Genomic DNA, 57,136 nt, shown 5'->3' with positions numbered 1-57,136 from the left:
TACCTTGGTGACCGCGCTATGCCGCTGGCTGGTGCGCCAGGGCGTGGCGGTCGTGCCGTTCAAGCCGCAGAACATGGCCCTCAACAGTGCCGTGACGGCCGAAGGCGGCGAGATCGGTCGCGCCCAGGCGGTGCAGGCCCAGGCGGCGAACCTGGCGCCCCACACCGACATGAACCCGGTGCTGCTCAAGCCCAACAGCGACACCGGCTCCCAGGTCATCATCCATGGGCGCGCGGTGACCAGCATGAACGCGGTGGCCTATCACGACTACAAAGCCATCGCGATGCAGGCAGTACTGGCTTCCCATGCACGGTTGAGCGCAGCCTACCCGGTGGTGATGGTGGAAGGCGCGGGCTCCCCGGCAGAGATCAACCTGCGCGTCAATGACATCGCCAACATGGGCTTTGCCGAGGCGGTGGATTGCCCGGTGCTGCTGATCGCCGACATTAATCGAGGTGGAGTGTTCGCCCACCTGGTCGGCACCCTCGAATTGCTGTCGCCCAGCGAACAGGCCAGGGTCCAGGGTTTTATCATCAACCGTTTCCGCGGCGACATCGCGTTGCTGCAACCAGGGCTGGACTGGCTGGAAGCACGCACCGGCAAACCGGTCGTGGGCGTCTTGCCCTATGTGATGGACCTGCACCTGGAGGCCGAGGACGGCATCGACCAGCGCCAGATCGACAAGGCGGCGCAGGTGCTCAGGGTGGTGGTGCCGGTGCTGCCGCGCATCAGCAACCACACCGATTTCGATCCGTTGCGCCTGCATCCCCAGGTGGATTTGCAGTTTGTCCGCCCAGGCCAGGCGATTCCGCCGGCCGACCTGATCATCCTGCCGGGCTCGAAAAGCGTTCGCAGCGACTTGGCCTACCTGCGCGCCAACGGCTGGGACGCCGCCGTGACACGGCACTTGCGCTATGGCGGGAAGGTGCTGGGGATATGCGGCGGTTTGCAAATGCTCGGCGAGCAGGTCCACGACCCAATGGGCCTGGAAGGGCCTCCCGGTTCCAGTGACGGCCTGGGGTTGCTGGCGTTCAGTACGACCCTGGAAGCAGAGAAACAACTGCGCAATGTGCGCGGGCGCCTGCTGCTGGAGGATGCCGAAGTCAGTGGCTATGAGATCCACGCAGGCGTGACGTCGGGCAGTGCGCTGGAGCGCGCCGCGGTACGTCTGGAGGATGGCCGCTGCGACGGTGCCCAGAGCGCGGACGGACAAATCCTCGGCACCTATCTGCATGGCGTGTTCGAGACGCCCGCCGCCTGCAGTGCCTTGTTGCGTTGGGCCGGTTTGCAGGCGGTACAGGCCGTGGATTACCACGCGTTGCGCGAGCGCGATATCGAGCGATTGGCGGACTTGGTGGAGCATCACCTGGATACCGGGTTACTGCGCCGTTTATGTGGAGTCGCGCCATGCGCCAACTGATTCTCGGCGGTGCGCGCTCCGGTAAAAGCCGCCTGGCTGAAAAACTCGCCAGCGACAGCGGCCTGCCTGTCCTCTATATCGCCACCAGCCAACCCTTGGACGGCGAAATGCACGACCGCGTCGCCCTGCATCGCCAGCGTCGCCCCGACACCTGGGGGCTGATCGAGGAACCACTCGAACTGGCCCGGGTGCTGCGCGACAACGCCGCGCCCGGCCGCTGCCTGCTGGTCGATTGCCTCACGCTCTGGCTGACCAACCTGCTGATGCTCGACAACCCCGAGCGCCTGGTCTTGGAACGCGACCAACTGCTGGACACCCTGGCCTCGCTGCCAGGTGAAATCATTTTTGTCAGCAACGAGACCGGTTTGGGTGTCGTGCCGCTGGGCGAATTGACTCGCCGCTATGTGGATGAAGCCGGTTGGCTGCATCAAGCCTTGGCCGAGCGTTGTCAGCGTGTTGTCCTGACGGTGGCCGGCCTGCCCCTGACGTTGAAAGGTACTGCGTTATGACTGACACCTGGTGGCTTAATCCCTGTAAGGCGATTGACGCTCAAGCATACGAACAAGCACTGGCACGCCAGCAGCAATTGACCAAGCCGGCCGGTTCCCTGGGCCAGCTGGAAGCGCTGGCCGTGCAGTTGGCGGGCCTGCAAGGCCGAGTCAAGCCGTCGGTCGAACACCTGTGGATCGCCATCTTTGCCGGCGACCACGGCGTGGTGGCGGAGGGCGTGTCGGCCTATCCCCAGGCCGTTACCGGCCAGATGCTGCATAACTTTGTCAGCGGCGGCGCGGCGATCAGTGTGTTGGCGCGGCAGCTGGATGCGCAGTTGGAAGTGATCGACCTGGGTACCGTGACGACGTCGCTGGCACTGCCCGGCGTGCGTCACTTGAATATCGGGGCGGGCACCGCCAACTTCGTCAACGCCCCGGCGATGACTGAAGCGCAGGGGCGCCTGGCGCTGCAAGCCGGGCGGGATAGCGTCCAGCGCGCCGTGGAGCACGGCACCCAGCTGTTTATCGGCGGCGAGATGGGCATCGGCAACACCACCGCCGCCAGTGCGTTGGCCTGCGCCTTGCTCGATTGCCCGGTGAGTGACCTGACCGGTCCGGGGACGGGCTTGAATGCCCAAGGCGTGAGCCACAAAGTGGCGATCATCGAGCGCGCCCTGGCCCGGCATGCCGGGCAGCGCGATGATGCATTGCACACCCTGTTCAACCTCGGTGGTTTTGAGATCGCGGCGCTGGTCGGGGCCTACCTGGCGTGTGCCCAGGCCGGCATCGTGGTGCTGGTAGACGGGTTTATCTGCAGCGTCGCCGCGCTGGTCGCCACGCGCATGAACCCGGCCTGCCGCGAGTGGCTGGTGTTTGGCCATCGTGGCGCCGAGCCCGGCCATCGCCATGTGTTGCAACGCCTCGAGGCGCAGCCGTTGTTGGACCTCGGCCTGCGCTTGGGCGAAGGCAGCGGTGCGGCGCTGGCGGTGCCGTTACTGCGCCTGGCCTGTGCGTTGCACGGGCAGATGGCGACATTCGCCGAAGCCGCTGTGGCAGACCGCCCGGCATGACCTTGCACCTGGACCTGCTGCGCCACGGCGAAACCGAATTGGGTGGCGGCCTGCGCGGCAGCCTCGATGATGCGCTCACCGATAAGGGGTGGGCGCAGATGCACGCCGCGGTGCTGGGGCAGGGGCCGTGGGACCGCGTGATCAGTTCGCCGCTGCAACGCTGTGCGCGTTTTGCCCAGCAATTGGGTGCGACGCTTAACCTGCCGGTGAGCCTGGAAAAAGATCTGCAGGAACTGCATTTCGGCGCCTGGGAAGGGCAGAGCGCGGCGGCGCTGATGAAGACCGATGCCGAAGGGCTGGGATTGTTTTGGGCCGACCCTTACCGCTTTACGCCGCCTGATGGCGAGCCCGTCAGTGACTTTTCTGCGCGGGTCCTTGGCGCTATCTCACGCTTGCATCAGGCGTATGCCGGCCAGCGCGTGCTGTTGATCAGTCATGGCGGTGTGATGCGTTTATTGTTGGCGCGCGCGCGTGGCCTGCCACGTGAGCAACTGTTGAACGTCGAGGTCGCGCACGGTGGCCTGTTCAGCCTGCAGGTCGGCGCCGACGGCGCGTTGAAGGAAGGTACCTGAAGATGCTGCCGTTCTGGATCGCCCTGCAGTTCCTCAGCAGCTTGCCGGTTCGCCTGCCGGGTATGCCGCAGCCGCAGGAATTGGGGCGATCGTTGCTGTTTTACCCGGTGGTTGGCTTGTTGTTCGGGTTGCTGCTATGGGCCCTGAATGTGGCATTGGCCGGGGCCCCGTTGTTGCTGCATGCCGCGCTGTTGCTGACCGCCTGGGTGCTGCTCAGTGGTGGTTTGCACTTGGATGGCCTGGCGGACAGCGCGGACGCCTGGCTCGGTGGTTTCGGTGATCGCGAGCGCACGTTGACGATCATGAAGGACCCCCGCAGCGGGCCGATTGCCGTGGTCACGCTGGGCTTGGTGTTGCTGCTTAAATTCGCTGCACTGGTGGCGCTGATCGAGCAGCACAATGGCGCGGCTCTGATCCTGGCACCGCTGATCGGGCGGGCGTCGATGCTGGCGTTGTTCCTGACCACGCGCTATGTGCGCGCCGGTGGCTTGGGCCAGGCGCTGTCGGATCATCTGCCCAGGGTGGTCGGCCAACAGGTGCTGATCCTCAGTGGCCTGGCCTGCATCCTGATCGGCGGCTTCAACGGCGGGATCGCCGTGCTGCTGGCGGCGCTCTGCTTCGTGGGCTTGCGCCACCTGATGGTCAAGCGCCTGGGCGGAACCACCGGCGACACCGCAGGTGCCCTGTTGGAGCTGCTGGAAGTGGTCGTCTTGGTTGGTCTGGCGCTGTAACACTTTCTTGCATTTCGTTAATCGCGGGTATATACACGCTCCATGCTTGCCTCCCAATGTTTATGCACCAATCTGCGACGCGCCGCCCGTGGCGTCAGCAGGCATTACGACGGCGCTCTCGACGGCTTCGGGATCAACGTTGCCCAGTATTCTTTGCTGTGTAACTTGCAGCGCCTGGATCAACCGAGTATTTCCAGCCTGGCCGAAGCCATGGGCCTGGATCGCAGCACGTTGGGGCGTAACCTGCGGGTACTGGAGGGCGAGGGCCTGGTACGGTTGATCGAAGGGGATGACCAGCGCAACCGCCTGGTGTTGTTGACCGAAGCGGGTGAAGCACGATTGGCCGCCGCCTTGCCGGCCTGGGAAGCGGCACAGCAAAAACTGATCGATCAATTGGGCGCGGAAAAACGCGAAACCCTGTTGGCCTTGCTGGATGAGCTCGCCTGAACGCGGGTTTGTTCGACTATAAGCGGGTATATACCCGCGAGCGGAGAATAAGAAATGACCTCGATGTGGCGCACCAGTGGCTGGATTCTTGTGGGGAGTGCGCTGATCCTGGCGTTGTCCTTGGGCGTGCGGCATGGCTTCGGGCTTTTCCTGGCGCCGATGAGCGCCGAATTCGGCTGGGGTCGTGAGACCTTTGCCTTTGCCATCGCCTTGCAGAACCTGATCTGGGGCCTGGCGCAACCCTTTACCGGGGCCCTGGCCGACCGCTTTGGCGCGACCAAGGCTGTGTTCATCGGCGGGGTGCTGTACGCCGCGGGGCTGGTGTTGATGGGCATGTCCGATTCGGCATGGTCGTTGTCGCTGAGTGCTGGGTTATTGATCGGTATTGGTCTATCCGGCACATCATTCTCGGTGATTCTTGGGGTGGTGGGCCGCGCCGTACCGCCGGAGAAACGCAGCATGGCCATGGGCATTGCCAGCGCCGCGGGGTCTTTCGGCCAGTTCGCCATGGTGCCGGGTACCCTGGGCTTGATCAGTTGGCTGGGCTGGTCAGTAGCCTTGCTGGCGTTGGGCTTGATGGTCGCGTTGATCCTGCCGCTGGTGGCCATGCTCAAGGACCGTCCACTGCCGACCCTGGCGGGCCAGCAAACCTTGCGGGAAGCGTTGAAGGAAGCCTGTTCCCATTCCGGATTCTGGCTGCTCGCGTTCGGTTTTTTCGTCTGTGGTTTCCAGGTGGTGTTTATTGGTGTGCATCTGCCGGCGTACCTGGTGGACCAGCACCTGCCCGCCACGGTCGGTACGACGGTACTGGCGTTGATCGGCCTGTTTAATATCTTTGGCACCTACACCGCCGGTTGGCTCGGTGGGCGCATGTCCAAGCCGCGCTTGTTGACGGGGCTGTACCTGTTACGCGCGGTGGTGATCATGCTGTTCCTGTGGGCGCCGGTGACGGAAATCACGGCCTACCTGTTCGGCATGGCCATGGGCTTTTTGTGGCTGTCGACCGTACCGCTGACCAATGGCACGGTGGCGACGTTGTTCGGTGTGCGAAATCTCTCCATGCTCGGCGGGATCGTGTTCCTGTTCCACCAGCTCGGTTCGTTCCTCGGTGGCTGGCTGGGCGGGGTGGTCTATGATCGAACCGGCAACTACGATTTGATCTGGCAGGTGGCGATTCTGTTGAGCCTGCTCGCCGCCGCCCTGAACTGGCCGGTACGCGAGCGGCCGGTGGCGCGCTTGCAGGCGCAGATGGAGGCGGCATGAGTGTAGCGTTACGTGGTCTGATCCTCGTCGCGGGGTTGATCCTGGTGCTGCTGGCCTGGTGGGGCTGGCAGCATGGCGGGCTGGCGTTGATGCAACTGGGTATGGCGATCTGTTAAGTTCGTGGTCTGAATATTTTTAAGGACACACGACATGCAGATGCGTTGGCTCGCTGTACCCGTCCTGATGGCCATTGGCAGTGCCGCCCTGGCCGCCAGTTGTCCGCCGCTGCTGGAAGGCCAGTTGCCCAAGCTGCGCGCCAAGGAATCCATCGACCTGTGCCAGCGCTTTGCCGGCAAGCCCCTGGTGATCGTCAACACCGCCAGCTTCTGCGGGTTCGCCCCGCAGTTCAAAGGCCTCGAAGCGTTGTACCAACGCTACAAGGGCCAAGGGCTGGAAGTGATTGGCGTGCCGTCCGATGACTTCAAGCAGGAAGCCAAGACCGGCGAAGAGACCGCCAAGGTCTGCTACGTGAATTACGGCGTGACCTTCACCATGACCGAGCCGCAGAAGGTCAAGGGGCCGGATGCGGTGCACCTGTTCAAGGTGCTGGCGCAACAGACCAACGCGCCGAAGTGGAATTTCTACAAGTATGTGGTGGATCGCCAGGGCAAGGTGATTGCCAGCTTTTCCAGCCTGACCAAGCCGGACAGTCCGGAGTTGATCAAGGCAGTGGAAGAGGCGCTGGCGTCGAAACCCTGAGCATTGCCCATTAAAAAGCCCCGCCTCCTTTACAGGAGAGCGGGGCTTTTTAATGAGCGTTGGATCAGAACTTGTACGTCACACCCAGGCCGAAACCGTTGGCGCTGTTTTCGTACTTGGCGCTGTAGGAGCCCAGCTGGTTGGATTTATTCACTTTGACCGGCTCTTCCTTGAGGTAGGAGTAAGCCAGGTCAACAGTCATGTTATCCATCACCGCGTAACCCAGGCCAACACTGAAGATAGTCCGGTCGCCGGTTGGGATGCGTGGTGAACGGTCGGTGTTGTTGGTTGGCGATTGGTCGAAGGTCAGGCCGGTACGCAGTACCACCTGCTTGGTGACCTGGTACGAGGTGCCCACGGCGTAGGCCCAGGTGTCGTGCCAGTTCTGCGGTTCAGTGATCGTTCTGACGAGCGTAGGTGCAGCTATGCCACCGCTGGCCGCTGTCACACCTTCGTTGTTGATGGTGATGTCTTTCAAGCGACTCCAACGAGTCCAGGTCGTACCCGCATACAGCTTCCAGGCGTCATTGAGGTCTTGAGTGACCGACAAGTCCCAGGATTCCGGGGTATCCACTTTCAACGACGCATCGTAACGGTTGTTGGCCAGTACGACCGATGGCACTGTGGCAGCCTTGGTGACTTCGGTGTGGCCTTCGAGCTTGTACTTCACTTTCGAGTGATAGGTCAGGCCAACGCGCGTGGTATCAGTGGCTTGCACCAGGATACCGGCGTTAAAGCCCAGGGCGGTATCGTCGCCTTTGACTTTGACTCTGTTGTCGCCCGGGAAGCCCAGGCCGGCCAGGCTTGGCTGCGATTCCAGGGTGCCGTCGATGCGGTTGATGGTCGGACCAAAACCGATGGAAACTTTGTCGTTGAAGGCGTAGCTGACGGTCGGTTGGAAGGTGATAACCGACACTTCGCTCTTGTTGCCAAAGCCACGACCTTGGAAACCGCTTTCGTAGTCGGTCTTCAGCCCGAACGGTGCATACACCCCGAAGCCGATAGCCCATTGATCGTTAAGTTTGTTGGTGTAGAAACCGAATGGCACGGCAGTAAAAGGCACCATGTCGCCTTTGTTGGACCCGCTGGAGCGGCCGCCGGTATTTTTGATATCGGTCGAAGCATCGATCGCTGCAACACCACCGGTAATTTGCTGGCCTTCAAGGCGGGCCATACCGGCAGGGTTACCAAAGACAGTGCTTGCGTTTTCGGCAGAGGAGGAACGTCCTGCGAAACCTGTCCCCATTCCTGCGACGTCTTGTTCGTTAAGGGCAAAGCCACTTGCGAAGACGTGGGAAGAGGCCATGGCAACGGCGAGGCTAAGTGTGGTCTTGAGCATTACTTTTTTCATTATTAGAACTCCGTGGTGATCACCGCTGCGGAAAGTATCAATAAAATTAACATCGCGCTATAGGCTGTAATGCAGGAGATAGAGCCGTTTTGTAGGACAATCCGACCAAAATTCCGGTTTTTTGCCGAATCTTGCAAATTGCCCGGTCAGCAGGCCACGTGATTCATGGGTGAAACACAGGTTTGCCAGGCTTGGGCGAAATCGCGCAGCCTTCCTTGAGGGTGAAATATTTCTTTCCAGATACGTGCCATTCCCAGCACATCGCCGGGCGGTGGTAAGGCTGGGCGATGTTGTTCCACCAGCAGCCAGGCGATGGCGGTGGCGTAACGCAGGTTAACCGTCAATTCCAACTGGGGCGCACTGAGGAACGCATGTTGACTGGCCAGCCCGCGTACGAGGCTGGCGCGTTCGGGGTCCAGCGCCAGGTAGTCGTCCCAGAGCGCGCGGTGGCGGGTTTCGGTGATGCTGTACAGGCCATGGCCGCGTCGATCATGCAGGGCGGAACCCAATTCCGACTGGCTGGCGGCAATCCCCAGCAGGAGGGATTCAGCGCTCGGGTGAGGGTGGCCAAGATAAAATAACGTCGGCCTGATCACATAACGACACAATTCACTGGCGGCGATACCCATACAAGCCTCAATCCGTGAAAGTGGTCGACGATGCCTGGGAAGGGGGGGCTTGGCAGCAGTGAATCGGATCCCAGGCTCGTCGTAAGCGGATCATGCCGCTTGAGTTGAAGTGTAGTGTCATATTCGTGATGTAAAAGACTGTTTTTAAAACATCTTCTCTAATCAGTTATAACGGTTATATCTATTTGAGCTTAATCCGCGAGCGTCGGGTTCGAATTCCGGGCAATAAAAAACCCTGTGTTTTAGACAGGGTTTTTGTATTTCAGCGACTCGGGTCGATCAGGCAACCAGTGCCTGACGGGTACGCTCGATCACGGCCTGCAGCGGCTCTGCGCTGGAGTATTGATCGGGGTACAGGCGTTCGCTGTGACGAGCGATACCGTGTTCGTTGACCAGGGTGAAGCTGAAGCAGCCTTTGCGAGCGGCCATGATCAGGCAGTTCATTGGAGCAAAAGCGTTGGTAAGGGTGCGAATGGCATCCTGAGTATGGATAGTGGACATATTATTGGTGTTCCTACAAATGACACGGTTAAGAACCGTGCAACGTTAAAACGTTCCAGTGACGTTGATCACCATTGATCGAACGAAGAACCCGACTGGAACAAAGCAGCCAGTTTGAAGCGCTAATAAGTTAGGCGCGCTTGGGCTGGCAGGTAGGTACTTAGGAGGGCAGGCAACACAACAGGGGCAAAGGTTCTGGGCCCAGGGTGAAGATCCTGATCAATTTGCAGGCTGGTTCGGTCAGAGTATTGAGTCTTCGCGACACCCTTTGCTTGTTCAAAGGCCGTGTCGTCGCAAGGAATACCTGGAAACCATCGAGGTGGTCGATCCCGTGTTGTACAGGGGAGTTGTTCGACCAGAATTGACTTTCAGCTTGGTACTAACGCCGCGGATAGTAACGGATTGAAACAGGGAAAGGAAGTGTGCTAGCGAAAAAACTTTAATCAGCCGCCCAGCAGCCCGCGATATACCAGCACGGTAACCGCGGCGGCCAGCGAGCATCCCAGACCATAGGTGGCCAGCGTCAGGCGCAGGGACTTGCCGGTTTCCACCACCTTCATCACATCGCGCATATCGTTGATCCGGCCTTCACCCAATTCGATGCACAGACTCACTGCCGTAAACGCCGCCGACAACAGGATCGCGATGGCAAACAGTGCGCCATCCGGGGAGGGCAGCGCTGCGTTGATCCCAAGCGACGTCGCGCAAATGGTCAGTAACAGTAAGGCGAACAACAGAATTCCTTTCATCGGTTCGTACACGGCTGCGCTTTAGGTGTGGGGAGTGTGGCGACCGCGGATGATTTTGAAAAGTCCCTTGGGTTGTCGCAGCGGTAACAGTTCTGGGCGAGATCGAATCAAAAAAACAGGCGATATAACCAATGGATGTGTACTTGTACACATTGGTTGCGTGATGTGTAACCTGGCTGTCAAGTGTCTTGCTGCGCCGCCATTTGCCTGGGATGAAAATTTAAGTCAATGAAAAATATCGCTTTTTTTTATTGGTGAAAAAATCGTCAGTTTGACTGCGGCCCCCGTTCCATGGGCCTTTGCGCGAGTTAAAGATGGGTTGTCCACTGAGTTATCCACAGCTTCTGTGGATTGTCCCGAGCGCTTGCTCTAGCACGGGCGTGCAGAGTTTTTTCAGCTTTACGTGTACGAAAAAAAGAGTAGAGTGGCGCGCCCTCCGGTTTGTCCCACAGTGCTTTATGAAGTTTCGCTCAGTATCACCTTCTGTTACCAGCACGCCCCCGACTGTTACCGCACCCAAGCGTTTTTCCTTGAAGGTCGCCTTGTGGCTGCTCGATAGCCCACGCCTGGGGCACAGCACTAACGTCAAGCATTTTGCCGGACGTCTGCTGAAACAACCTGCGCGAGATGGCGTGGTGGTTGCGCAAAGCCGTCTGGGCCAACTGATGTGTCGCGAATGCGGCAGCGCCCGTGACCGCCGTATCGGCCATGACCTCTTGCGCCTGGCTGCGCGTGCCGGTGACCGCCGCGCCCAACGCGAATTGGGTCAGCTCAAAGACTGAGCTGTCTTCCGGCCCTGCGCTTGGTTAACCTTCCTCTTTTCGGTAATGACAGGAATGGCTATGGCTTTTGACTGGACCAGTATTGCCCTGGGCCTCGCGGGGGCCGCAGTGCCGCTATTGGCCGTGTGCTGGCAGCTCCAGCGGCGGTTGGTCGCGCGCATGGCCGGTTGGGAATTGCTCGAAGAGCGCCTGGCCACCGCGCAACTGGCCCAGGAAGGCCTCGCGGCTCAACTGGATGCCAGCCGCGACGAGATCAGCGACCTGAGCCAAGCCAATGCCGCCAAGCAAGCTGACCTGGCTGCCGTGCGCCGCGAAGTCGAGTTGTTGCAGATCGATCGCGACAACGCCCGTGACGCCGCCCACGCCTGGAACCTCGACCGCAGCGCCAAGGAAACCGAACTGCGCCGTCTCGACGCTTTGTCGGCTGCCCTGCGCGCCGAACTGCGCGAGCAGCAGGACAGCCATCAGCAGCGCCTCGCTGATCTACAGGGTTCGCGAGATGAGCTGCGCGCGCAGTTCGCCGAACTGGCCGGCAAGATCTTCGACGAGCGCGAGCAGCGCTTTGCCGAAACCAGCCAGGAACGTCTGGGCCAGTTGCTCGATCCACTCAAGGAGCGCATCCAGTCCTTCGAAAAACGCGTCGAAGAAAGCTATCAGAACGAGGCCCGCGAACGCTTTTCCCTGGCCAAGGAGCTTGAGCGCCTGCAACAACTGAACCTGCGTCTGTCGGACGAAGCGACAAACCTGACCCGCGCCCTCAAGGGCCAGAAAACCCAGGGTAACTGGGGTGAGCTGATCCTTGAGCGCGTGCTGGAGCATGCCGGCCTGGAGAAGGGCCGCGAGTACCAGACCCAGGTCAGCCTCAAGGGCCCGGACGGCGAGCGCTTCCAGCCGGACGTGCTGATCATGTTGCCCGGCGATAAGCAGGTGGTGGTGGACTCCAAGGTCAGCCTGACGGCCTATCAACAATACGTGGCGGCGGATGACGAGGTGATTGGCCAGGCGGCGTTGAAGCAGCATGTGCTGTCCCTGCGCAATCACGTCAAGGGCTTGGCCGGCAAGGATTACAAACGCCTGGAAGGCTTGCACAGCCTGGATTTCGTCTTGCTGTTCGTGCCGATCGAAGCGGCGTTTTCAGCGGCATTGCAGGCCGAGCCGAACCTGTTCCAGGAGGCATTCGACCGCCATATTGTCATCGTCAGCCCCACCACCTTGCTCGCCACCCTGCGGGTGATCGACAGCCTGTGGAAGCAGGAGCGCCAGAGCCAGAACGCGCGGGAAATCGCCGAGCGTGCCGGCTGGCTTTACGACAAGTTCGTACTGTTCATCCAGGACCTGGACGAAGTAGGGAGTCGGTTGCAGCAGTTGGACAAGGCTTACAGTGCAGCGCGCAATAAGCTGACAGATGGGCGCGGCAATCTGGTCAGTCGCACCGAGCAATTAAGATTGCTCGGTGCCCGCGCCAGCAAAAGCCTGCCGGCGGATTTGCTGGAGCGCGCGATGACCGACTCCGACGGCGTAGCGCACCTTCCCGAATAAACGTCATCCGACAGGGGGGAGGGGGCGTGCTCCGGATTGCATTGGACCAGGCACGGAGGGTGTGACTGAGGCTCCGCTATCGGGAGCAAGCCCCCGCCACATTTTTAAAGCGGCAAATGCCGACTCAGCAACGCCCGCAACGCCGCCGGCTTCACCGGCTTGGCCAAGTAATCCAGCCCCGCTGCATGCACCTCGGCCACCATTTCCGGGCGGCCGTCGGCGCTGATGACCACACCGGGAATCGGTTCCGCCAACTGCGCCCGTAGCCAGCCCATCAGCTCGGTGCCGGTTTCGCCGTGGTCCAGGTGGTAATCCACCAACGCCAGTTGCGGGCGTACGCCCTCGGCCAGGAGCGCCGCGCATTGCGCCTGGTCGGTGGCGGTCCAGACCTCACAGCCCCAGCGGGTCAGCAGGCTGCGCATGCCGATCAGGATGCTTTCTTCGTTATCCACGCACAGCACTTGCGCGCCGCTCAATGGCAGGCCACTTTCCTGCGGCACCTTGACCTGCGGGCTGGTCTGGATGCGCGCCAGTGGCACGCGCACACTGAACACGCTGCCCTTGCCCGGCCATGAGCGCACGCTGAGGCGATGGCCCAGCACGCGGCACAGGCCATCAGCGATCGCTAGGCCCAGGCCCAGGCCTTTTTCCGCGCGGGTCTGGTGGCTGTCCAGGCGCTTGAATTCTTCGAAGATCACCTGCTGTTTATCCAGCGGGATGCCAGGGCCGCGGTCCCAGACTTCCAGGCACAGTTCGCCCTGGCGTCGACGTACGCCCAGCAGCACCGGGCCGTCGGCATAACGGAAGGCATTGGTGAGGAAATTCTGCAGGATCCTGCGCAGCAACTTGATATCACTGTCGACCCGCAAGCGACTGCCGCGCAGGCGGAAGCGCAAGCCTTGTTCCTGCGCCAACGCCTTGAATTCGGCGCCCAGTGTGTCGAACAGCTCGTTGAGCACAAAGGGTTGGCGCTGCGGATTGATCTTGCCGTTTTCCAAGCGCGAAATATCCAACAGGTCGCTGATCAGGTCTTCGGCCGAACGCAGCGAACTGTCCAGGTGCTGCACCAGTTGCCGGGCTTCGTTCGACAGGCCGTCGTTCTGGTGGGAAAGGGCGGCTGAGAACAGGCGCGCGGCATTCAACGGTTGCATCAGGTCATGGCTGACAGCTGCCAGGAAGCGGGTCTTAGACTGGCTGGCGGACTCGGCCGCGCCCTTGGCATCGGTCAGTGCCACATTGAGTTGCGACAGCTCATGGGTGCGCTCGGTGACCCGCCGCTCCAGGCCCTCATTGGCCTCGGTCAATGCCTGCTCGGCTTCGCGGAACGCGGTGATGTCGGTGAAGCTCATGACAAAGCCGCCGCCCGGCATCGGGTTGCCGATCAACTCGATCACTCGCCCATTCGGGAACAGGCGCTCTGAGGTGTGCGCGCGGCCCTGGCGCATCCAGTGCAGGCGGCGGGCCACGTGGACCTCGGCTTCACCTGGCCCGCACAGGCCGCGTTCGGCGTTGTAGCGAATGATGTCGGCAATCGGTCGGCCGACGCTGATCAAGCCTTCGGGGTAGTTGAACAGTTCCAGGTAACGGCGGTTCCAGGCCACCAGCTTGAGTGACTGGTCTACCACGCTGATGCCTTGGGTGATGTTTTCGATCGCGCCTTGCAGCAAGGCCCGGTTGAACTGCAACACCTCGGAGGCTTCGTCGGCGATCCGCACGACGTCTTCCAGCTGCATTTCCCGGCCTTCAATGGCCGCTTTCACCACCGCGCGTGTCGAAGACGCACCGAGTACACCGGCCAACAGACGCTCGGTGTGCGCGATCCAATCGTTGTCGGCATTCTGGTTGGGGTTGAAGCCCTTGCCTTGGCGATAGGCAAAGCGGATAAAACTCTGCTGGGCGCGTTCCTCGCCGACAAAGCGTGCCGCGAGGCTGAGCAGGTCGCTGATCTGTACCGACAGCATCGAGCGGGCGCTAGCGCGCTGGCTGGTTTCCTGGCCGATGAAGCGCCCGGCCTGCCAGTGCTCGGAGACGCGTGTACGCGACAGCATCGAAACCCAGACGAACAAGGTGAAATTACCCGCCAGGGAGAACACGGTGCCCAGGGTCAGCGACGTGACCGAGAAGCCCAGTGGGTGCGAATGCAGCCAGGTCAAGCCAGGGAATAGGCTGAAGGACCAGCCGAGACTTTTCGCTGTAACCGGTAGGACCAAGGTGTAGAACCACAGGAACGTACCGGCCGCCAAGCCGGCAAACACCCCCCGCCGGTTGGCCTGCTTCCAATACAGTGCGCCAAGCATGGCGGGTGCCAGTTGGGTCACGGCGGCGAAGGCGATCTGGCCGATGGTCGCCAGGCTCGCCGTGGAGCCGAGCAGGCGATAGCTGACGTAGGCCAGCAACAGGATGATCACAATGCTGACCCGACGTACCGACAGCATCCAGTGGCGGAACACTTCGAAAGGGCGCTCGGCACTGGAGCGGCGCAATAACCAGGGCAGCAGCATGTCGTTGGAGACCATGGTCGACAACGCGATGCTGGCGACAATCACCATGCCGGTGGCGGCCGATGCACCGCCGATAAAGGCGAGTACGGCAAGGGCCGGATGGGCTTCGGCCAAGGGCAGGCTGATCACATAAGAGTCGGGCAGCACCGAACCGGGCAGGAGCATTTTGCCGCCCAGGGCAATCGGCACGACAAACAGCGCGGCAAGGATCAGGTAGGCGGGGAATACCCATTTGGCCAGGCGTAGATCCTGAGGGTCGATGTTTTCCACCACGGTGACGTGAAACTGCCGCGGCAGGCAGATGATGGCCATCATGGCCACGCCGGTCTGCACCACCATCGAAGGCCAGTTGACGGTTTCTTTCCAGTATTCCTCCAAGCGGGGCGCGAGCATCGCCTGGCTGAACAGGTCGCCGAAACCGTCGTACAGGCCGTAGGTGACAAACGCGCCGACGGCGAGAAACGCGAACAGCTTGACCAACGACTCAAAGGCAATCGCCAGCACCATGCCGCGGTGGTGTTCGGTGGCGTCGAGGTTGCGGGTACCGAATACGATAGTGAACAGCGCGAGCACCAGTGACACGATCAACGCGGTGTCCTGGGCGCGGGTGCCGGTGGTGTCGGCGCCCGAGCCGATCAGCAGGTTCACGCCCAGCACAATGCCTTTGAGCTGCAGAGCGATATAGGGCAGTACGCCCACCAGGCAGATCAGCGCGACCACCACGGCCAGCGATTGGGATTTGCCGTAGCGAGCGGCGATAAAGTCGGCGATGGAGGTGATGTTTTCCTGTTTGCTGATCAGCACCATCTTTTGCAGGACCCACGGTGCAAACACAAGCAATAGCACCGGCCCCAGGTAGATCGGTAAAAATGCCCACAGTTGTTCGGCGGCCTGGCCTACGGCGCCGAAGAACGTCCAACTGGTGCAATACACGGCCAGCGACAGGCTATAGACCCACGCGCGCATACGCGGTGGCAGCGGCGCGTGGCGGCGGTCACCGTAAAAAGCGATGGCAAACATAATGGCCATATAGGCCAGGGCAACGGCGGCGATCAGCCCGCTGGACAGCGTCATGGTAACTCCGGACAGAAGAACACCCAGGCATTCCGGGCCCGGTTGGACAGTCTCGCATGATGCATGGGGTTAGTCAGTGTCGACCAAGGTCGTGTGGGATCTTATGTCGCATGCCCGCTGATATTGACTGCTGGCACGAGACACGCACTTACCTCGGTGGCAGGGTTTTCTGGCGCAGGATGTAGATCGTCACCAGCACGGCGCTGGTCAGCATGAAGCCGCGCGCCCAGGGCAGGGGGACCAGGTAGCAGGAGAAACCGATGCTCAACCACATCAGGCCGATGGCGTAGACCTTGCCCTTGAGCGGGATGCCATTGCCGTCGAGATAGTCGCGAATCCAAGGGCCCAGGCGCGGGTGCTCCACCAGCCAGCGGTAGAAACGCGGGGAGCTGCGTGCGAAGCAGGCGGCGGCCAGCAGGAGAAAGGGCGTGGTCGGCAAGACCGGCAGGAAAATACCGATGACCCCCAGCGCCACGCTCAACCAGCCGATGGCCAGCAGCACGTAGCGCAGGAGCAACGAGCGGTTGCCCATGGGTGTCACGGGCAAACGACTCAGTGGTGGCGTGGCTTGAGGATCGCCGGTTTTTCGTCAGGGGCGTTGCACAGCAGGTACAGGGCGGTGAGCGCTTCCGGAATCTGTACGATCATGTCGTCCATCAGGTTGGGGTCGGCGGCGATGTCGGAGAACTCCGGCTGGTCGTCGAACAGGCCCGAACCGACCATGATGGGCAGCAGCATTTCGCTGACTTCTTCCTCGGCGGTTTCGAACCAGGCGGCTTCACGCAGGAATACGCCTTCCATGAAGCCGATGCACCAGCCGCGCAGGTCGGAGTCGTCCGGCTCTTCGCCCAGGTCGAGGTCACACGGCAGTTCGAACTCTTCATCGGAGGCCAGTTGGCGACCGATGTGGGCCTTCAGGGCCACCAGGGTGGCTTCGATTTCTTCACGCTGGGCGGCGTCGGCGTAGTGCGGCTCTTCGGCGAACAAGGCGTCGATCCACTCACGGTCCGGCACGATGTCGGAGGAGATCGACAAGGCGGTCAGGTAGCCGTGGGCGGCCACATAGTCCAGCGCCTCGTCATGCAGCTCATCGGCGTCGAGGAAGGCTTGCAGGCGGGTTAGTTGCTCAGCGAAGGACATTGAAGGACTACCTTGGGAATAAACGATGCTGAATTCTAGGCTTTCTTGAGCGCCCAGGCCAGCCGCACTGCATATTTGCCAGGTTTTAGAGACGGACGTCTATTCGTCAGTCGCGCCCTTTGCCGGATGACCCTCGGGTATACTGCCGCGTTTTGTGATGCCCCGCAGGCCAGGCACCAGGCCGAGAAAACTTCGTTTACGGATTATTTTCCGTGAAGCCGCGTTTTTTCGGCCAGCCTGTACTGAGGGTTTCGGCACTTTTTTGGAGTTTTACATGCTCGAGCAGGCTCAACGCGTCCTCAAGGACATCTTCGGCTACGACAGTTTTCGTGGCCGCCAGGGTGCGATCATTGAGCGCGTGGCCAGTGGCGGTGATGCCCTGGTCCTGATGCCTACCGGCGGCGGCAAGTCGTTGTGTTTCCAGGTGCCCGCCTTGCTGCGTAACGGCCTGGCCGTGGTGGTGTCGCCGTTGATTGCGTTGATGGACGACCAGGTGGCGACCCTGGAGGAACTCGGTGTGGCGGCCGCGTCATTGAACTCCACCCTCAGCGCCGAACAGCAGCGCGACCTGGCCGCGCGCATCAAGCGCGGCGAAGTGAAAATGCTCTACCTCGCCCCAGAGCGCCTGGTGCAGCCACGCATGCTGGCCTTCCTGCAAAGCCTGGAAATCGCCCTGTTCGCCATCGACGAAGCCCACTGCGTTTCGCAATGGGGGCACGATTTCCGTCGCGAATACCTGCAATTGGGCCAGTTGGCAGAGTTGTTCCCCGACGTCCCGCGCATCGCGCTGACCGCCACCGCCGACAAGCGCACCCGCGAAGAGATTGTCGAGCGCCTGCATTTACAGAATGCCGAGCGCTTCCTGTCGAGCTTCGACCGACCGAATATTTTCTACCGCATCGTGCCCAAGGAGCAGCCACGCAAGCAGTTGCTGGCGTTCCTGTCCGAGCGGCGCAGCGATGCGGGCATTGTCTATTGCCTGTCGCGCAAGAAAGTCGATGAAGTGGCCGCCTTCCTGTGCGAGCAGGGTTACCCGGCGCTGCCGTACCACGCCGGCCTGCCCAATGAAACGCGCTCCGCCCACCAGAAACGCTTCCTCAACGAGGAAGGCCTGATCATGGTGGCAACCATCGCCTTCGGCATGGGGATCGACAAGTCCAACGTGCGCTTCGTGGCGCATATGGACCTGCCCAAGTCCCTCGAGGCTTACTACCAGGAAACTGGGCGTGCCGGCCGTGACGGCCTGCCAGCGGATGCCTGGATGGTCTACGGCCTGCAAGACGTGGTGATGCTCAAGCAGATGCTGCAGAACTCCGAGGGTGACGAACGCCACAAGCGCCTGGAACAGCACAAGCTCGACGCCATGTTGTCGCTGTGCGAAGAGACGCGCTGCCGCCGCCAGACCCTGTTGGCGTACTTCGACGAAGACATGCCCGAGCCGTGCGGTCACTGTGACAATTGCGTCGACGGCGTACAGACCTGGGACGCCACCGAACCGGCACGCCAGGGGTTGTCAGCGATCTACCGTACTGGCCAGCGTTATGGCGTGGGCCATCTGGTGGACGTATTGCTGGGCAAAGACAACGAAAAAGTGCGCAGCTTCGGTCACGAAAAACTCTCGGTCTATGGCGTCGGCAAGGCACGGGCCGAAGGCGAGTGGCGTTCACTGTTCCGACAGATGGTCGCGCGCGGCCTGGTGGATATCGACATCGAGGGCTACGGCGGCCTGCGCCTGAACGACAGTTGCCGGCCGCTGCTCAAGGGCGAAGTGAGCCTGGAACTGCGTCGCGACCTCAAGCCGCAAACCACCGCCAAGAGCAGCACCAGCCAGGCCAGCCAACTGGTGCGTGGCGAAGAACGCGAGCAGTGGGAAGCCTTGCGCACCCTGCGGCGCAAACTGGCACAGGAACACAGCGTGCCGCCTTACGTCATCTTCCCCGACTCGACCCTGTTGGAGATGCTGCGCGAGCAACCCACCACCCTGGCCGAGATGGCCCGGGTCAGCGGCGTGGGTGCGCGCAAGCTGGAGCGTTATGGCCAAGCCTTCCTCGAAGTGCTCGGCGGCCAGGCCGAGGCGCCGAAGGAAGTCGCCGATATTCGCCATGAATTGATCAGCCTGGCACGCGCCGGGATGACCCCGATTCAGATCGCCGGCCAACTGCAATGTTCGGAGAAAAACGTCTACACCCTGTTGGCTGAAGCCATCGGCAAGCAACAGCTGTCCCTGGAGCAGGCCCTTGATTTGCCGGAAGATTTGCTCGGCGAAATCCAAGACGCCTTCCTCGATGGAGAAGGCGAATTGCCAGCTGTTTCGGAGATTGCGCCGCTGTTTACCGGGCGTGTGCCTGAGGGTGTTTTGTACTGTGTTCGGGCGGCATTGCAGTCGGAATTCGAAATTTAGTGTGCCAATTACGACAATGTAACGAATCAGTACATAGCAGACCTTGCCTACTGACATGGCTCATGCTTAGCTGACTAATAATTAGCCATACTTTATTTTCAGTCTAACCCATGAGTTTTTTATGCCGTTAACCGATCAACACCGTTTTGGCATGCAGTTGGCGCAAATGTCCCGAGGTTGGCGCGCCGAGCTGGACCGCCGTCTGGCCGGGCTGGGCTTGTCCCAGGCGCGCTGGCTGGTGCTGTTGCACCTGGCTCGTTTCGAAGAAGCACCGACGCAACGCGAGTTGGCGCAAAGCGTCGGCGTGGAAGGCCCGACCCTGGCACGTTTGCTCGATAGCCTGGAAGGCCAGGGCCTGGTGCAGCGCCAGGCCGTGGTGGAAGACCGCCGTGCCAAGCGTATTCTGCTATGCGATAGCGCCCGCCCCTTGATCGAGCAGATCGAGACCATTGCCACTGCCTTGCGCCATGAACTGTTCGTGGGCGTGGATGAAGAAGATATGCGCGTGTGCATGCGGGTGCATGGGCATATCCTGGCGAATCTGGAAAAGTCCTGACACGGCTGGATCCAGGGCGTGTTGTGGCGAGTGAGTGTGTACCCTCGCCACAACACGCCGGCTCCTGCGGTTGATGCGTCAGAACGTCTGCCCCAGGTTCAAGTAAACCGCCTGCTGACTATCATCATTGAACCCATAGCTGAAGTTCAGTGGCCCCAATGGCGTATCAAACCCGAGGAAAATACTCGCGGCATTGATATAGCCGCTGTCGAATTCATTGTCGTTGTTCCACGCCCGGCCCCGTTCCAGGGAGGCGCCCAGGTACAGCGGGAAATCCAGTGGCAGGTATGAGCGCGGCGTCAGGCGGCGGTAGTACACCGCCCGCATCAAGCTGATGTTCTGCCCCGAAATCGCATCCTGGCGAAAGCCCGACAATTGCCGCGCCCCGCCGAGCAGAAAGCTGGAAATCACCACATCCGAGTTATCCAGGGTCCGCCCGTAGCGCCCGCCCAGCACCAGGGTGTCGGGGCCGTTGCTCATGGCCTTGTCCAGCTTGAATTCCCATTGCCGGTATCGCTGGTCCGAGCCCAGCCCCGGCTCGAATTCCCGGAATGCCAGGCCGATGTCTTCACCGCTGTGCGGGAAGTACACGTTGTCGAGGGAGTCGAAGGAGTACTTCAACTCATAGAAGCCTTCGCTGAAGCTCACGCTCGGCAGGTCTCGGTCGCCGATGCGCACGTCGGCCTTGCCCCAGGCCTCGCCGACACCGAAGCGGATCTCACCGCTGTTGCCGATCTGCCGCCCGACATTCAACCCGAAACCATAGCGTTCCAGGCGGTATTCGGAGATGGGGTCGTTGTCCAGGATCAGCTCGACGTTCTGCGCCTGGGCACTCAGATAGGGGGCGACGAAGTAACGTGAGCCGGTGTCCATCGGCTGGTAGAACTCGCTGTACAGTTCCTGCCGGTCGCCGATCTGCACTCGCGTCAGCCATTCTGCGCCGAGGCGGTTGATGCCGTTCATACGGTAGCTGGCGCCGAGGTTGAAAGCGCTGTCGCCGCGCATGTCGTCCGACAGGTTCAGGCCCAGGCGCAGGTAATCGGTGCCGCTGCGTTTGCCGCGCGCGCTGATCACCAGGGTATTGTCGTGGCCTTTCTTGACCACGCGGTATTGCACCTGCTCGAAGTAGTCCAGGCCGTACAAGGTGCCCATGTCCGTTTGCAGGCGGCCCAGGTTCAGCGGCTCACCCAGGGGTTGGCGGATGTAGTAGCGGATCACGTCATCGCTGACTTTCGAGTCGTTCTCCACCGTGATGGCGGTGATTACCGGCGTGCGTTCGCCCGGAGTGCGCGCAGCGACCAGTTCCGGGTCGATCGGTTCGGCAGGGCGCAGGTGGGCCAGGCGCACGTCGAGGGCGCGGGTGGCGCGGTAGCCGGCGTCGATCATGTCCTTGGCGCGGCCGAAGTCCGTCACGCCGTAGGCGGCCAGTGGTGGTTGGATCAGCACATCCTTGGGGTGCAGGGCCTTGAGTTGTTCTTCGGAGTTACGTCGGGTCATCAGGGTGATGGACTGGTTGAGCACATCCACCACCGTGGCCAGTTGCTTGCGCGAGCGCAGCGGCGTGCCGATGTCGACCACGATGGCGATGTCGACACCCATCTCCCGCGCCACGTCCAGGGGGATGTTGTCGGTCATGCCGCCGTCCACCAGCAGCCGGCCATCCAACTCGACCGGGGCGAATACGGCCGGGATCGACATGCTGGCGCGGATCACCTGGGGCAGGTGGCCCTTGCGGAACACCACTTTTTCGCCAGTGGTGATGTCCGTGGCTACGGCGCGGAACGGGATGGGGAGCTTGTCGAAATTGCGGATGTTACTGGTGTGGGCAAACATGCTTTCCAGCAGCAGCGCCAGGTTCTGCCCCTGGATCACCCCGAGGGGCAGGCCCAGGCTGCCGTCATCGCGGAAACTGAGCTTCTGCTTGACCAGGAAGTCCCGGTCGTCCTGCTTGCGCCGGAACGGCACATCCTCGCGAGGCGGCGCGTCGGAGAGGGCTTGCTGCCAGTCGATGCCCAGTGCCAGTTTTTCCAGTTCGTCGATCTTGTAACCCGACGCATACAGTCCACCGATCACCGCCCCCATGCTGGTACCCGCAATCGCATCGATATGAATCCCCTGTTCCTCCAGGGCCTTGAGCACGCCGATATGGGCCAGGCCGCGCGCGGCGCCACCGGACAGTACCAGGCCGATTTTCGGGCGCGGCGCGTCGGCGGCGTGGGCGAGGAGGGGGAGAAGGCACAGGAACAGGCAGGACAGCAGGCGGCGCATCATGAATCTCGAGGCTGGGCGATAAAGGCCGGTATTATAGCCACTCGACCCTCCGAGCCCGTTACGCCAGGAACCTGTCAAGTTATGTCCGTCAGCAAACCCGAAATCGTCATCACCTACTGCACCCAGTGCCAATGGCTGCTTCGCGCCGCATGGCTGGCCCAGGAGCTGCTGAGCACCTTTGCCGATGACCTGGGCAAAGTGTCGCTGGCGCCCGCCACGGGAGGGGCGTTTCGCATCACCTGCGACGGCGTGCAGATCTGGGAGCGCAAGGCCGATGGCGGCTTCCCGGAGGCCAAGGTACTCAAGCAGCGTGTGCGCGACCAGATCGACCCGCAGCGTGACCTGGGGCACAACGATCGTACGCAGTAAAGGTCACCGTCCTGGCAGGATAGTGACCCACTGCCGCGTGCCTACTTGGCAGCCATCTGGTTCTTGATGAAGCCCACGATCCACGCCAGCACCAGGCCACCGATGCCGCCGCCGACAATATTGCTGCCGACCGCCGCCACATCCAGTGCTTCGCCACCGGAGGTGCCCGTCAGTACGGAGGCCAACTGGCCCAGCATCAGGCCGCCGACCCCGCCAAGAAAGGTATTGAGCCCGGTGCCCAGGCTCTGTTTGGTCATGCCGGCCAGATTACCGCCGACGGCACCGCTGATGATCTGAATCAGCAAGCTGATGAGTGTTTCCATGATGCAGCTCCTGCATAGCGTTAATGGCGTGACCACTCGCTTGCAGCAACTTCAAAGGGCATGGCTGTCGTCGAGGAGTCTTTATCCGTTGAACGACGACAGACTGTTGCGGATGGGCAAAGTATAGATCAGGCCGTCGCTGCCGGCTGTTTGGCCTGGCTGGCACTGCCCATCAGGCCGGAGAGGACGATGGCGACAATGATCAGCGCGCCGCCCAGCAGCATGCGCAAGGTCGGGGTTTCGGCGAACAGCAGCCACGCCACCGTGATGCCATAGACCGGTTCCATGGCGAACACCACCGAGGCGGTGCGCGCCTTGATCACCGCGAGGCTGGCGACAAACAGGCTGTGGGCCAACCCGGTACAGAACACCCCAAGCAGCCCGATCCACAGCCAGTCCATGGCCCGCACATCCGCCAGCCCTGGTGCCGCCACGGGCAACAGGCACACGGCGACCACCACGTTCTGGCACAGCGCCGCCTGTACCGCCGGAATCCGTCCGGAGCTGGCGCGGTTGTTCAGCGACAGCAAGGAAAACAGCAGCCCCGAGACAATCCCCCACAGCAGGCCGCCCGTGGCTTCGCTGGCGAGGTTGAAGTCTGGCGTGACCAGCACCAGGCCGACGGTCACCAGCGCGACCAGCAGCACTTCATTGGCGCGTATCCGCTCGCGGAAGATCAAGCCCTCGAGGATCACAGTGAACGCCGGGAATGCGGTAAACCCCAGGGTTGCCACCGCGACGCCAGCAACCTTGACCGCCATGAAGAACGTCACCCAATGTGCGGCCAGCAACACGCCACTGACCAGCAGCCGGCGCCAGTCGCGCATTTGCAACGTCTTCCAGGGGGCGTTGCTGGCGAAGCGCGCGAAGACCGCCAGGGCCAACACCGCAAACGCGGCGCGGCCGAACACGATGATGGCCGGCGAGGCGGCCGCCAGCTTGCCGAATACGCCGGTGAGGCCAAACATCAGTGCGCCGATATGCAGGGCGCCGAGGGCTGAACGGGGAGTCATTGCGATCCTTGAACCAACGGGGTGACAGGATCGCAGTCTAGAGGGTGGACGGTGTGGGTGTCTGTCGTGCGGCTCGCGATTTTTAGCGCAGGACTCGCGTGTGCACCAAACGCCGCAAGGCGCCGGGGGAGGCGCCGAACTCACGCAACATTGCCGCGGCAAACGCACTCTGCGAGGCATAGCCGACGCGTGCGGCGATCTCGCCGATGGGCAGCGGGGTGTCGCGCAGCAGGCCCAGTGCCCTGTGCAGGCGACGGCTGCGGATATAGTCCATGGGCGTCTGCCCGCACTCGGCCATGAATCGCGCATGCAGGCGCGCCACCGAGAGGTCGGCGATGCGCGCCAGGTCAGCGACCTGCAGGGGATGGGCGGCGTGCCGCTCGATATGGGCATTGAACGCGGCGTAGGGCAGGCGCCGGCCCGGCGTGAGGGGCGCCTGCGGATGATTGAGGCTGGCGAGTAACAACACCGCGCCTTGCTGGGCGATCAGCGGGTCACTCACCGGGCTGTGCGCCAGCCATTGCACCAACTGGTGTTGCCGGGTATCCAGGCTCAGGCGGGCCGGTTGATCGAGCAGGCGGCGGCTGGCATCGGCATGCTCGCCCAACGATTGCAGCACCCAGTGTTCGGTGGGCACGTCGAGCACCAGGCAGCGGCTGCCATCGCGGCTGCCGCAGGCGTGATGCGCAGAGAAGGGCAGCACCATCACACTGCTCTCATGCACCTGGCTGCCACGGCCATCGACTTCCAGGTCCAAATGGCCGGACAGGCCGAACACCAGCTGCGCGTGGTCATGGCTGTGGGCAATGGGCGCTTCGAGGTAGTGGCGGAGCGTGAGGGACGGTTGCATCGCGGTCTCCTGGGCAGCAGGGCGCCAGTCTACAACGCTTCGCCCTCGGTGGGCGCTGTCATCAGACTGACGCACAGCTGTCATGGGCTATTCACCGCCTGGGCGCAAGCTCGCAAAAACAGCGTCGAGGGATGCCCATGACCAGTGCCGAGTTCACCCCGCCCAGCCGTAAGCAGCGCGTGCGTACCCTGTGGATTTCCGATGTGCACCTGGGCACCCGGGATTGCCAGGCCGAACACCTGTCGCAGTTTCTCAAGGGGTACCATGCCGACAAGGTCTACCTGGTCGGCGATATCATCGACGGCTGGAAGCTGCGTGGCGGCATGTATTGGCCCCAGGCCCACACCAACGTGATCCGCCGCTTGCTGACCATGGCCAAGCGCGGCACCGAGGTGATCTACGTCACCGGCAACCACGATGAGTTCCTGCGTCGCTATTCCACGCTGATCCTGGGCAACATCCAACTGGTGGACGAGGCCGTGCATGTCACCGCCGATGGCCGGCACTTGCTGGTGATCCATGGCGACCAGTTCGATGTGATCACCCGCTATCACCGTTGGCTGGCGTTCCTCGGCGACTCGGCCTACGAGTTCACGCTGACGTTGAACCGTTGGCTCAATCATTGGCGCGCGCGGTATGGCTACGGCTACTGGTCGCTGTCAGCGTACCTGAAGCACAAGGTGAAAACCGCCGTGAGCTTTATCAGCGACTTTGAAGAAGCCATCGCCCATGAAGTGACCAAGCGTGAACTGCACGGCGTGGTGTGCGGGCATATCCATCACGCGGAAATTCGCAAGGTGGGTGAGGTCGATTACCTCAACTGCGGGGATTGGGTGGAGTCGTGCACGGCGTTGATCGAACACTGGGATGGGCATATCGAGTTGTATCGGTTGGCCGATGCGCAGGCCAAAGAGGCACAGCTCAAGGCCGAGATGATCACCAACTGAAGGCCAACCACAGTCCAGATGTGGGAGCGAGCTTGCTCGCGAAAAACGTCAACGATAACGCGTGCAGCCTGAATAGGCGCGGTGCTTATGAGTTCTTCGCGAGCAAGCTCGCTCCTACAATTGGTTTTGTGTTTCTTCAGTTGGAGACGTCGGCAATGGCTTCGGCCAGGAGCGTCAGGCGTGTCGCGTCAATACCCGCCACGTTAGCCCGCCCCGAACTGACCATATACACGCTGTGCTTCTCGCGCAGTTGCTTCACCTGCTCGGCACTCAAACCGGTGTAGGAAAACATCCCGCGTTGTGCGCCGATGTGCGCGAACCGCTCCGACAAACCGTGAGGCGCCAACGCCTCCACCAGTCCGCAACGCAACTGCGCGATGCGTGAACGCATGGCTTCGACTTCGCCGCTCCACAGCGTCTTCAGCTCGGCATCGCCGAGGATGGTCGCGACCACCGCCGCCCCATGATCCGGTGGGGTCGACCACAGGTTACGGGCGATGTTCGCTAACTGGCTGCGCACGTCGGTCAGCTTCTCGGCATCCGCCGCACACACAATCAACGCGCCGACACGGTCACTGTACAGGCCGAAGTTCTTCGAACAGGAACTGGTGACCAGCACCTCTGGCAACTCGGTCGCCATTAGCCGTACCGCCCAGGCGTCCTGTTCCAGGCCGTCGCCGAAGCCCTGGTAGGCAAAGTCGATCAACGGCAGCAACCGGCGCTCGCGCACGATCTCCAGCACCTGGCGCCAGTCCGCCTGGGACAGGTCGAAGCCGGTCGGGTTATGGCAGCAGGCGTGCAGCAACACCACATCGCCCTCGGGCACGGTGGACAGGGTGGCGAGCATTGCCGCCACATCCAGCCGGTTGTCCGCCCCCACGTAAGGGTAATGGCTGACCTTGAGCCCGGCCTTGGCGAAGATGGTTTCGTGGATCGGCCAGGTCGGGTTGCTCAGCCATACGCCACGGCCGGGCAGGCTGTGGGCGATAAAGTCGGCGCTCAGGCGCAGGGCGCCGGTGCCGCCTGGGGTCTGGGTGGCGCCGGCACGGCCTTCGCGCAGCAGCGCCGAGTCGGTGCCCAGTACCAGCTCACTGATCAATGTGCCAAAGGCCGCATTGCCGTGGCCGCCGATATAGGTCTTGGTGGTCTGGGTGTCGACCAGGCGCTGTTCCGCGCGTTTCACCGAATGGGGAATCGGCGTCAGGCCCTGGTCGTCCTTGTACACGCCCACGCCGAGGTCGAACTTGTTCGGGTTGGAGTCTTGGGCGTACAGGTCCATCAGCCCGAGAATCGGGTCGCCGGGCACGCGACCAATGGCATCGAAATGCATTACTTGCGGCCCTCGGCGTTCTTGGCCACTTCGTCGGTACGCGCGGCCATGATGAAGTCGTTGCGGTGCAGGCCCTTGATGGAGTGGCTCCACCAGGTCACGGTGACTTTGCCCCATTCGGTGAGCAGGCCTGGGTGATGGCCTTCGGCTTCGGAGATTTCACCCATGGCGTTGGTAAAGGCCAGGGCGAACTTGAAGTTCTTGAACAGGAAGACCTTTTCCAGTTGCATCACGCCATCGCGTACTTCGATATTCCAGTCGGGAATCTGCTTGAGCAGCACCGGCAGTTCTTCATCGCTGACCTGTGGGGCATCGGCGCGGCAGGCTTCGCAGTGGGCTTGGTTCAAGGTAGTCATGGGGGTGTCCTGAATTCGAGTGTCTGGAAACGGTCGTCAGTGGCGTTACCCTAAAGCAACGCGGGGCCAGGGAACAGACTCACCTGGCCGCAAAACCTGAGGTTCACGCTGCTTTGGGTTTTGGCGGAAATTTCGGGGCGTGCAAGCCTAACTGCATACCGCGCTCAACCATGCCCATGATGTCTTCCTGCGCGACTTCGAACAGGCGCTTGAGGTTGGGCAGGACAAAGTACAGCGGTTGCAGGATATCAATACGATACGGCGTGCGCATTGCCTCCAGTGGGTCGAAGGCTTGGTGCTCAGGCTCGGACGACAGGCTGTACACCGTCTCTTTGGGCGACGACAGAATGCCACCACCGTAGATGCGCCGACCTTCAGGGGTATCCACCAGGCCGAACTCGATGGTCATCCAGTAGAGGCGCGCGAGGTACACCCGTTGCTCCTTGGTGGCTGCCAGGCCGAGCTTGCCGTAGGTGTGGGTGAATTCGGCGAACCAGGGGTTGGTCAGCAGCGGGCAGTGACCAAAGATCTCATGGAAAATATCCGGCTCTTGCAGGTAGTCCAGTTCTTCGCGGGTGCGAATAAAGGTCGCCACGGGAAACTGCTTGTTGGCGAGCAATTCGAAAAAGGTCTGGAAGGGGATCAGCGCCGGCACCCGGGCAACTTGCCAGCCCGTGGTGTCGGCCAGCACCTGGTTGATTTCGCTCAACTGTGGAATGCGGTCCAGGGGCAGGCCGAGCTTGTCGATGCCGTCCAGGTATTCCTGGCAGGCGCGACCCTCGATCACTTTCAATTGACGGGTGATCAGAGTGTTCCACACCGCGTGTTCTTCCGGCGGGTAGTGGATAAAACCTTGCGCATCGGGCTCGCGGGCCACGTAGTGCGTCTGCTTCATACGGCTCTCCTGCTAGGCATTCGTTCTTGTTATGTCCTGCGATGACCCTATTGATACCCCGACTGGGGCGCGATTCCACCTGCCGCTCAGGTGTGTTCGTAGGAAAAATTACCGTTTTTCGTAAAGTTTTCGTTACGACCCTGGGTATTCTGGCGTCACCACGCTGTGAAAAGCGCGGCGACTGTCACATAATCTTGACGACTATCTGCGCCCAGCGACAAAAAGACGCAGCGCCTACCGACCTTTCGAGCCTTTCCATGCGTATCAAAGTGCATTGCCAGAACCGCATCGGCATCCTGCGGGACATCCTCAACCTGCTGGTGGAGTACGGCGTCAACGTCGCCAAGGGCGAGGTCGGTGGCGAGCACGGCAATGCCATCTACCTGTACTGCCCGAACCTGGTGAACATGCAGTTCCAGGCATTGCGTCCGCAGTTCGAGGCGATTGCCGGGGTGTTTGGCGTAAAGAGGGTAGGGCTGATGCCCAGCGAGCGCCGGCATATGGAGCTCAATGCGCTGCTTGGTGCCCTGGAGTTTCCGGTGTTGTCCATCGACATGGGCGGCTCCATCGTTGCCGCCAACCGTGCCGCGGCGCAGTTGCTTGGCGTGCGGGTGGACGAGGTGCCGGGGATTCCGCTGTCGCGCTATGCCGAGGATTTCGATTTGCCGGAACTGGTGCGCGCCAGCAAGTCGCGGATCAATGGCCTGCGGGTCAAGGTCAAGGGTGACGTGTTCCTGGCGGATATCGCGCCGCTGCAATCCTCCGAGCACGATGACAGCGAAGCGATGGCGGGCGCCGTGTTGACCCTGCATCGCGCCGATCGCGTCGGTGAGCGCATCTACAACGTGCGCAAGCAAGAGTTGCGTGGCTTCGACAGTATCTTCCAAAGCTCCAAGGTCATGGCTGCCGTGGTCCGCGAAGCGCGGCGCATGGCACCGCTGGATGCGCCGCTATTAATAGAAGGCGAAACCGGCACGGGTAAAGAGTTGCTGGCGCGTGCCTGTCACTTGGCCAGCCCGCGTGGGCAGTCGCCGTTGATGGCGCTCAACTGCGCCGGCCTGCCTGAATCGATGGCCGAGACCGAGCTGTTTGGCTATGGCCCAGGCGCTTTTGAAGGCGCGCGGGCCGAAGGCAAGCTCGGGCTGCTGGAACTGACAGCGGGCGGTACGCTGTTTCTCGATGGTGTCGGGGAAATGAGCGCGCGCTTGCAGGTGAAATTGCTGCGCTTTTTGCAGGACGGCTGCTTTCGGCGTGTCGGCAGCGATGAAGAGGTGTACCTGGATGTGCGGGTGATCTGCGCCACCCAGGTGGATTTGTCCGAGCTGTGCGCCCGTGGTGAATTCCGCCAGGATCTCTACCATCGCCTCAACGTGCTGTCCCTGCATATCCCACCGTTGCGTGAATGCCTTGATGGCCTGGCGCCGTTGGTGGAGCACTTTCTCGACCAGGCCAGCCGCCAGATCGGCTGCCCGCTGCCCAAGCTGGCGCCCGCCGCGATGGAGCGCCTGAGCCACTACCACTGGCCAGGTAACGTGCGGCAGTTGGAAAACGTGTTGTTCCAGGCGGTGTCGTTGTGCGACGGCGGCACGGTCAAGGCCGAGCATATCCGGCTGCCGGACTATGGCGTGCGTCAGCCGCTTGGCGATTTCTCGCTGGAGGGTGGTTTGGAGGCGATCGTCGGACGCTTCGAGAAGGCAGTGCTGGAAAGCCTGTACGCCGAGCACCCTAGCAGTCGACTGCTGGGTAAGCGCTTGGGCGTGTCTCACACCACCATCGCCAATAAATTGCGCGATTACGAAATCCTCAAGGTCGACAAATAACCCGTGTGGGAGGGGGCAACCCCTCCCACATTTAATCCGTGGCGTTGCCGTAAGCGGCATAAGTCCGCCGTTTTTTCGACTCCCACCGGGACGTCATTTATTCACGCCCGCCGCCAAACCCCCGCCCCGCCTGCACTTCTCCCGCTTTTCAAAAGTTGGTTCGCAAATTGCTTAAGCCTCATCAGTACAGCGGTGGGCGGCAAGCGTCCGTCAGAAAGAGGATAGAGCGTGGACAAGTACCTTTATGTGGCAATGACCGGCGCCAGCCAGAATGCTCTGGCGCAGAAGGCCCATGCCAACAATCTGGCGAACATTTCCACCAACGGCTTCCAGCGTGACCTGGAGCAGGCCCGTTCGATGCCGGTGTTCGGTGACAGCTTTCCGGCGCGGGCCTTTGCCATGACCGAGCGGCCAGCCACCGACTTCTCGCCGGGCGCCATGATCGAAACCGGTCGTGACCTGGATGTGGCGGTCAGCGGTGACGGCTGGATGGCGGTGCAAACGCCTGACGGTGGCGAAGCCTACGTGCGCAGCGCCAGCATGAATGTGGATGCGCTGGGCGTGCTGCGGGCCGGCAACGGTATGCCGATCATGGGCAACGGTGGCCCGATTGCCGTGCCGCCCCAGCAGAAAATCGAAGTGGGCGCCGACGGCACCGTCAGCATCCGCGCCATGGGCGAAGGCCCACGGGTGATGGCGGAAGTGGACCGCATCAAGCTGGTCCAGCCGGACCTCAAGAACATGACCAAAGGCCTTGACGGCACCATCCACACCAAGGATGGCCAGCCGGCCCAGGCCGATGCGAGCGTCAAGCTGACCTCGGGCTTCCTGCAAGCGAGCAACGTCAACGCGGTGGAAGAAATGACCGCGGTGCTGGCGCTTTCCAAGCAATTCGAGCTGCACATCAAGATGATGAACAGCGCCAAAGAAGACGACCAGGCCATGACCCGCGTTCTGGCGATGAGCTGATAGCGGCATCACCCACACTAATTTTGCAGCACAGCGCCAACAAACAGGCGCACGAAGGAGAACAGCATGCTTCCGGCTCTATGGGTTGCCAAAACAGGCCTGTCCGCCCAGGACACCAACCTGACCACCATTTCCAACAACCTGGCAAACGTGTCGACCACGGGCTTCAAGCGTGATCGCGCCGAGTTCCAGGACCTGCTCTACCAGATCAAGAAGCAGCCTGGCGCCCAGTCGACCCAGGACAGCGAACTGCCGTCGGGCCTGCAACTGGGTACCGGTGTGCAGATCGTCGGCACCCAAAAGAACTTCAGCGCCGGTAACTTGCAGCAAACCGGCCAGCCGCTGGACATGGCGATCAACGGCAAAGGGTTTTTCCAGATCCTGCAGCCGGACGGCACCACCACCTACACCCGAGACGGCACGTTCCACCTGGACGCCAATGGCCAGGTCGTCACCGCCAACGGTTTTGCCCTGGAACCGGCGATTGTCGTGCCCGCCAACGCCCAAACGTTCACCGTCGGTAACGACGGCACCGTGTCCATTACGGTGGCGGGTAACCCGGCGTCGCAAGTGATCGGCAACCTGCAAACCGCCGACTTTATCAACCCGGCCGGCCTGCAAGCCATTGGTAACAACCTGTTCCTGGAAACCGCCTCCAGCGGCGCGCCGCAAATCGGCACCCCTGGCCTGAACGGTTTCGGCACCACGCTGCAAAGCACCCTGGAAACCTCCAACGTCAGCACGGTTGAAGAGATGGTCAACATGATCACCACTCAGCGCGCCTACGAGATGAACTCCAAGGTGATTTCCACCGCTGACCAGATGCTTTCGTTCGTTACGCAGAATCTGTAATCAAGTCTATGGGGCGCTCCTGAGAGCGCCTGCAACACCGTGAGGTTAGGGTCATGAATCGCTATGTTTCCGTTCTGGCATTGAGTGGGATTGCCGTGCTCGCGGGCTGTGTCGCCCCGACGCCAAAACCCAATGACCCGTACTACGCGCCGGTGTTGCCACGCACGCCGCTGCCGGCTGCGGCCAATAATGGCTCGATCTACCAGGCCGGTTTCGAACAGAACCTGTACAGCGACCGCAAGGCGTTCCGGGTCGGTGACATCATCACCATCACCCTCAACGAGAAGACCACGGCCAGCAAGAATGCCAACTCGCAGGTGGGCAAGACCAGCAAGACCGGCATTGGCCTGACTTCGTTGTTTGGTGCTGTACCGAACACCAATAACCCCCTGGGCAGCGGTGACTTGAGCCTGAGCGCAGGCTACAGCGGTGACCGCGCCACCAACGGCAAGAGTTCGGCGGGGCAGGGCAACAGCCTGACCGGTTCGATCACCGTGACCGTGGCCGATGTATTGCCCAACGGCATCATCGCCGTACGCGGTGAAAAGTGGATGACCCTCAACACCGGCGACGAGCTGGTGCGCATTGCTGGCATGGTTCGCGCCGATGATATTTCCACCGACAACACCGTGCCGTCGACACGGATTGCCGATGCGCGCATTACCTACTCGGGTACGGGTTCGTTTGCTGATGCGAGTCAGCCGGGCTGGTTCGACCGTTTCTTCCTTAGCCCGCTGTTCCCTTTCTAGGTGGCCACTTTGAACGTCAAACAGCTGATGGCAGCGGCACTGTTGTTATGCCTGAGCGCAGTCGCCCAGGCCGAGCGCCTGAAAGACATCGCCAGCATTTCCGGCGTGCGTTCCAACCAGTTGATCGGCTACGGCCTGGTGGTGGGGCTCAATGGTACGGGTGACCAGACCACCCAGACCCCATTCACCCTGCAGACCTTCAACAACATGCTCTCGCAGTTCGGCATCAAGGTGCCGGCGGGGTCGGGCAACGTGCAGTTGAAAAACGTCGCGGCGGTGTCGATCAGCGCCGACTTGCCAGCCTTCTCCAAGCCGGGCCAGGTGGTGGACATCACCGTGTCGTCCATCGGTAACTCGAAAAGCCTGCGGGGCGGCACCTTGCTGATGACCCCCCTCAAGGGTATCGACGGCAACGTCTACGCCATCGCCCAGGGCAACCTGGTGGTTGGCGGTTTCGACGCCGAGGGGCGTGATGGTTCGAAGATTACGGTGAACGTGCCATCGGCCGGTCGCATCCCCGGCGGCGCCACGGTTGAGCGCACCGTGCCCAGTGGTTTCAACCAGGGCAACAGCCTGACCTTGAACCTCAACCGTTCCGACTTCACCACCGCCAAGCGCGTGGTCGACAAGATCAACGACATGCTTGGCCCTGGCGTCGCCCAGGCGATCGATGGTGGTTCGATTCGTGTCACTGCGCCGCTCGATCCGAGCCAGCGCGTCGACTACCTGTCGATCCTGGAAAACCTTGAGGTCGACCCCGGCCAGGCCGTGGCCAAGGTCATCATCAACTCGCGCACCGGTACCATTGTGATCGGCCAGAACGTCAAGGTCTCGCCAGCGGCCGTGACCCACGGCAGCCTGACGGTGACCATCACCGAAGACCCGATCGTCAGCCAGCCTGGGCCGCTGTCCAACGGCCAGACCGCCGTGGTGCCGCGCTCCCGTGTCAACGCTCAGCAAGAAGCCAAGCCGATGTTCAAGTTCGGCCCTGGTACGACCCTGGATGAGATTGTCCGCGCGGTGAACCAGGTGGGCGCAGCGCCCGGCGACTTGATGGCGATCCTCGAAGCTTTGAAACAGGCCGGCGCCTTGCAAGCCGACCTGATCGTGATCTGAGGCCATGGCCATGGATATGCGCAAAAGCGGGCTGACCAGCACGGCGGACTCGGGCTCTTACTCCGACCTGAACCGGCTTAACCAGCTCAAGGTCGGTGCTGACAAGAACAGCGAAGGCAACATGCGCAAGGTGGCGCAGGAGTTCGAGTCGTTGTTCTTGAGCGAGATGCTCAAGTCCATGCGCTCGGCCACCGAGGCCCTGGGCAAGGACAACCCGCTGAACACTCCGGCGGCCAAGCAATACCAGGAGATGTACGACCAGCAGTTGGCGGTCTCCATGTCCCGCGAAGGTGGCGGTATCGGCCTGGCCGACGTGCTGATGCGCCAGATGCAGAAGAACAAACCGGTGGACGCCCAGGCGGCCACCTTGCAGGGGCCGGCGGCGGCAGACGCGGCGAAGAAGGTCGATGTGCCGACGGAAATCGCCGCTGGCACCAAGGCCGATGGCCCGCTGGGTCGCTCCAATGGCCAGCGCCCGCTGTGGGCGTACCGCGTGGCGGTGCCCGAGGGCGCCAGCGCCCACGCCAACGATATGGCGCTGATGAACCAGCGTCGTATTGCCCTGCCAAGCAAGCTGACCGACCGCTTGCTCGCTGGCATTGTGCCGACCGCGCCGGTCGCGATCGATGCTAAAAACGCACCGCTGCGTAACAGTGCCGCCGACGACAGCGTGGTCAACAGCACTGCGCGCACGTTTGCCGTACCGAGCGGACGCATGCAGGTCTACGGTCGCGCCGTGGCCCAGCCACCGTTGGCGCCGGCGAAGAAAGCCTTCAGTTCCCAGGATGAATTCGTCGCCACCATGTTGCCGATGGCCAAGGCTGCGGCGGCGCGTATCGGCGTCGATCCAAAGTACTTGGTGGCCCAGGCCGCCCTGGAAACCGGCTGGGGCAAATCGGTGATGCGCGCCGAGGACGGCAGCAGCAGCCACAACCTGTTCGGCATCAAGGCCGGCAAGAGTTGGCAGGGCGGCCAGGCCCGCGCGATCACCAGCGAGTTTCGTGATGGGGCGATGGTCAAGGAGACGGCGCAGTTCCGTTCCTACGACTCCTACCAGGACAGCTTCCATGACCTCGTGACGTTGCTGCAAAGCAATGATCGCTATAAAGAAGTTGTGAAATCGGCCGATAACCCCGAACAGTTTGTACGCGAGTTGCAAAAAGCCGGATACGCAACCGACCCGGCCTATGCCAGCAAGATTTCGCAGATCGCCAAAACGATGGACAGTTACCAGAATTACGCTGCCGCGGGCGCGACCACTCATTTATAAGGTCTGAACCACCATGAGTTTGCTCAATATCGGGATGTCGGGGCTTAACGCCGCTCAAGGATCGTTGTCGGTCTTGAGTAACAACATCGCCAACGCCAACACCTCGGGCTATTCGCGTCAGCAGACCACCCAGAACGCGAACGCGTCGAACCCCTACGGCGGCGTATACATCGGTAGCGGCACCACCCTGGCCGATGTGCGCCGGGTATATAACGAATTCCTGGACGCGGCTTACCAGAACAGCACGGCACTCAATAACGATGCCAAGGCCTATTCGAGCCAGGCGAGCGCCATCGACAAGACCTTGTCGGACAAGACTACCGGCATGTCCTCGGTACTGGGGGCGTTCTTCTCCGCCGTGCAGACCGCCGCTTCCAACCCCAGCGACGTTTCTGCCCGACAAGTGCTGTTGACCAGCGCCCAGACCCTGAGCAACCGTTTCAACGCGATCTCCGGCCAGCTCAACCAGCAGAAAGAATCGATCAACGGCCAGTTGGGCACCATGAGCGATCAGGTCAACCAATTGACCTCGTCGATCGCCTCGCTCAACAAGCAGATCACCCAGGCCCAAGGCTCAACCACCACGGCGCCGGCCAACCTGCTGGATGCGCGTAACGAAGCGGTACGTTCGCTCAATGAGTTGGTGGGGGTCACCGCCAGCGAAAAGAACGGGATATTCAGCGTCAGTACCGGCACCGGCCAGTCCCTGGTGTTGGGCGACCAGTCCAGCACCATTTCGGCAGTGCCGAGCCAAAACGACCCGAGCCAGTACACCATCCAGCTCAATGCGGGTGGCGGAACCTCGATCGACCTGGGCAATGTGCTCAGTGGCGGTAGCATCGGTGGCCTGTTGCGTTATCGCAGTGACGCCTTGATGCCGGCCATCAATGATTTGGGGCGTATCGCCATCGCCACCGCCGATACCGTCAACAGCCAGCTCGGCCAAGGCCTGGATTTGAACGGCGACTTCGGCGTGTCCCTGTTCAAGGACGTCAACAGCGCTGTCGCCATCTCGCAGCGCAGCCAAGGCGCGGCGGGCAACAGCGCCGGTTCCGGTAACCTGAATGTCAGCATCAGCGACACCAGCAAGCTGTCGACCTACGACTATAAAGTCACCTTCAGCAGTGGCAATAACTACACGGTGACGCGTTCCGACGGCAAGGCCATGGGCGCGTTTGACACCACCACCACGCCGCCGCCGGTGATTGATGGTTTTACCCTGGCCCTGGACGGCAAAGGCCCAGTGGCCGCGGGTGACACTTTCAAGGTCAGCCCGACCGCCAACGGTGCCACCGGTATCGGTACCCAACTGACCGACGCCAATAAAATCGCATTCGCCGGGCCTTTGCTGGGCGAGGGCAGCAAGACCAACCAGGGCACTGGCACCTTTACCCCGCCGAGCCTGACGGTGCCGATCGACATCGATGGCGGCGCGGCGACCGCTCAGCTGCGTACCGGGATTGAACACTCGATGCCGGTCAAGATGGTATTCGGCAAGCCGGCCACCGACGGCACTCAGCCGTACACGCTCAACGATGCCCAGGGTAACCCGATTGGTACCGGCACCATCGTTCCAGGCCAAGGCAACAAGATTACGGTCGCCGTACCGATGCGCGATGCCAGCGGGACCTTGCTCACCCCGGCACAGAGCTTCAGTTTCGATACTACGGTCGGCGGCTCGCCTGCCGACGGTGACAGCACCTCGTTCTCGTTCAACGCCGCGGGCCGCTCGGATAACCGCAATGCCCTGGCATTGCTGGACCTGCAAACCAAGGCCTCGGTCGGCCTGGCCGATGGCAGTGGCGGTGGTGTGAGCCTGGTGACGGCCAACAGCCGCCTGGTCTCGACCGTGGGTGCCAAGGCCGCTTCGGCCATTACCGACACCACGGCAACCGGCGCATTGCTCAAGGCCAACCAGGACGCGCGCAACTCGGTGTCCCAGGTCAACCTGGATGAGGAAGCGGGCGACATGATCAAGTTCCAGCAGTACTACACGGCGTCGTCGCAGATCATCAAGGCTGCGCAAGAAACCTTCAGTACATTGATCAATAGTCTTTAAGGGAGTCTGGGACGATGCGTATTTCTACTGCTCAATATTTCGAAACCAGTTCCGCCAAGTATTCGGACAACTATTCCAGCGTGGTGAAGGCTCAAGACCAGGCCAGTTCCGGTGTGCGTGTGCAAACCGCCGGGGATGATCCGGTCGCCGCCGCGCGCTTGCTGTTGCTGCAACAGCAGAAAGACATGCTGGGCCAGTTCAACGGCAATATCACCAGCCTGAAAAACTCCCTGACCAACGAAGAAAGCGTGCTCGGCGCGATCAACGATGCCTTGCAGCGCGCCACTCAGTTGGCCCTGCGTGCCGGTGGTTCGTTGAGCGACGCCGACCGTCGCTCGGTTGCCAGTGAAGTGGGGGCGATCGAGGATCAGGTCCTGGGCTTGCTCAACAGCAAGGACTCTTCCGGCAACTACCTGTTTTCCGGTTCCAAGACCCAGACCCCGCCCTACAGCCGTAACAATGATGGCACCTACAGCTATCAGGGCGACGAAACGCCGCTGAGCCTGCAAGTGTCGAATACGTTGACGGTCAACGCTGGCGATACCGGCAAGACGGTTCTGGAGGGCGCTGCCAACTCCAGTCGCACCCAGGCCACGTGGCTTGCACCTGTGCCCCAGACGGTGCCGCCGACGGTCAATGACAACAAGGTTGCGCTGTCGGCCGGGCTGGTGACGTCGAGCTCCGACTACGCCAGTAAGTTCGCCGACGGCGAGCCGTACAAGCTGACCTTTACCAGCAGTACTCAATACAAGGTGTCCGATAAGAACGGCACTGACGTGACTTCGGAGATTGCCGGCAACGGTACCTTCGACGCCACCAAGGAAGGCAGCACCAGCGTGGCGCTGCGTGGGGTGAAGTTCGACATCACCATGAACCTCGGCGACGTTGCTCCGGGCGCCAACTCCGATGCGCTGGTCAAGGATCGTTCGTTCAGCCTGGAAGCCAAGCCGGATACCTTCAGTATCTCGCGCACGCCGAGCAACGCGTCCACGGCACAATTGAACAATGCCACCGTGTCCAGCCAGGCGGGCTATGCCAGCACGTTCCCGACCAACAGCGGGGCGCTGATCAAGTTCACCAGCGCCACCGCCTATGAGATGTATACCCAGCCCTACACCGCCAATAGCAGGCCCATTGCCACCGGTGATACCGGCGGCGGGACAACCTTGACCGCGGCCGGGGTGACCTTTGACATCAGCGGCGGGACGCCGCAAGCGGGCGATCAGTTTTCCGTGGGGGCCAATACCCAGAAAACCCAGAATGCGCTGGACACCCTTGGCCAATTGCGCAAGGCGCTGGAGCTGCCCGCCGACGGCAATCCGGCGGCGACCGTCAAGCTCAAGGACGTGTTGGATGCTTCCATCGCCAACCTGGCCAATTCAATGTCGCAGATCACCAACGTGCGGGGTTCCATCGGTGCGCGGGGCAACGCCCTGGACATCCAGTCTGACGAAAACACCAGTATCGGCCTGGCCAACACCAGCACCATGAGTGACCTGGCCAACATCGATATGGGCGAGGCGGCGATCAATCTGACGCTGCAGCAAACCATGTTGCAGGCCTCGCAATTGGCGTTCGTCAAAATCTCCCAGTTGAGCCTGTTCAACAAGATGTAAGCGGCGTCTAGCCAAGCGGCCCGCTCTGGAAACAGGGCGGGCCGTTTTCGTTTCTGGGGTTTAATTGTTTGAAGGTTTTGCACAAAGCACACACAATTGAGTGACCTGTGAGTCATAAAGCGCATCTTCACTGTATCGTGTGAAAAGGATAAGTCGTCACAGGGTCCTTGCGGGGCGGCTTTCAGCGAGATTTTTATGGGGTTATCCCCTTTATTGTCCAGCACTCCAGGCGTCGTCCGAGGGGTGTTCTCCAGCTATTTAGTATTGGGAAGCCACAATGATTGGCATAAAAAGCATCGCCAGTTACGTGCCGGCAGACGGGATCGATAACTACGCCCAGGGTGCCAAATTCGCCAAGGATGAAGAGTTCATCATTGGCAAGATCGGGTCGGCGTTTCTGCCGCGCAAGGAAGCTGCGCAGGAAACCTCCGACCTGTGTGTCGAGGCGGTCAACGCTTTGTTTGCCAACAACCCGGATTTGAAGCGCGAGTCCATCGACGCACTGATCGTCGTCACCCAGAACGGCGACGAAGAGGGTTTGCCCCACACCGCCGCCATCGTCCAGGACAAGCTGGGCCTGCCGACCCACGTGGCGGCCTTCGATATTTCCCTGGGCTGCTCGGGCTACGTCTACGGTATCTACGCAATGAAAGGCTTCATGGAAGCCACCGGCCTGAAAAACGGCCTGCTGGTCACGGCCGATCCGTACTCCAAGATTGTCGACCCGGAAGATCGCAACACCACCATGCTGTTCGGCGATGCCGCCACTGCCACGTGGATGGGCGAAGACGCGTCGTGGTTGCTGGGCAAGGCGAAGTTCGGCACCGACGGTTCCGGCGCGCCGCACCTGAAGGTCAGTGATGGCGTGTTCTTCATGAACGGCCGCCAGGTGTTCAACTTCGCATTGCTCAAGGTGCCGGCACACCTGCATGAGCTGCTCGATGAGTCGCAGCTCAAGGCCGACGACATCGATGCGTTCTGCATTCACCAGGGCAGTGCGGCGATTGTCGATGCCGTGGCGCGGCGTTTCGAGGATGCCCCGGTGGACAAGTTCATCAAGGATATGGTCGAGACCGGTAACACCGTGTCGTCGAGTATTCCATTGCTGCTGGAGAAGCACGTGATGGACGCTACCTGGAAGCGCGTGGCCATCAGCGGTTTTGGCGTGGGCCTGTCGTGGGGCTCGGCGATTCTGCATCGTCCGTGACGCGTCGGTAGACTGAGTTCGCCGCAAAAGCAAACGCCGATGATCGAAAGATCATCGGCGTTTTTTATTTGGCGCCAAAAAAACCAGAAAATCCGGTGGGAAAAGTCAGCCTAAAGCCTTGAATTACAAGGGATGGCACGAGGCCAGTAAAAAAAATAAAAAAAAGGCTCAAGCAACCGCCTACCACGACGATAACTATTACGTAGGTTCTCAGGCCACACCCGGCGGTTGCCAGGGCCGGAAGCCGCAGTATCCATCCAACGAGGATTTCGTCATGGCTTTAACAGTAAACACCAACATTGCTTCGATCACTACCCAGGGCAACCTGAACAAAGCTGGCGGCGCCCTGGCCACTTCCATGCAGCGCCTGTCTTCCGGCCTGCGTATCAACAGCGCTAAAGACGACGCTGCCGGCTTGGGTATTGCTACTCGCATGACTAGCCAAATCAATGGCCTGGGTCAAGCAGTGAAGAACGCTAACGATGGTATCTCCATCGCGCAAACCGCTGAAGGCGCAATGCAGGCTTCGACCGACATTCTGCAAAAAATGCGTACCCTGGCTCTGTCTTCGGCTACTGGCTCCCTGAGCACCGACGACCGTAAGTCGAACAACGACGAATACCAGGCTCTGACTTCGGAACTGACCCGTATCTCGCAAACCACTACTTTCGGTGGCCAGAAACTGCTGGACGGCTCTTACGGTACCAAAGCTATCCAGGTTGGCGCCAACGCTAACGAAACCATCAACGTAAGCCTGGACAACGTTGCTGCCAACAACATCGGTTCGCAGCAGATCAACAGCCTGGGCATCACCCCTGGTGCTGGTGTTGCTGGTGGCGCAATCGCTGTGACTGGTAACGGTCAGACTACCAACGTAACCGTAGCTGCCGCTGCTTCCGCTAAAACCATCGCTGCCCAACTGAATGGCGCCGTCGGTGGCCTGAGCGCTACTGCCAGCACTGAAGCTCAGTTCGTTGTCGGCGCGGGTGCTGCTGCTGCTCCGGCTTCGTTCACCATGACCGTTGGCGGCCAAGCCACCACGTTCATCGGCGTAACCGATACCGGCAGCTTGGCTGAGCAACTGAAGTCCAACTCCGCCAAACTGGGTATCAGCGTTAACTACGATGAATCCAAAGGCACTCTGTCGGTTAAATCCGACACCGGTGAAAACCTGGCCTTCAGCGCTTCGACCGCTGCCGGTACCATCACTGTTGCGACCAAAGACGGTTCCGGTGCCTACGGTACTGCCACTGCCCTGGCTGACGGCATCATCGCTACCGGTGCTGTGAACATGAACTCCTCCAAGGGTTACTCCCTGGAAGGTGCTGGTGTGACCGGTCTCTTCGGCGCCGCTACTTCGGCTGCTTCGGCCAAGGTTACGGTTTCGCAGACTGACGTGACTGACGCCACCAAGGCCCAGAACGCAGTGTCCGTAATCGACCAGGCTATCGCTACCATCTCCAGCTCCCGTTCGGGCCTGGGTGCGGTTCAGAACCGTCTGACCAGCACTGTGGATAACCTGACCAACATTCAGAAAAACACCACGTCTGCCCGTAGTACTGTTCAGGACGTCGACTTCGCTTCCGAAGCCGCTGAACTGACCAAGCAGCAAACCCTGCAGTCGGCTTCCACCGCGATCCTGTCGCAGGCTAACCAACTGCCATCCGCTGTACTGAAGCTGCTTCAGTAATTACAGCGCTGGGTAAATGACGGGAGGGCGCGTTTACGTGCCCTTTCGTCTTTTCCAATCAGAGGAGATTGGGCATGGACATGAATGTAAAACTGAACTTGTCTTATCCGCTACAGGCCCCTCAAGGCACTGTGGCACCTGTGGTTGCTGACAAAGATAAGACTAAGGTTGAGCCGGCCGCGCCAGCCACCGGTAAGTCCCAAAAGGACGATCTGGAAAAAGCGGTCACCGATATTAAAGAATTCGTACAAGCGGCCCAGCGCAATCTGGATTTTTCCATTGACGCTTCCACCCATAGGGTTGTGGTCAAGGTCATCGCCACCGACACCGGTGAAGTGATCCGCCAGATTCCCTCGGAAACGGCCTTGAAGCTGGCACAAAGCCTGTCCAGCGCCAGTCATGTGTTGTTTGACGACAAGGCTTGAGCTGGCATGAAACTTGTTGCTGTTACGGCTTGAAGTGTTGTTCGTCAAGATAACGGCAGCCACCGTAAAGGAGAAAGATGATGGCGGGTACAACGATTACTGGCGTGGGGTCGGGTTTCGACACTCAGGCGATTGTGAAGTCCCTGGTAGATGCCGAGCGAGCGCCGAAACAGGCACAGATCAACACCCAATCGCAAAAGGCAACTACCCAGCTGTCGTCGATCGGCAAGATCCAGGCTGCCCTGGACGCCTTCCGTGGTGCGCTGACCAGCATGGGCACCGACAACAGCTTCAGCGGCTTGACCGGTACCTCTTCGGACGAAAAGGTCGCCACCATGACGGCCAACCAAGGTGCGGCGAACGGCAGCTTCTCGCTGATCGTCAACCAGCTGGCCATGCCTTCGAAGCTATCGACCAAAACGTTTGCCGGTGGCCAGTCGACAGTCGTCAACGCCGGCACCACGGCGACAACGCTGACAATCACGCAGTCGGGCAAGAACTTTGATTTGAGTGTGCCGGCAGGCGCGACACTGCAACAGGTGCGTGATTCGATCAACTCCACGTTCGGCACCGCCGGCCTGAGTGCCAACATCCTCACCGACTCCACCGGTTCACGTCTTATCCTGACCTCCACCAATAGCGGGGTCGGTTCGGACCTGACGATGTCGGGCAACTCTGGGATTGATACTGGCTACACGGTAGTCAGCGCGCCTCAGAACGCCAAGTACACCATCGATGGTATTGCGGCGGAGTCCAAGTCCAACAGCATCACGGATGCGGTGAGTGGGGTAAGCATCAAGTTGCTGTCGCTGTCGCCTACGGTCACGGCCAACGATCCGAATACAACCAACCCGCTTCGTACCGCCATGACCATCTCGGTCACTACCAGCGCCACCGCGCTGAAGTCCGGGGTCAAGGGCTTTGTCGACAGCTATAACGCCCTGCTCAAGGCCATGAACGCCGAGACCAAGGTCACCAAGGACGCCGCGGGTAACTCCATCGCCGCGACCCTGACCGGCGACTCGACCATGCGCACCTTGCAGTCGGCGATCCGCAACGAGTTCAACGCGCTTTCGGGGAACGGCACCTTGAAGTCCCTGGCGCAGTTCGGTGTCACAACCGATCAGGATACCGGCGCGCTGAGCATCGATAGCAAGCAGTGGGATAAGGCGGTGCTGACCAATGCCGCTGACATCAACAGTATCTTCAGCGGCAAGACTGGCTTGCTGGCGCGCCTGACGGCCGCTACCGACGCGTATGCCAAGCCGAGCACCGGGATTCTGGCCACGCGTACCACCTCGTTGGCCGACAGCCTGAAAGACCTGACCAAGCAGCAGACCGATCTGGATGACCGTCTCACCACCATGCAGGACGCCTTGACCCGCAAGTACACCGCCATGGATACGCTGGTAGCGCAGTTGCGTCAGCAGAGCACCAGTATTCTCGGTACGCTCAATGCAATCAGTGGCTCAAAAAGCAGCAGCAGTTGATTGACTGCGCCTGAAAAAGCCCGGGTCCGTTGACCTGGGCTTTGTTCTTTGTAGAGCCGCCGGGTTAAAGTTTTTTGCGACCCGGTCGACATAATGGTTACTGCAATCCTTCCAGCTGTTGCCTGTCACGAGGTAGAAAATGAATCCCATGAGAGCCCTTCGCCAATACCAGAAGGTCAATTCCCATGCCCAGATCTCCGAAGCCAGCCCGCATCGCCTGGTGCAGATGCTGATGGAAGGCGGCCTGGACCGCATGGCGCAAGCCAAGGGGGCGCTGGCGCGTGGCGATATCGCTCAGAAGGGCCTGATGCTGGGTAAGGCCACCGACATCCTGATCGGCCTGCGTGATGGCCTGGATGCGGAAAAAAGCGACAACAAGGAATACGTCCAGCAACTGGAAGGTCTGTATGTGTACATGACCAACCGCTTGATGCAGGCCAACCTGCACAACGATGCCGAGATGATCGACGAAGTCGCTCGTCTGCTGATTACCGTAAAAGAAGGCTGGGATGCCATTGCCGCACCGCAGGGTGCCGCACAATAAGGCCATCGGCCTTGAGGAACTCGTCATGAGCCAAGCACTGCAACGCATTGATGAAACCCGCGACGCCTTGATCGACGCGCTGGCCGAACGTAACTGGGACGCCATCGGCGAACTGGATATGGGCTGTCGCAGTGTGATCGAGGAGGTGCTGAGCGAAGCGCCGGTGGACGAGGATGCGTTGCGAGAGAAACTGGAGAGCCTGCTCGCGGTTTATCAGCAGTTGCTAGAAGTGACGACCGGCGAACGCCAGGCGATTTTCGAAGAGATGTCGCAGATCAACCAAGCGAAAAAGGCGTCAAAGGTTTACCATCTGTTCGGTTGAACGGGCGCAGTTAATCCGAACGGCGCGTCATATATTTGACTGTGCCAGCATTTTTGACTTAACTAGTGCTGTTTTCAGATTTCAGACGTCTAGTAAGTAAGAAGTCTTACAAGCGTCTAGATTGCCCTCACTCTGGGGCAGAGCGTTTTACTAGGGAAGTTGCTATTGCATGTGGCGTGAAACCAAAATTCTGCTGATTGATGACGATAGCGTCCGTCGCCGCGACTTGGCGGTGATTTTGAATTTTCTTGGCGAAGAAAATCTGCCCTGCGGTAGCCACGATTGGCAGCAGGTGGTCAGCTCATTGTCATCGAGCCGTGAAGTCATTTGTGTGCTGATCGGGACGGTAAACGCTCCTGGTGCAGTTCTGGGCTTGTTAAAGACACTGTCAACCTGGGATGAGTTCCTTCCGGTGTTGCTAATGGGCGATATTTCTTCTGTCGACCTGCCGGAAGACCAGCGCCGCCGTGTACTTTCCACCCTGGAAATGCCGCCCAGCTATAGCAAATTGCTCGATTCCCTGCACCGCGCCCAGGTCTATCGCGAGATGTACGACCAGGCCCGCGAACGCGGTCGCCACCGTGAGCCCAACCTGTTCCGCAGCCTCGTCGGCACCAGCCGTGCGATCCAGCACGTGCGCCAGATGATGCAGCAAGTGGCCGATACCGACGCCAGCGTGCTGATCCTCGGCGAGTCCGGCACCGGCAAGGAAGTGGTCGCGCGCAACCTGCACTATCACTCCAAGCGCCGCGACGGGCCCTTTGTGCCGGTCAACTGCGGGGCAATTCCTGCAGAGCTGCTCGAAAGCGAACTGTTCGGCCATGAGAAGGGCGCCTTTACCGGAGCCATCACCAGCCGTGCCGGGCGTTTCGAACTGGCCAACGGCGGCACCCTGTTCCTTGACGAAATCGGCGACATGCCACTGCCGATGCAGGTCAAGCTGCTGCGCGTGCTGCAAGAACGCACCTTCGAGCGCGTTGGCAGCAACAAGACCCAGAGCGTGGACGTGCGCATCATCGCGGCCACCCACAAGAACCTCGAAAGCATGATCGAGGTCGGCAGCTTCCGCGAAGACTTGTACTACCGCCTCAACGTCTTCCCGATCGAGATGGCCCCGTTGCGTGAGCGCGTGGAAGACATCCCGTTGCTGATGAACGAGCTGATCTCGCGCATGGAGCACGAAAAGCGCGGCTCGATTCGCTTCAACTCCGCCGCGATCATGTCGCTGTGCCGCCACGGCTGGCCGGGCAACGTCCGCGAACTGGCCAACCTGGTGGAGCGCATGGCGATCATGCACCCCTACGGTGTGATCGGCGTGGTCGAGCTGCCGAAAAAATTCCGTTACGTCGACGATGAAGACGAGCAGTTGGTGGACAGCCTGCGCAGTGACCTGGAAGAACGGGTCGCCATCAACGGGCATACCCCGGACTTCGGTGCTACCGCCATGTTGCCGCCGGAAGGCCTGGACCTGAAGGACTACCTGGGCAACCTGGAACAAGGGTTGATCCAGCAGGCCCTCGACGACGCCAACGGCATCGTCGCCCGTGCCGCCGAGCGCCTGCGCATCCGCCGAACCACCCTGGTGGAGAAGATGCGCAAGTACGGTATGAGTCGTCGAGAAGGTGATGAACAGGCAGATGATTGACGCCTGTTTTTCAAGCCACTGTTTTATAGGTGGTTTTTTTTAGGCACGGGTATTGCTACAGCCCTCGCAACGTTCCGTTTAACTGACGGTCAGCCAAGCGAGAGAGCATGATGCCCCACGCCGCCCAACTAACTTCGGTCCCTGATCTCCAGGGACTTGTCCCGTCTGTAGAGCAACAGAGCCGCCAGGGCCTGGAGCAGGCGTTTTCGCTGTTCAACCAGATGTCCAGCCAACTGACTGATTCCTACAGCCTGCTGGAGGCTCGGGTCTCCGAGCTCAAGGGTGAGCTGGCCGTGGTCAGTGCCCAGCGCATGGAAGAGCTGGCCGAGAAAGAGCGCCTGGCCAACCGTCTGCAAAACCTGCTCGACCTGTTGCCCGGCGGCGTGATCGTCATTGACGACCAGGGTCGCGTGCGCGAAGCCAACCCGGCCGCCTGCGACATGCTCGGCCTGCCGCTGGAGGGCGAGTTGTGGCGTGAAGTGATCACCCGCTGCTTCGCGCCGCGCGAAGACGACGGTCATGAAATCTCCCTCAAGGACGGGCGCCGCCTGTCCATTGCCACCCGCTCCCTGGACGCCGAGCCCGGCCAGCTGGTGCTGCTCAACGACCTGACTGAAACCCGTCACCTGCAAGACCAGTTGGCGCGGCATGAGCGGTTGTCGTCCCTGGGGCGGATGGTCGCTTCTTTGGCGCATCAGATCCGTACGCCGTTGTCGGCCGCATTGATCTACGCCAGCCATTTGACTGATGAGCAATTGCCCGCGGCCACCCAGCAGCGTTTTGCCGGGCGCCTCAAGGAACGCTTGCATGAACTGGAGCATCAGGTGCGCGACATGCTGGTGTTTGCCCGCGGCGAATTGCCGCTGACCGACCGCATCACGCCGTCGGGGTTGATGCAGTCGTTGCAGGCGGCAGCAGCCACCCATATCCAGGAAGCCAATGTGCGCTGGCAGTGCGACAGCCACCTCGGCGAGTTGCTGTGCAATCGCGACACCCTGGTGGGCGCCTTGCTCAACCTGATCGAAAACGCCACCCAGGCCAGCGGCCCCGGCGCACGGCTCAAGGTGCACTTGTATACGCGCGAGCAAACCCTGCGCCTGTGTATCAGCGACAGCGGCAGTGGCATCGAGCCGGCGGTGCTGCGGCGCCTGGGTGAGCCTTTTTTCACCACCAAGACCAACGGCACGGGCCTCGGCCTGACCGTGGTCAAGGCAGTGGCGCGGGCTCATCAGGGAGAATTGCAGCTGCGTTCCCACCTGGGGCGCGGCACCTGTGCATTGATGACCTTGCCGCTGTTCGTCAGCGCGGCAAGCGCGGAGTAAAGAGCAATGGCTATCAAGGTTTTATTGGTGGAAGACGATCGCGCCCTGCGTGAGGCATTGGCTGACACGCTGCTGTTGGCGGGCCATGACTACCGGGCGGTCGGTTCTGCCGAGGACGCCTTGGAGGCCGTCGAGCAGGAGTCCTTCAGCCTGGTGGTCAGCGACGTGAACATGCCTGGCATGGATGGCCACCAGTTGCTCGGCCTGCTGCGTGCGCGTCAGCCGCAGTTGCCGGTGTTGCTGATGACCGCCCATGGCGCGGTGGAGCGGGCGGTGGACGCCATGCGCCAAGGAGCGGCGGACTACCTGGTCAAACCATTCGAACCCAAGGCGCTGATCGAACTGGTCGCCCGGCATGCCCTGGGTGTGATTCCGGCCACCGAGGGCGAAGGTCCGATTGCCTTCGAGCCGGCCAGTGCCCAATTGCTGGAGCTGGCGGCCCGCGTGGCGCGCAGTGACTCCACGGTGTTGATTTCCGGCGAGTCCGGCACCGGCAAGGAGGTACTGGCGCGCTATATCCACCAGCAATCCAGCCGCGCCAAGCAACCGTTTATCGCCATCAACTGCGCCGCGATCCCCGACAACATGCTCGAAGCGACGCTGTTCGGCCATGAAAAAGGCTCGTTCACCGGCGCCATCGCGGCCCAGCCCGGCAAGTTCGAGCAAGCCGACGGCGGCACCCTCCTGCTCGATGAAATTTCCGAAATGCCCCTGGGCCTGCAAGCCAAGTTGCTGCGGGTGTTGCAGGAGCGTGAAGTGGAGCGGGTCGGCGCACGCAAGCCGATCCAGCTGGATATCCGTGTGATCGCCACGACCAACCGCGACCTCGCGGGCGAAGTGGCGGCAGGGCGTTTCCGTGAGGACTTGTTCTATCGGCTTTCGGTGTTCCCCCTGGCCTGGCGCCCGTTGCGCGAACGCCCGGCAGACATCCTCCCGCTGGCCGAGCGGCTGCTGAACAACCACGTCAAAAAAATGAAGCACGCCCAGGCGCGGCTGTCGGCCGATGCCCAGGCCTGCTTGATCAGCTACCCATGGCCCGGCAACGTGCGGGAATTGGACAACGCAATCCAGCGCGCGCTGATTTTGCAGCAGGGCGGCTTGATCCAGCCTCAGGATTTCTGCCTGGCCATGGGCAGTGGCGCCGCGCCGCTGCCGAGCCTGGCGCCCGCTCCGGTCGTCGCCGAAGCCGAGTCTGCCGGTGCCCTGGGTGACGACCTGCGGCGCCGCGAATTCCAGATGATCATTGACACCCTGCGTGCCGAGCGCGGCCGTCGCAAGGAGGCTGCCGAACGCCTGGGCATCAGCCCGCGCACCCTGCGCTACAAGCTGGCGCAGATGCGCGATGCTGGTATGGACGTGGAAGCGTATCTTTTTGCCACCTGATCCGTAACGAGACTGACAAGGTTTGTCGCCTTTTCTTACGAGTTGCTACAGAGCTGGCACCCTTGTTGCTACCTCCCCAGTAATCGCTGCGTAGTGTCAAAAAATTGCGGGTTGTCGGAGAGAAGGTCATGAGCCAGGGTATTGAGTTCAATCGGTTGATGTTGGATATGCGCTCCATGCAAATGGATGCCATGGCTCAGCCGAAATCCGTCGCGCCAGCGCCGGAATTGGGCCAAAGCAGTTTCGCCGATATGCTCGGCAAGGCAATCAATAAAGTCAGCGATACCCAGCAAGCCTCCAACCAGTTGGCCACCGCGTTCGAGATCGGCAAGAGCGGCGTAGACCTCACCGATGTGATGGTCGCCTCGCAAAAGGCCAGCGTTTCGTTCCAGGCGTTGACCCAGGTCCGTAACAAGCTGGTGCAAGCCTATCAAGACATCATGCAGATGCCGGTTTAAGGACGAGATTTAAGTCATGGCAGAAGCAGTCGTGGACAACGTACCCGCCAAGGCAGACGGCAAACCGCCGCTGTTTGGCCTGTCGTTCCTGGAAAACCTCTCCGAAATGACCATGCTGCGTCAGGTGGGCCTGATGGTCGGCCTGGCAGCCAGCGTGGCGATTGGTTTTGCCGTGGTGTTGTGGTCGCAGCAACCTGATTACCGTCCGCTGTATGGCAGCCTGGCCGGCATGGATTCCAAGCAGATCATGGAAACCCTGGCCGCCGCCGACATCGCCTACACCGTCGAGCCCAACTCCGGCGCCTTGCTGGTCAAGTCCGATGACGTGGCCCGTGCGCGCATGAAGCTGGCCGCCGCCGGCGTGACCCCGTCCGACAGCAATATCGGTTTTGAAATCCTCGACAAGGACCAGGGGTTGGGGACCAGCCAGTTCATGGAGGCCACCCGCTACCGTCGTGGCCTGGAAGGCGAGCTGGCGCGTACCATCTCCAGCCTGAATAACGTCAAGGGTGCCCGCGTGCACCTGGCGATCCCGAAGAGCTCGGTGTTCGTGCGTGACGAACGCAAGCCCAGTGCCTCGGTGTTGGTCGAGCTGTTCTCCGGCCGCTCCCTGGAGCCTGGCCAGGTGCTGGCGATCATCAACCTGGTGGCCACCAGCGTTCCCGAATTGAGCAAGTCGCAGATCACCGTGGTGGACCAGAAGGGCAACCTGCTGTCCGACATGGCGGAAAACTCCGCGCTGACCCAGGCCGGCAAGCAGTTTGACTACAGCCGCCGCATGGAGAGCATGCTCACCCAGCGCGTGCACAATATTCTGCAGCCGGTGCTGGGCAACGACCGCTACAAGGCTGAGGTGTCGGCCGATGTGGACTTCAGTGCCGTCGAGTCGACCTCCGAGCAGTTCAACCCGGACCAGCCGGCCCTGCGCAGCGAGCAGTCCACCAGCGAACAACGCACCGCCAGCAATGGCCCGCAAGGTGTGCCGGGGGCCCTGAGCAACCAACCGCCGTCGCCGGCCTCGGCGCCGCAAACCACGGGCGGCGCTGCGGCGACCGCGGGCGCCATCGCCCCAGGCCAGCCACTGCTGGACGCCAATGGCCAACAGATCATGGACCCGGCCACCGGCCAGCCAATGCTCGCGCCTTACCCGGCGGACAAGCGTAACCAGTCCACCAAGAACTTCGAACTCGACCGCTCCATCAGCCACACCAAGCAACAGCAGGGCCGGATCAATCGCCTGTCGGTGTCGGTGGTCGTGGATGACCAGGTCAAGGTCAACGCCGCTGACGGTGCTGTGACTCGCGCGCCGTGGAGCGCCGACGAATTGGCGCGCTTCACTCGCCTGGTGCAGGACGCTGTCGGTTTCGACGCCAGCCGGGGTGACAGCGTCAGCGTGATCAACATGCCGTTCTCTGCCGAGCGCGGCGAAGTTATCGCCGACCCGGCGTTCTACACTCAGCCGTGGTTCTGGGACATCGTCAAGCAAGTGTTGGGTGTGCTGTTCATCCTGGTGCTGGTGTTCGGTGTGCTGCGTCCGGTGCTCAACAACATCACCGGCCATGGCAAGAAACAACTGGCCGCCTTCGGTGGCAGCGACGTCGAGTTGGGTGGCATGGGCGGCCTGGATGGTGAACTGGCCAACGACCGTGTCAGCCTCGGCGGCCCGCAAAGCATCCTGTTGCCTAGCCCGAGCGAAGGCTATGACGCTCAGTTGAACGCAATCAAGAGTCTGGTGGCAGAAGACCCGGGCCGTGTGGCCCAGGTCGTGAAAGAGTGGATTAACGCAGATGAGTGATAATCGAGCCGCCGTTGCCAAGCTCACCAAGGTCGACAAAGCCGCAGTCCTGCTGCTGTCCCTGGGTGAAACCGACGCCGCCCAAGTGCTGCGTCACATGGGGCCCAAAGAGGTTCAGCGCGTGGGCGTGGCCATGGCGCAGATGCGCAATGTGCACCGTGAGCAAGTCGAACAGGTGATGAGCGAGTTTGTCGAGATCGTCGGCGACCAGACCAGCCTGGGCGTCGGTTCCGACAGCTACATCCGCAAGATGCTCACCTCGGCCCTGGGCGAAGACAAGGCCAACGGCCTGATCGACCGCATCCTGCTGGGCGGCAACACCAGCGGCCTCGACAGCCTCAAGTGGATGGAACCGCGCGCCGTGGCTGACGTGATCCGCTACGAGCACCCGCAGATCCAGGCGATCGTGGTGGCGTACCTCGACCCGGACCAGGCCGGTGAAGTGCTTGGCCATTTTGACCACAAGGTCCGGCTGGACATCATCCTGCGCGTGTCGTCGTTGAATACCGTGCAGCCAGCGGCGCTGAAAGAACTCAACACGATTCTCGAGAAGCAGTTCTCGGGCAACTCCAATGCCTCGCGCACTACCCTGGGTGGTATCAAGCGCGCGGCCGACATCATGAACTTCCTCGATAGCTCGGTCGAAGGCCAGTTGATGGACTCGATCCGCGAGATCGACGACACCCTGTCCGGCCAGATCGAAGACCTCATGTTTGTGTTCAACAACCTCTCCGATGTCGACGACCGTGGCATCCAGGCGTTGCTGCGTGAAGTCTCCTCCGACGTGCTGGTGCTGGCCCTCAAGGGCTCGGACGAAGGCGTCAAGGAGAAGATTTTCAAGAACATGTCCAAGCGCGCCTCCGAACTGTTGCGCGACGACCTGGAAGCCAAGGGCCCGGTGCGCGTCAGCGACGTGGAAACCGCCCAGAAGGAAATCCTCACGATTGCCCGCCGTATGGCCGAAGCCGGAGAAATTGTTCTCGGCGGGAAGGGCGGCGAAGAAATGATCTAAGGCGCCCCACATGTCGAGCAAAGATGAGACGCCCAGCGATCTGATTCGCGCGCGGGACGTGGGCGGGTTCGACATCTGGTCGTTGCCCAGCTTCGACCCGCACGTGCCGGAACCCGAGCCTGAACCGGTCGAGGAACTGCCGGCGGAAATGGAAGAAGTGCCGCTGGAGGAAGTCCAGCCGCTGACCCTGGAAGAGTTGGAAAGCATCCGCCAGGAAGCCTACAACGAAGGCTTTGCCGCCGGCGAAAAAGACGGCTTTCGCAGCACCACCCTCAAGGTGCGCCAGGAAGCCGAGGCCGCGTTGAGCGTCAAGTTGACCTGCCTGGAACGCCTGATGGGCAGCCTGTTCGACCCCATCGCCGAGCAGGATTCGCAGATCGAAAAAGCCATGGTCGGCCTGGTGCAGCACATCGCCCGCCAGGTGATCCAGCGCGAACTGGCGCTGGACTCCAGCCAGATCGAAAGTGTGATGCGCGAAGCCCTCAAGCTGCTGCCCCTGGGCGTCGGCAATGTGCGGCTGTACATCAACCCGCAGGATTTCGAGCAGGTCAAAGCCCTGCGCGAGCGCCACGAAGAAACCTGGCGCATCGTCGAAGATGCGGCGTTGCTGCCCGGTGGTTGCCGTGTCGAGACCGAGCACAGCCGCATCGATGCCACGGTGGAAACCCGCATCAGCCAGATCATGGCCAAGCTCTTCGATCAACTCCACGAACAAGCCCTGCACCCGGCCGAGCCTGACCTGAGTGTTGAGCTGGACGCCTCCGATGCGCCTTGATCGCACCAGCTTCGCCAAGCGCCTCGGCGGTTATGCCGAGGCCACCGAGTTGCCCGGCCAACCGATCCTTGAAGGGCGCCTGTTGCGCATGGTCGGCCTGACCCTCGAAGCCGAGGGCCTGCGGGCCGCCATGGGTAGCCGCTGCCTGGTGATCAACGACGACAGCTACCACCCGGTGCAGGTCGAAGCTGAAGTGATGGGCTTCTCCGGCAACAAGATTTTCCTCATGCCTGTCGGCAGCCTGGCGGGCATTGCCCCCGGCGCCCGCGTGGTGCCGCTGGCCGATACCGGTCGCCTGCCCATGGGCATGAGCATGCTCGGCCGCGTGCTCGACGGTGCCGGTCGCGCGCTGGACGGCAAGGGCGGCATGAAAGCCGAGGACTGGGTGCCGATGGACGGCCCCACCATCAACCCGCTCAACCGCAACCCCATCAGCCAGCCGCTTGACGTGGGCATTCGCAGCATCAACGGTTTATTGACGGTCGGTCGCGGCCAGCGCCTGGGTCTGTTCGCCGGTACCGGCGTGGGTAAATCGGTGTTGCTCGGCATGATGACCCGCTTTACCGAGGCCGACATCATCGTGGTGGGGTTGATCGGCGAGCGGGGCCGGGAAGTGAAGGAGTTCATCGAGCATAGCCTCGGTGAAGAGGGCCTCAAGCGCTCAGTGGTGGTCGCCTCGCCTGCGGACGATGCGCCGCTGATGCGTTTGCGCGCCGCCATGTACTGCACGCGCATCGCCGAGTATTTTCGCGACAAGGGCAAGAATGTCCTGTTGCTGATGGATTCGCTGACACGTTTCGCCCAGGCCCAGCGGGAAATCGCCCTGGCCATCGGTGAGCCGCCGGCCACCAAGGGGTATCCGCCGTCGGTGTTCGCCAAGCTGCCCAAGCTGGTGGAGCGCGCCGGTAACGCCGAAGCGGGCGGGGGCTCAATCACCGCGTTCTACACCGTATTGTCCGAAGGCGATGACCAGCAGGACCCGATTGCCGACTCGGCGCGGGGCGTGCTTGACGGCCACATCGTGCTGTCGCGGCGCCTGGCGGAAGAGGGGCACTACCCGGCCATCGATATCGAAGCGTCGATCAGCCGGGTGATGCCGTCGGTGGTCACGCCGGAGCATATGGCGCGCGCCCAGCAGTTCAAGCAACTGTGGTCGCGCTATCAACAGAGCCGTGATTTGATCAGCGTCGGCGCCTACGTGGCCGGCGGCGATCGTGAGACCGATCTGGCGATCGCCCTGCAGCCGCAGTTGGTGACCTACCTGCGCCAGGGCCTCAACGACAACATCAGCATGGGCGAAAGCGAAGCGCACCTGCAATCCATCTTCGCCCCCGCGCCAGGCGGCTAAGCCATGGCCAGTAGTCGCTCGTCACGTCTGGCCCCGGTGGTGGAGATGGCTGAAAAAGCCGAAAAAACCGCCGTGCAGCGCCTGGGTTACTTCCAGGGCCAGGTGCGCCTGGCGGAAAGCAAACTGGGCGACCTGGAGCGTTTTCGCGGCGAGTACCAGCAGCAGTGGATCGAGCGCGGCACCAAGGGCGTGTCCGGGCAGTGGCTGATGGGCTACCAGGGCTTTCTCAACCAGCTTGAAACCGCCGTCGGCCAGCAGCGCCAGAGCCTGGCCTGGCACCAGAACAACCTCGACAAGGCCCGCGAGAGCTGGCAAGCGGCCTATGCCCGGGTAGAAGGGTTGCGCAAGCTGGTGCAGCGCTATATCGATGAAGCGCGGGCCATTGAAGACAAGCGCGAGCAGAAGCTGCTCGATGAGTTGTCCCAGCGTCTTCCCCGCCAATCACCATTCTGACGGTCGCCATCGGGCGCAAGCCCCCTCCTACATTTGATTGGCAATGTTGCCCACATCCGGTTCACCTGCTACACCTTGTGTCTATGCCAATGACAAGGAAGCAGTCGTATGTCAGTCATGTCAGAAGTATCCCTGGATGGGAAGAAGTTGACGATCGCTATCAAGGGCCGGTTCGATTTCGGCAGCCATCAGGTGTTTCGTGACGCCTATGAGCGTTTCTACAAGGTGCCTGAGCTGTATGTGGTCGACCTGAAAGACACCACCTACATGGACAGCTCGGCACTGGGCATGCTCCTGCTGCTCAGGGACCATGCCGGCGGCGACGACGCGGAAGTCCAGGTGATCAACATCAACTCCGATGTGCGCAAGATCCTCGCCATTTCCAATTTCGACAAACTGTTCGATATCAGTTGAGCGTCCTGGCCCCCGTCCTCGAGGCGCTGACTATCCTGATCGCCGAGGACAGCGCCGCCGACCTGCTGCTGCTGTCGACCATCATTCGGCGCCAGGGCCATCAAGTCCTCACGGCCAGCAATGGTGAGGAAGCGGTCGCGGTGTTTAACCGCGACCGCCCGCAGTTGGTGTTGATGGATGCACTGATGCCGGTGATGGATGGCTTTGAAGCGGCGCGCCGGATCAAGCAGCTGGCCGGCGAAGCACTGGTGCCCATCATCTTCCTCACTTCCCTGCGCCAGAGCGAAGCCCTGGCCCAGTGCCTGGATGCGGGCGGCGACGACTTCCTGCCCAAGCCTTACAACCCGTTGATCCTGTCGGCCAAGATCAACGCCATGGACCGCCTGCGCCGCCTGCAAGCCACGGTGTTGCAGCAGCGCGACTTGATCGCCAGGCACCACGAGTACCTGTTGCACGAGCAGCGGGTGGCCAAGGCGGTGTTCGATAAAGTCGCCCATTCCGGCTGCATCAATGCCGCCCCGAATATTCGCTACCTGCAATCGCCTTACGCGCTGTTCAACGGTGACCTGCTGCTGGCGGCGTATACGCCGTCGGGTGATATGCATGTGCTGCTCGGCGACTTTACCGGCCATGGCTTGCCGGCGGCGGTGGGCGCCATGCCGTTGGCCGAGGTGTTTTATGGCATGACCGCCAAGGGCTACGGCCTGGCGCAGATCCTGCGCGAGATGAACGCCAAGCTCAAACGCATCCTGCCGGTGGACATGTTCTGCTGCGCCACCCTGTTGTGCCTGAGCACGCAGCGGCGGGCGGTGGAGGTGTGGAACGGCGGCATGCCCGAAGGCTATGTGCACGACATCGCCACTGGGCGGCGCACGCCACTGCTGTCCCGGCATTTGCCGCTGGGGGTGCTGTCAGCGCAGGCGTTTGATGATCGCACTGAAGTCTGGCCCATGGCCCTGGGCGACCGCGTGTTTCTGTTGTCGGATGGCGTGCTGGATACCGCCGATGCCAATGAACAGTTGTTCGGTGTCGAGCGATTGCAGCAGGTGTTCGCGTCCAATCGCGAGCCCGAGCGGCTGTTCGAAGACATCGAGCAGGCGTTGGCGGCGTTTCGCGGAGAGGCGCGGGACGACGTCAGCCTGGTGGAAATTACCCTGCAAGCGGATCCGCCGTTGCGTGCGACGGGGCTGTTATATGCCGACAGCGGCCAATCGTGCCCGCTGGACTGGTCGGTGAGTTTTGAATTTCGCGCCGAGACCCTCAAGCGCTACAACCCCTTGCCCTATCTGCTGCAACTGTTGCTGGAGATCCACGGCCTGCGGGAGCGGAGCGGGGCGCTTTACACGGTGATGGCCGAGCTGTATTCCAACGCCCTGGAGCACGGCGTGCTGGGCCTGGACTCGCGGCTCAAGCGCGATGCCCAGGGGTTTGCGCAGTATTATCGCCAGCGCAATGAGCGCTTGGCGCACCTCAACAGCGGCTACGTGCGTGTGCACGTGCAAGTGTCGCCCACCGCCGCGGGGGGCAAGATGACCCTGCGCGTCGAAGACAGTGGCCCTGGGTTCGATGTGGAGCAGGTGCTGGCGCGGCCGCTGGATTTCGACCGTCTGTCTGGCCGTGGCCTGAGCCTGGTGCGCCAGTTGAGCAGCGCGATAGGCTGGTCCGATGGCGGGCGCAGTGTCTGCGTGGAGTTTTCCTGGGAGGCTCTGGCATAATCCGCCGATTCTTGATCAAGGAGCGAACAAGTGGTTGAGGTTCATCTGGACCCAGACGTGTTGTCGGGTTTGCAGGAAATCATGGAAGGCGACTATCCCAAGCTGCTCGATACCTTTCTTGACGATTCGCAAAAGCGCGTCGAAGCGTTGCGCAAGGCCCGCGATGATGCCAAGGCATTGGGGCGCATTGCCCACAGCTTCAAGGGCAGCAGCGGCAACCTGGGGGCGGTACGCTTGGCGCAGTTGTGCCAGCGGCTGGAGGCCGAGTCCGTCGAGGCCGCGGCGGACCTGGGGGCCTTGGTCGACCAGATCGATCATGAGTTTGCGCTGGTCAAGCCGCTGTATGAGTCGGAGCGCCAGCGTTTTCAGATGTGATGAGCGTTGTTGCCCAGGGTGAGGGGAGCGATCAAGGCGTCC

Annotated in this window: 54 protein-coding genes (1 of these 54 only partly in view); 40 read left to right on the top strand and 14 right to left on the bottom strand. The window is 61.4% G+C overall.

The genetic code is table 11. The annotated features are described in order from the left end of the window. From QU606_RS26740 to QU606_RS26705, 8 genes are all read left to right on the top strand, one after another. Positions 1-1,420, top strand: partial view of a cobyric acid synthase gene (locus QU606_RS26740; protein WP_304997816.1) — the 3' portion only. Its footprint begins 47 nt before the window's first position; 1,420 of the gene's 1,467 nt are visible here — the last part of the coding sequence; its start codon lies off the left edge, out of view; its stop codon occupies positions 1,418-1,420. Next, the gene (cobU, locus tag QU606_RS26735; protein ID WP_024076761.1) at positions 1,408-1,929 is read left to right on the top strand and encodes a bifunctional adenosylcobinamide kinase/adenosylcobinamide-phosphate guanylyltransferase; all 522 of its coding nucleotides are present in this window, start codon (positions 1,408-1,410) and stop codon (positions 1,927-1,929) included. The genes QU606_RS26740 and cobU overlap by 13 nt, the downstream gene beginning before the upstream one ends. Next, complete coding sequence (cobT, locus tag QU606_RS26730; RefSeq protein WP_304997815.1) at positions 1,926-2,981, top strand: nicotinate-nucleotide--dimethylbenzimidazole phosphoribosyltransferase; 1,056 nt, start codon at positions 1,926-1,928, stop codon at positions 2,979-2,981. Before cobU ends, cobT begins: the two co-directional genes overlap by 4 nt. Then, positions 2,978-3,553, top strand: a complete 576-nt coding sequence (cobC, locus tag QU606_RS26725) for an alpha-ribazole phosphatase family protein (protein ID WP_150055686.1) — start codon at positions 2,978-2,980, stop codon at positions 3,551-3,553. The genes cobT and cobC overlap by 4 nt, the downstream gene beginning before the upstream one ends. A gap of 2 nt (positions 3,554-3,555) precedes the next feature. Further along, complete coding sequence (locus QU606_RS26720) at positions 3,556-4,284, top strand: adenosylcobinamide-GDP ribazoletransferase (RefSeq protein WP_024076758.1); 729 nt, start codon at positions 3,556-3,558, stop codon at positions 4,282-4,284. A 42-nt stretch (positions 4,285-4,326) separates the two neighbouring features. Continuing rightward, a complete protein-coding gene (locus QU606_RS26715; RefSeq protein ID WP_024076757.1) occupies positions 4,327-4,731 on the top strand; it encodes a MarR family winged helix-turn-helix transcriptional regulator in 405 nt (134 codons plus the stop codon). 63 nt (positions 4,732-4,794) lie between these two features. Beyond that, the gene (locus QU606_RS26710) at positions 4,795-5,994 is read left to right on the top strand and encodes an MFS transporter (protein WP_162163611.1); all 1,200 of its coding nucleotides are present in this window, start codon (positions 4,795-4,797) and stop codon (positions 5,992-5,994) included. Positions 5,995-6,144: 150 nt separating this feature from the next. Beyond that, positions 6,145-6,693, top strand: coding sequence for a glutathione peroxidase (locus QU606_RS26705; RefSeq protein ID WP_024076754.1), 549 nt, complete (start codon positions 6,145-6,147; stop codon positions 6,691-6,693). 64 nt (positions 6,694-6,757) lie between these two features. Here QU606_RS26705 and QU606_RS26700 read toward each other — a convergent pair whose 3' ends face one another. The 4 genes from QU606_RS26700 to QU606_RS26685 form a co-directional block, all read right to left on the bottom strand. Further along, positions 6,758-8,044 (bottom strand): OmpP1/FadL family transporter, encoded by a 1,287-nt coding sequence (locus QU606_RS26700; protein ID WP_024076753.1) that lies wholly within the window; start codon positions 8,042-8,044, stop codon positions 6,758-6,760. A 146-nt stretch (positions 8,045-8,190) separates the two neighbouring features. Continuing rightward, positions 8,191-8,673, bottom strand: coding sequence for a hypothetical protein (locus QU606_RS26695; protein WP_024076752.1), 483 nt, complete (start codon positions 8,671-8,673; stop codon positions 8,191-8,193). A gap of 279 nt (positions 8,674-8,952) precedes the next feature. Further along, complete coding sequence (locus QU606_RS26690) at positions 8,953-9,174, bottom strand: hypothetical protein (protein ID WP_024076751.1); 222 nt, start codon at positions 9,172-9,174, stop codon at positions 8,953-8,955. Between the two features lie 443 nt (positions 9,175-9,617). Continuing rightward, positions 9,618-9,923, bottom strand: coding sequence for a hypothetical protein (locus QU606_RS26685; RefSeq protein ID WP_069077446.1), 306 nt, complete (start codon positions 9,921-9,923; stop codon positions 9,618-9,620). Between the two features lie 458 nt (positions 9,924-10,381). Here QU606_RS26685 and QU606_RS26680 point away from each other — a divergent pair, with 458 nt between their 5' ends. Beyond that, complete coding sequence (locus QU606_RS26680; protein WP_024076749.1) at positions 10,382-10,705, top strand: hypothetical protein; 324 nt, start codon at positions 10,382-10,384, stop codon at positions 10,703-10,705. Between the two features lie 174 nt (positions 10,706-10,879). Then, the gene (gene rmuC, locus QU606_RS26675) at positions 10,880-12,244 is read left to right on the top strand and encodes a DNA recombination protein RmuC (RefSeq protein ID WP_168233204.1); all 1,365 of its coding nucleotides are present in this window, start codon (positions 10,880-10,882) and stop codon (positions 12,242-12,244) included. Positions 12,245-12,348: 104 nt separating this feature from the next. Here rmuC and QU606_RS26670 read toward each other — a convergent pair whose 3' ends face one another. The 3 genes from QU606_RS26670 to QU606_RS26660 form a co-directional block, all read right to left on the bottom strand. After that, the gene (locus tag QU606_RS26670; RefSeq protein WP_069076839.1) at positions 12,349-15,819 is read right to left on the bottom strand and encodes a PAS domain-containing hybrid sensor histidine kinase/response regulator; all 3,471 of its coding nucleotides are present in this window, start codon (positions 15,817-15,819) and stop codon (positions 12,349-12,351) included. A 148-nt stretch (positions 15,820-15,967) separates the two neighbouring features. Beyond that, positions 15,968-16,351 (bottom strand): YbaN family protein, encoded by a 384-nt coding sequence (locus QU606_RS26665; RefSeq protein WP_041160992.1) that lies wholly within the window; start codon positions 16,349-16,351, stop codon positions 15,968-15,970. A 20-nt stretch (positions 16,352-16,371) separates the two neighbouring features. Beyond that, a complete protein-coding gene (locus QU606_RS26660; protein ID WP_304997814.1) occupies positions 16,372-16,959 on the bottom strand; it encodes a YecA family protein in 588 nt (195 codons plus the stop codon). Positions 16,960-17,233: 274 nt separating this feature from the next. On the opposite strand from QU606_RS26660, the gene recQ reads away from it, so the two are divergent. Beyond that, entirely contained in the window at positions 17,234-19,360 is a 2,127-nt protein-coding gene (recQ, locus tag QU606_RS26655; protein WP_304997813.1) for a DNA helicase RecQ, read from the top strand. Between the two features lie 121 nt (positions 19,361-19,481). Beyond that, positions 19,482-19,916, top strand: coding sequence for a MarR family transcriptional regulator (locus tag QU606_RS26650; RefSeq protein ID WP_024076743.1), 435 nt, complete (start codon positions 19,482-19,484; stop codon positions 19,914-19,916). 78 nt (positions 19,917-19,994) lie between these two features. On the opposite strand, the gene QU606_RS26645 is transcribed toward QU606_RS26650, so the two are convergent. Then, positions 19,995-22,184 carry a patatin-like phospholipase family protein gene (locus QU606_RS26645; RefSeq protein ID WP_168233187.1) on the bottom strand — a complete coding sequence of 730 codons (2,190 nt, stop codon included), beginning with the start codon at positions 22,182-22,184 and terminating at the stop codon, positions 19,995-19,997. Between the two features lie 84 nt (positions 22,185-22,268). Here QU606_RS26645 and QU606_RS26640 point away from each other — a divergent pair, with 84 nt between their 5' ends. After that, entirely contained in the window at positions 22,269-22,556 is a 288-nt protein-coding gene (locus QU606_RS26640; protein ID WP_024076741.1) for a SelT/SelW/SelH family protein, read from the top strand. Between the two features lie 41 nt (positions 22,557-22,597). Here the strand turns inward: QU606_RS26640 and QU606_RS26635 are convergent, their stop codons facing one another. The 3 genes from QU606_RS26635 to QU606_RS26625 form a co-directional block, all read right to left on the bottom strand. After that, positions 22,598-22,879, bottom strand: a complete 282-nt coding sequence (locus tag QU606_RS26635) for a hypothetical protein (protein ID WP_304997812.1) — start codon at positions 22,877-22,879, stop codon at positions 22,598-22,600. 128 nt (positions 22,880-23,007) lie between these two features. Continuing rightward, positions 23,008-23,892, bottom strand: coding sequence for a DMT family transporter (locus QU606_RS26630; RefSeq protein ID WP_024076738.1), 885 nt, complete (start codon positions 23,890-23,892; stop codon positions 23,008-23,010). 82 nt (positions 23,893-23,974) lie between these two features. Then, a complete protein-coding gene (locus QU606_RS26625) occupies positions 23,975-24,742 on the bottom strand; it encodes an AraC family transcriptional regulator (RefSeq protein ID WP_304997811.1) in 768 nt (255 codons plus the stop codon). A 137-nt stretch (positions 24,743-24,879) separates the two neighbouring features. On the opposite strand from QU606_RS26625, the gene QU606_RS26620 reads away from it, so the two are divergent. Continuing rightward, positions 24,880-25,689 (top strand): UDP-2,3-diacylglucosamine diphosphatase, encoded by an 810-nt coding sequence (locus QU606_RS26620; protein WP_024076736.1) that lies wholly within the window; start codon positions 24,880-24,882, stop codon positions 25,687-25,689. Positions 25,690-25,825: 136 nt separating this feature from the next. On the opposite strand, the gene QU606_RS26615 is transcribed toward QU606_RS26620, so the two are convergent. The 3 genes from QU606_RS26615 to phhA all read right to left on the bottom strand — a co-directional run bounded on the left by QU606_RS26615 (position 25,826) and on the right by phhA (position 28,270). After that, positions 25,826-27,019 carry an amino acid aminotransferase gene (locus QU606_RS26615; RefSeq protein WP_024076735.1) on the bottom strand — a complete coding sequence of 398 codons (1,194 nt, stop codon included), beginning with the start codon at positions 27,017-27,019 and terminating at the stop codon, positions 25,826-25,828. Continuing rightward, on the bottom strand, positions 27,019-27,375 hold the full coding sequence (locus QU606_RS26610; RefSeq protein ID WP_024076734.1) for a 4a-hydroxytetrahydrobiopterin dehydratase: 357 nt from the start codon (positions 27,373-27,375) through the stop codon (positions 27,019-27,021). The genes QU606_RS26615 and QU606_RS26610 overlap by 1 nt, the downstream gene beginning before the upstream one ends. A gap of 103 nt (positions 27,376-27,478) precedes the next feature. Further along, positions 27,479-28,270, bottom strand: a complete 792-nt coding sequence (phhA, locus tag QU606_RS26605) for a phenylalanine 4-monooxygenase (protein WP_024076733.1) — start codon at positions 28,268-28,270, stop codon at positions 27,479-27,481. 257 nt (positions 28,271-28,527) lie between these two features. On the opposite strand from phhA, the gene QU606_RS26600 reads away from it, so the two are divergent. The 26 genes from QU606_RS26600 to QU606_RS26475 all read left to right on the top strand — a co-directional run bounded on the left by QU606_RS26600 (position 28,528) and on the right by QU606_RS26475 (position 57,094). Beyond that, the gene (locus QU606_RS26600; protein ID WP_069076747.1) at positions 28,528-30,090 is read left to right on the top strand and encodes a sigma-54-dependent transcriptional regulator; all 1,563 of its coding nucleotides are present in this window, start codon (positions 28,528-28,530) and stop codon (positions 30,088-30,090) included. A 228-nt stretch (positions 30,091-30,318) separates the two neighbouring features. Further along, a complete protein-coding gene (locus QU606_RS26595; RefSeq protein ID WP_024076731.1) occupies positions 30,319-31,059 on the top strand; it encodes a flagellar basal body rod protein FlgF in 741 nt (246 codons plus the stop codon). 66 nt (positions 31,060-31,125) lie between these two features. Continuing rightward, entirely contained in the window at positions 31,126-31,911 is a 786-nt protein-coding gene (gene flgG, locus QU606_RS26590) for a flagellar basal-body rod protein FlgG (protein ID WP_024076730.1), read from the top strand. A 53-nt stretch (positions 31,912-31,964) separates the two neighbouring features. Then, positions 31,965-32,660, top strand: coding sequence for a flagellar basal body L-ring protein FlgH (gene flgH / locus QU606_RS26585; RefSeq protein ID WP_024076729.1), 696 nt, complete (start codon positions 31,965-31,967; stop codon positions 32,658-32,660). 27 nt (positions 32,661-32,687) lie between these two features. After that, the gene (locus QU606_RS26580) at positions 32,688-33,776 is read left to right on the top strand and encodes a flagellar basal body P-ring protein FlgI (protein WP_162163609.1); all 1,089 of its coding nucleotides are present in this window, start codon (positions 32,688-32,690) and stop codon (positions 33,774-33,776) included. A 4-nt stretch (positions 33,777-33,780) separates the two neighbouring features. Then, entirely contained in the window at positions 33,781-35,046 is a 1,266-nt protein-coding gene (gene flgJ / locus QU606_RS26575; protein ID WP_024076727.1) for a flagellar assembly peptidoglycan hydrolase FlgJ, read from the top strand. A 13-nt stretch (positions 35,047-35,059) separates the two neighbouring features. Beyond that, positions 35,060-37,105 (top strand): flagellar hook-associated protein FlgK, encoded by a 2,046-nt coding sequence (flgK, locus tag QU606_RS26570; protein ID WP_024076726.1) that lies wholly within the window; start codon positions 35,060-35,062, stop codon positions 37,103-37,105. A 14-nt stretch (positions 37,106-37,119) separates the two neighbouring features. Beyond that, a complete protein-coding gene (locus tag QU606_RS26565) occupies positions 37,120-38,721 on the top strand; it encodes a flagellar hook-associated protein 3 (RefSeq protein ID WP_024076725.1) in 1,602 nt (533 codons plus the stop codon). A gap of 277 nt (positions 38,722-38,998) precedes the next feature. After that, complete coding sequence (locus QU606_RS26560) at positions 38,999-39,928, top strand: ketoacyl-ACP synthase III (RefSeq protein WP_024076724.1); 930 nt, start codon at positions 38,999-39,001, stop codon at positions 39,926-39,928. Between the two features lie 274 nt (positions 39,929-40,202). Then, positions 40,203-41,618 (top strand): flagellin, encoded by a 1,416-nt coding sequence (locus tag QU606_RS26555; protein ID WP_024076723.1) that lies wholly within the window; start codon positions 40,203-40,205, stop codon positions 41,616-41,618. 74 nt (positions 41,619-41,692) lie between these two features. Continuing rightward, entirely contained in the window at positions 41,693-42,043 is a 351-nt protein-coding gene (locus tag QU606_RS26550; RefSeq protein WP_024076722.1) for a flagellar protein FlaG, read from the top strand. A gap of 80 nt (positions 42,044-42,123) precedes the next feature. Next, on the top strand, positions 42,124-43,533 hold the full coding sequence (gene fliD / locus QU606_RS26545; RefSeq protein ID WP_304997810.1) for a flagellar filament capping protein FliD: 1,410 nt from the start codon (positions 42,124-42,126) through the stop codon (positions 43,531-43,533). Positions 43,534-43,672: 139 nt separating this feature from the next. Further along, the gene (fliS, locus tag QU606_RS26540) at positions 43,673-44,077 is read left to right on the top strand and encodes a flagellar export chaperone FliS (RefSeq protein ID WP_024076720.1); all 405 of its coding nucleotides are present in this window, start codon (positions 43,673-43,675) and stop codon (positions 44,075-44,077) included. Between the two features lie 25 nt (positions 44,078-44,102). Further along, on the top strand, positions 44,103-44,399 hold the full coding sequence (gene fliT / locus QU606_RS26535) for a flagellar protein FliT (protein WP_024076719.1): 297 nt from the start codon (positions 44,103-44,105) through the stop codon (positions 44,397-44,399). A gap of 169 nt (positions 44,400-44,568) precedes the next feature. Then, positions 44,569-46,044 (top strand): sigma-54 dependent transcriptional regulator, encoded by a 1,476-nt coding sequence (locus QU606_RS26530; RefSeq protein WP_024076718.1) that lies wholly within the window; start codon positions 44,569-44,571, stop codon positions 46,042-46,044. Positions 46,045-46,154: 110 nt separating this feature from the next. Continuing rightward, on the top strand, positions 46,155-47,366 hold the full coding sequence (locus QU606_RS26525) for a PAS domain-containing sensor histidine kinase (protein ID WP_041161276.1): 1,212 nt from the start codon (positions 46,155-46,157) through the stop codon (positions 47,364-47,366). Positions 47,367-47,372: 6 nt separating this feature from the next. Continuing rightward, the gene (locus QU606_RS26520; protein WP_304997809.1) at positions 47,373-48,749 is read left to right on the top strand and encodes a sigma-54 dependent transcriptional regulator; all 1,377 of its coding nucleotides are present in this window, start codon (positions 47,373-47,375) and stop codon (positions 48,747-48,749) included. Between the two features lie 128 nt (positions 48,750-48,877). Further along, positions 48,878-49,207: a flagellar hook-basal body complex protein FliE gene (fliE, locus tag QU606_RS26515; protein ID WP_024076715.1), complete on the top strand. Its 330-nt coding sequence runs from the start codon at positions 48,878-48,880 to the stop codon at positions 49,205-49,207. 16 nt (positions 49,208-49,223) lie between these two features. After that, on the top strand, positions 49,224-51,002 hold the full coding sequence (fliF, locus tag QU606_RS26510) for a flagellar basal-body MS-ring/collar protein FliF (protein ID WP_024076714.1): 1,779 nt from the start codon (positions 49,224-49,226) through the stop codon (positions 51,000-51,002). After that, positions 50,995-52,014 carry a flagellar motor switch protein FliG gene (gene fliG, locus QU606_RS26505; RefSeq protein WP_010563975.1) on the top strand — a complete coding sequence of 340 codons (1,020 nt, stop codon included), beginning with the start codon at positions 50,995-50,997 and terminating at the stop codon, positions 52,012-52,014. Before fliF ends, fliG begins: the two co-directional genes overlap by 8 nt. Before the next feature lie 10 nt (positions 52,015-52,024). Next, the gene (gene fliH / locus QU606_RS26500) at positions 52,025-52,789 is read left to right on the top strand and encodes a flagellar assembly protein FliH (protein WP_304997808.1); all 765 of its coding nucleotides are present in this window, start codon (positions 52,025-52,027) and stop codon (positions 52,787-52,789) included. Next, positions 52,779-54,137, top strand: a complete 1,359-nt coding sequence (gene fliI, locus QU606_RS26495) for a flagellar protein export ATPase FliI (protein WP_024076712.1) — start codon at positions 52,779-52,781, stop codon at positions 54,135-54,137. Before fliH ends, fliI begins: the two co-directional genes overlap by 11 nt. 3 nt (positions 54,138-54,140) lie before the next feature. Beyond that, positions 54,141-54,590, top strand: coding sequence for a flagellar export protein FliJ (fliJ, locus tag QU606_RS26490; protein WP_024076711.1), 450 nt, complete (start codon positions 54,141-54,143; stop codon positions 54,588-54,590). Between the two features lie 108 nt (positions 54,591-54,698). Next, the gene (locus tag QU606_RS26485; RefSeq protein ID WP_024076710.1) at positions 54,699-55,004 is read left to right on the top strand and encodes an STAS domain-containing protein; all 306 of its coding nucleotides are present in this window, start codon (positions 54,699-54,701) and stop codon (positions 55,002-55,004) included. After that, complete coding sequence (locus tag QU606_RS26480; RefSeq protein WP_024076709.1) at positions 55,001-56,719, top strand: fused response regulator/phosphatase; 1,719 nt, start codon at positions 55,001-55,003, stop codon at positions 56,717-56,719. Before QU606_RS26485 ends, QU606_RS26480 begins: the two co-directional genes overlap by 4 nt. 30 nt (positions 56,720-56,749) lie before the next feature. Continuing rightward, complete coding sequence (locus tag QU606_RS26475; RefSeq protein WP_024076708.1) at positions 56,750-57,094, top strand: Hpt domain-containing protein; 345 nt, start codon at positions 56,750-56,752, stop codon at positions 57,092-57,094. Positions 57,095-57,136 lie beyond the last annotated feature (42 nt).

It is taken from the genome of Pseudomonas sp. OVF7 (assembly GCF_030644265.1).
GTDB classification, from domain to species: Bacteria; Pseudomonadota; Gammaproteobacteria; order Pseudomonadales; family Pseudomonadaceae; genus Aquipseudomonas; species Aquipseudomonas gorinensis.
Note: the sequence above shows the minus strand (reverse complement) of the source record. Positions and strands in the feature narration are given on the sequence as shown.

Coding starts and splice junctions, on each gene's coding strand:
- cobU (WP_024076761.1), top strand. CDS start 1,408: ATGCGCCAACTGATTCTCGGCGGTGCGCGCTCCGGTAAAAGCCGCCTG.
- cobT (WP_304997815.1), top strand. CDS start 1,926: ATGACTGACACCTGGTGGCTTAATCCCTGTAAGGCGATTGACGCTCAA.
- cobC (WP_150055686.1), top strand. CDS start 2,978: ATGACCTTGCACCTGGACCTGCTGCGCCACGGCGAAACCGAATTGGGT.
- QU606_RS26720 (WP_024076758.1), top strand. CDS start 3,556: ATGCTGCCGTTCTGGATCGCCCTGCAGTTCCTCAGCAGCTTGCCGGTT.
- QU606_RS26715 (WP_024076757.1), top strand. CDS start 4,327: ATGCTTGCCTCCCAATGTTTATGCACCAATCTGCGACGCGCCGCCCGT.
- QU606_RS26710 (WP_162163611.1), top strand. CDS start 4,795: ATGTGGCGCACCAGTGGCTGGATTCTTGTGGGGAGTGCGCTGATCCTG.
- QU606_RS26705 (WP_024076754.1), top strand. CDS start 6,145: ATGCAGATGCGTTGGCTCGCTGTACCCGTCCTGATGGCCATTGGCAGT.
- QU606_RS26700 (WP_024076753.1), bottom strand. CDS start 8,044: ATGAAAAAAGTAATGCTCAAGACCACACTTAGCCTCGCCGTTGCCATG.
- QU606_RS26695 (WP_024076752.1), bottom strand. CDS start 8,673: ATGGGTATCGCCGCCAGTGAATTGTGTCGTTATGTGATCAGGCCGACG.
- QU606_RS26690 (WP_024076751.1), bottom strand. CDS start 9,174: ATGTCCACTATCCATACTCAGGATGCCATTCGCACCCTTACCAACGCT.
- QU606_RS26685 (WP_069077446.1), bottom strand. CDS start 9,923: ATGAAAGGAATTCTGTTGTTCGCCTTACTGTTACTGACCATTTGCGCG.
- QU606_RS26680 (WP_024076749.1), top strand. CDS start 10,382: ATGAAGTTTCGCTCAGTATCACCTTCTGTTACCAGCACGCCCCCGACT.
- QU606_RS26670 (WP_069076839.1), bottom strand. CDS start 15,819: ATGACGCTGTCCAGCGGGCTGATCGCCGCCGTTGCCCTGGCCTATATG.
- QU606_RS26665 (WP_041160992.1), bottom strand. CDS start 16,351: ATGGGCAACCGCTCGTTGCTCCTGCGCTACGTGCTGCTGGCCATCGGC.
- QU606_RS26660 (WP_304997814.1), bottom strand. CDS start 16,959: ATGTCCTTCGCTGAGCAACTAACCCGCCTGCAAGCCTTCCTCGACGCC.
- recQ (WP_304997813.1), top strand. CDS start 17,234: ATGCTCGAGCAGGCTCAACGCGTCCTCAAGGACATCTTCGGCTACGAC.
- QU606_RS26650 (WP_024076743.1), top strand. CDS start 19,482: ATGCCGTTAACCGATCAACACCGTTTTGGCATGCAGTTGGCGCAAATG.
- QU606_RS26645 (WP_168233187.1), bottom strand. CDS start 22,184: ATGCGCCGCCTGCTGTCCTGCCTGTTCCTGTGCCTTCTCCCCCTCCTC.
- QU606_RS26640 (WP_024076741.1), top strand. CDS start 22,269: ATGTCCGTCAGCAAACCCGAAATCGTCATCACCTACTGCACCCAGTGC.
- QU606_RS26635 (WP_304997812.1), bottom strand. CDS start 22,879: ATGGAAACACTCATCAGCTTGCTGATTCAGATCATCAGCGGTGCCGTC.
- QU606_RS26630 (WP_024076738.1), bottom strand. CDS start 23,892: ATGACTCCCCGTTCAGCCCTCGGCGCCCTGCATATCGGCGCACTGATG.
- QU606_RS26625 (WP_304997811.1), bottom strand. CDS start 24,742: ATGCAACCGTCCCTCACGCTCCGCCACTACCTCGAAGCGCCCATTGCC.
- QU606_RS26620 (WP_024076736.1), top strand. CDS start 24,880: ATGACCAGTGCCGAGTTCACCCCGCCCAGCCGTAAGCAGCGCGTGCGT.
- QU606_RS26615 (WP_024076735.1), bottom strand. CDS start 27,019: ATGCATTTCGATGCCATTGGTCGCGTGCCCGGCGACCCGATTCTCGGG.
- QU606_RS26610 (WP_024076734.1), bottom strand. CDS start 27,375: ATGACTACCTTGAACCAAGCCCACTGCGAAGCCTGCCGCGCCGATGCC.
- phhA (WP_024076733.1), bottom strand. CDS start 28,270: ATGAAGCAGACGCACTACGTGGCCCGCGAGCCCGATGCGCAAGGTTTT.
- QU606_RS26600 (WP_069076747.1), top strand. CDS start 28,528: ATGCGTATCAAAGTGCATTGCCAGAACCGCATCGGCATCCTGCGGGAC.
- flgG (WP_024076730.1), top strand. CDS start 31,126: ATGCTTCCGGCTCTATGGGTTGCCAAAACAGGCCTGTCCGCCCAGGAC.
- flgH (WP_024076729.1), top strand. CDS start 31,965: ATGAATCGCTATGTTTCCGTTCTGGCATTGAGTGGGATTGCCGTGCTC.
- QU606_RS26580 (WP_162163609.1), top strand. CDS start 32,688: ATGGCAGCGGCACTGTTGTTATGCCTGAGCGCAGTCGCCCAGGCCGAG.
- flgJ (WP_024076727.1), top strand. CDS start 33,781: ATGGCCATGGATATGCGCAAAAGCGGGCTGACCAGCACGGCGGACTCG.
- flgK (WP_024076726.1), top strand. CDS start 35,060: ATGAGTTTGCTCAATATCGGGATGTCGGGGCTTAACGCCGCTCAAGGA.
- QU606_RS26565 (WP_024076725.1), top strand. CDS start 37,120: ATGCGTATTTCTACTGCTCAATATTTCGAAACCAGTTCCGCCAAGTAT.
- QU606_RS26560 (WP_024076724.1), top strand. CDS start 38,999: ATGATTGGCATAAAAAGCATCGCCAGTTACGTGCCGGCAGACGGGATC.
- QU606_RS26555 (WP_024076723.1), top strand. CDS start 40,203: ATGGCTTTAACAGTAAACACCAACATTGCTTCGATCACTACCCAGGGC.
- QU606_RS26550 (WP_024076722.1), top strand. CDS start 41,693: ATGGACATGAATGTAAAACTGAACTTGTCTTATCCGCTACAGGCCCCT.
- fliD (WP_304997810.1), top strand. CDS start 42,124: ATGGCGGGTACAACGATTACTGGCGTGGGGTCGGGTTTCGACACTCAG.
- fliS (WP_024076720.1), top strand. CDS start 43,673: ATGAATCCCATGAGAGCCCTTCGCCAATACCAGAAGGTCAATTCCCAT.
- fliT (WP_024076719.1), top strand. CDS start 44,103: ATGAGCCAAGCACTGCAACGCATTGATGAAACCCGCGACGCCTTGATC.
- QU606_RS26530 (WP_024076718.1), top strand. CDS start 44,569: ATGTGGCGTGAAACCAAAATTCTGCTGATTGATGACGATAGCGTCCGT.
- QU606_RS26525 (WP_041161276.1), top strand. CDS start 46,155: ATGCCCCACGCCGCCCAACTAACTTCGGTCCCTGATCTCCAGGGACTT.
- QU606_RS26520 (WP_304997809.1), top strand. CDS start 47,373: ATGGCTATCAAGGTTTTATTGGTGGAAGACGATCGCGCCCTGCGTGAG.
- fliE (WP_024076715.1), top strand. CDS start 48,878: ATGAGCCAGGGTATTGAGTTCAATCGGTTGATGTTGGATATGCGCTCC.
- fliF (WP_024076714.1), top strand. CDS start 49,224: ATGGCAGAAGCAGTCGTGGACAACGTACCCGCCAAGGCAGACGGCAAA.
- fliG (WP_010563975.1), top strand. CDS start 50,995: ATGAGTGATAATCGAGCCGCCGTTGCCAAGCTCACCAAGGTCGACAAA.
- fliH (WP_304997808.1), top strand. CDS start 52,025: ATGTCGAGCAAAGATGAGACGCCCAGCGATCTGATTCGCGCGCGGGAC.
- fliI (WP_024076712.1), top strand. CDS start 52,779: ATGCGCCTTGATCGCACCAGCTTCGCCAAGCGCCTCGGCGGTTATGCC.
- fliJ (WP_024076711.1), top strand. CDS start 54,141: ATGGCCAGTAGTCGCTCGTCACGTCTGGCCCCGGTGGTGGAGATGGCT.
- QU606_RS26485 (WP_024076710.1), top strand. CDS start 54,699: ATGTCAGTCATGTCAGAAGTATCCCTGGATGGGAAGAAGTTGACGATC.